The sequence below is a fragment of the Paenibacillus rigui genome (assembly GCF_002234615.1).
Lineage (GTDB): Bacteria > Bacillota > Bacilli > Paenibacillales > NBRC-103111 > Paenibacillus_S > Paenibacillus_S rigui.
Genome location: NZ_NMQW01000053.1, coordinates 57672 through 115342 on the forward strand (window position 1 = coordinate 57672; position 57671 = coordinate 115342).

Annotated in this window: 50 protein-coding genes (1 of these 50 only partly in view); 34 read left to right on the plus strand and 16 right to left on the minus strand. The window is 53.2% G+C overall.

Going from position 1 to position 57671, the window contains the following annotated elements; genetic code table 11:
- Both CF651_RS28395 and yicI read left to right on the plus strand, forming a co-directional pair.
- Positions 1-910, plus strand: partial view of a 2-hydroxyacid dehydrogenase gene (locus CF651_RS28395; RefSeq protein WP_094018232.1) — the 3' portion only. Its footprint begins 59 nt before the window's first position; the window shows 910 of its 969 coding nt (coding positions 60-969); the start codon falls outside the window, past its left edge; the stop codon is at positions 908-910.
- A gap of 67 nt (positions 911-977) precedes the next feature.
- Positions 978-3305: an alpha-xylosidase gene (gene yicI / locus CF651_RS28400; protein WP_094018233.1), complete on the plus strand. Its 2328-nt coding sequence runs from the start codon at positions 978-980 to the stop codon at positions 3303-3305.
- Between the two features lie 84 nt (positions 3306-3389).
- Here the strand turns inward: yicI and CF651_RS28405 are convergent, their stop codons facing one another.
- Complete coding sequence (locus CF651_RS28405; RefSeq protein ID WP_245856193.1) at positions 3390-5123, minus strand: sulfatase family protein; 1734 nt, start codon at positions 5121-5123, stop codon at positions 3390-3392.
- Between the two features lie 238 nt (positions 5124-5361).
- Here CF651_RS28405 and CF651_RS28410 point away from each other — a divergent pair, with 238 nt between their 5' ends.
- Positions 5362-6135, plus strand: coding sequence for a pirin family protein (locus tag CF651_RS28410; RefSeq protein ID WP_094018234.1), 774 nt, complete (start codon positions 5362-5364; stop codon positions 6133-6135).
- Positions 6136-6258: 123 nt separating this feature from the next.
- Positions 6259-6657, plus strand: coding sequence for a DoxX family protein (locus CF651_RS28415; protein WP_425436349.1), 399 nt, complete (start codon positions 6259-6261; stop codon positions 6655-6657).
- A 215-nt stretch (positions 6658-6872) separates the two neighbouring features.
- Here CF651_RS28415 and CF651_RS28420 read toward each other — a convergent pair whose 3' ends face one another.
- Positions 6873-7760, minus strand: coding sequence for a TIGR01777 family oxidoreductase (locus CF651_RS28420; protein WP_094018236.1), 888 nt, complete (start codon positions 7758-7760; stop codon positions 6873-6875).
- A gap of 148 nt (positions 7761-7908) precedes the next feature.
- On the opposite strand from CF651_RS28420, the gene CF651_RS28425 reads away from it, so the two are divergent.
- Both CF651_RS28425 and CF651_RS28430 read left to right on the plus strand, forming a co-directional pair.
- Positions 7909-8244, plus strand: coding sequence for an MGMT family protein (locus CF651_RS28425; RefSeq protein ID WP_094018237.1), 336 nt, complete (start codon positions 7909-7911; stop codon positions 8242-8244).
- 62 nt (positions 8245-8306) lie between these two features.
- Complete coding sequence (locus CF651_RS28430) at positions 8307-8885, plus strand: uracil-DNA glycosylase (protein ID WP_094018238.1); 579 nt, start codon at positions 8307-8309, stop codon at positions 8883-8885.
- A gap of 116 nt (positions 8886-9001) precedes the next feature.
- Here CF651_RS28430 and CF651_RS28435 read toward each other — a convergent pair whose 3' ends face one another.
- Positions 9002-10159 carry an asparaginase gene (locus CF651_RS28435; RefSeq protein ID WP_179233036.1) on the minus strand — a complete coding sequence of 386 codons (1158 nt, stop codon included), beginning with the start codon at positions 10157-10159 and terminating at the stop codon, positions 9002-9004.
- A 442-nt stretch (positions 10160-10601) separates the two neighbouring features.
- On the opposite strand from CF651_RS28435, the gene CF651_RS28440 reads away from it, so the two are divergent.
- Together CF651_RS28440 and CF651_RS33030 are read left to right on the plus strand one after the other, a co-directional pair.
- A complete protein-coding gene (locus CF651_RS28440) occupies positions 10602-11798 on the plus strand; it encodes a ParM/StbA family protein (RefSeq protein ID WP_094018240.1) in 1197 nt (398 codons plus the stop codon).
- 63 nt (positions 11799-11861) lie between these two features.
- Positions 11862-12323 (plus strand): hypothetical protein, encoded by a 462-nt coding sequence (locus CF651_RS33030; protein ID WP_245856194.1) that lies wholly within the window; start codon positions 11862-11864, stop codon positions 12321-12323.
- 490 nt (positions 12324-12813) lie between these two features.
- Here the strand turns inward: CF651_RS33030 and CF651_RS28450 are convergent, their stop codons facing one another.
- Complete coding sequence (locus tag CF651_RS28450; RefSeq protein WP_342746626.1) at positions 12814-13347, minus strand: MarR family winged helix-turn-helix transcriptional regulator; 534 nt, start codon at positions 13345-13347, stop codon at positions 12814-12816.
- Positions 13348-13450: 103 nt separating this feature from the next.
- Between CF651_RS28450 and CF651_RS28455 the strand changes: the two genes are divergently transcribed.
- The 7 genes from CF651_RS28455 to CF651_RS28490 all read left to right on the plus strand — a co-directional run bounded on the left by CF651_RS28455 (position 13451) and on the right by CF651_RS28490 (position 20225).
- Entirely contained in the window at positions 13451-14203 is a 753-nt protein-coding gene (locus CF651_RS28455; protein WP_094018242.1) for an SDR family oxidoreductase, read from the plus strand.
- 90 nt (positions 14204-14293) lie between these two features.
- Complete coding sequence (locus CF651_RS28460; RefSeq protein ID WP_094018243.1) at positions 14294-15265, plus strand: aldo/keto reductase; 972 nt, start codon at positions 14294-14296, stop codon at positions 15263-15265.
- A 1067-nt stretch (positions 15266-16332) separates the two neighbouring features.
- Positions 16333-16983 carry a hypothetical protein gene (locus tag CF651_RS28470; RefSeq protein ID WP_144029123.1) on the plus strand — a complete coding sequence of 217 codons (651 nt, stop codon included), beginning with the start codon at positions 16333-16335 and terminating at the stop codon, positions 16981-16983.
- Between the two features lie 477 nt (positions 16984-17460).
- On the plus strand, positions 17461-17892 hold the full coding sequence (locus tag CF651_RS28475) for a DUF1641 domain-containing protein (protein ID WP_094018246.1): 432 nt from the start codon (positions 17461-17463) through the stop codon (positions 17890-17892).
- A gap of 35 nt (positions 17893-17927) precedes the next feature.
- Positions 17928-19106 (plus strand): NAD(P)/FAD-dependent oxidoreductase, encoded by a 1179-nt coding sequence (locus CF651_RS28480; RefSeq protein ID WP_094018247.1) that lies wholly within the window; start codon positions 17928-17930, stop codon positions 19104-19106.
- Between the two features lie 178 nt (positions 19107-19284).
- The gene (locus CF651_RS28485; RefSeq protein WP_094018248.1) at positions 19285-19647 is read left to right on the plus strand and encodes a type II toxin-antitoxin system RelE/ParE family toxin; all 363 of its coding nucleotides are present in this window, start codon (positions 19285-19287) and stop codon (positions 19645-19647) included.
- Positions 19648-19937: 290 nt separating this feature from the next.
- Positions 19938-20225 (plus strand): helix-turn-helix transcriptional regulator, encoded by a 288-nt coding sequence (locus CF651_RS28490; RefSeq protein WP_094018249.1) that lies wholly within the window; start codon positions 19938-19940, stop codon positions 20223-20225.
- A gap of 177 nt (positions 20226-20402) precedes the next feature.
- On the opposite strand, the gene CF651_RS28495 is transcribed toward CF651_RS28490, so the two are convergent.
- The 5 genes from CF651_RS28495 to CF651_RS28515 all read right to left on the minus strand — a co-directional run bounded on the left by CF651_RS28495 (position 20403) and on the right by CF651_RS28515 (position 26335).
- On the minus strand, positions 20403-22343 hold the full coding sequence (locus tag CF651_RS28495) for an FtsX-like permease family protein (protein ID WP_094018250.1): 1941 nt from the start codon (positions 22341-22343) through the stop codon (positions 20403-20405).
- Positions 22318-23088, minus strand: coding sequence for an ABC transporter ATP-binding protein (locus CF651_RS28500; protein WP_094018251.1), 771 nt, complete (start codon positions 23086-23088; stop codon positions 22318-22320). The genes CF651_RS28495 and CF651_RS28500 overlap by 26 nt, the downstream gene beginning before the upstream one ends.
- Before the next feature lie 133 nt (positions 23089-23221).
- Positions 23222-24235 carry a sensor histidine kinase gene (locus tag CF651_RS28505; RefSeq protein ID WP_094018252.1) on the minus strand — a complete coding sequence of 338 codons (1014 nt, stop codon included), beginning with the start codon at positions 24233-24235 and terminating at the stop codon, positions 23222-23224.
- Positions 24232-24939 carry a response regulator transcription factor gene (locus CF651_RS28510; RefSeq protein ID WP_094018253.1) on the minus strand — a complete coding sequence of 236 codons (708 nt, stop codon included), beginning with the start codon at positions 24937-24939 and terminating at the stop codon, positions 24232-24234. Before CF651_RS28510 ends, CF651_RS28505 begins: the two co-directional genes overlap by 4 nt.
- A 211-nt stretch (positions 24940-25150) precedes the next feature.
- Entirely contained in the window at positions 25151-26335 is a 1185-nt protein-coding gene (locus CF651_RS28515; protein WP_094018254.1) for a chromate transporter, read from the minus strand.
- 213 nt (positions 26336-26548) lie between these two features.
- On the opposite strand from CF651_RS28515, the gene CF651_RS28520 reads away from it, so the two are divergent.
- Positions 26549-28861 carry an ATP-dependent DNA helicase gene (locus CF651_RS28520; protein ID WP_179233037.1) on the plus strand — a complete coding sequence of 771 codons (2313 nt, stop codon included), beginning with the start codon at positions 26549-26551 and terminating at the stop codon, positions 28859-28861.
- An 86-nt stretch (positions 28862-28947) separates the two neighbouring features.
- Here CF651_RS28520 and CF651_RS28525 read toward each other — a convergent pair whose 3' ends face one another.
- Complete coding sequence (locus tag CF651_RS28525; RefSeq protein ID WP_094018256.1) at positions 28948-29745, minus strand: PaaX family transcriptional regulator C-terminal domain-containing protein; 798 nt, start codon at positions 29743-29745, stop codon at positions 28948-28950.
- Between the two features lie 170 nt (positions 29746-29915).
- Here CF651_RS28525 and CF651_RS28530 point away from each other — a divergent pair, with 170 nt between their 5' ends.
- Entirely contained in the window at positions 29916-30896 is a 981-nt protein-coding gene (locus CF651_RS28530; protein ID WP_179233038.1) for a YbhB/YbcL family Raf kinase inhibitor-like protein, read from the plus strand.
- 122 nt (positions 30897-31018) lie between these two features.
- Here CF651_RS28530 and CF651_RS28535 read toward each other — a convergent pair whose 3' ends face one another.
- Positions 31019-31738, minus strand: a complete 720-nt coding sequence (locus CF651_RS28535; protein ID WP_094018258.1) for a 3-ketoacyl-ACP reductase — start codon at positions 31736-31738, stop codon at positions 31019-31021.
- A 416-nt stretch (positions 31739-32154) separates the two neighbouring features.
- Here CF651_RS28535 and CF651_RS32055 point away from each other — a divergent pair, with 416 nt between their 5' ends.
- A complete protein-coding gene (locus CF651_RS32055) occupies positions 32155-32343 on the plus strand; it encodes a hypothetical protein (RefSeq protein WP_144029124.1) in 189 nt (62 codons plus the stop codon).
- An 18-nt stretch (positions 32344-32361) separates the two neighbouring features.
- On the opposite strand, the gene CF651_RS28545 is transcribed toward CF651_RS32055, so the two are convergent.
- Positions 32362-33252, minus strand: coding sequence for a serine/threonine protein kinase (locus CF651_RS28545; RefSeq protein WP_094018260.1), 891 nt, complete (start codon positions 33250-33252; stop codon positions 32362-32364).
- A 169-nt stretch (positions 33253-33421) separates the two neighbouring features.
- Here CF651_RS28545 and CF651_RS28550 point away from each other — a divergent pair, with 169 nt between their 5' ends.
- Positions 33422-34816, plus strand: a complete 1395-nt coding sequence (locus CF651_RS28550; RefSeq protein ID WP_094018261.1) for an MATE family efflux transporter — start codon at positions 33422-33424, stop codon at positions 34814-34816.
- A gap of 31 nt (positions 34817-34847) precedes the next feature.
- Here the strand turns inward: CF651_RS28550 and CF651_RS28555 are convergent, their stop codons facing one another.
- A complete protein-coding gene (locus CF651_RS28555) occupies positions 34848-35456 on the minus strand; it encodes a DedA family protein (RefSeq protein WP_094018262.1) in 609 nt (202 codons plus the stop codon).
- Positions 35457-35800: 344 nt separating this feature from the next.
- Between CF651_RS28555 and add the strand changes: the two genes are divergently transcribed.
- Complete coding sequence (gene add, locus CF651_RS28560) at positions 35801-36847, plus strand: adenosine deaminase (RefSeq protein ID WP_094018263.1); 1047 nt, start codon at positions 35801-35803, stop codon at positions 36845-36847.
- Between the two features lie 100 nt (positions 36848-36947).
- On the opposite strand, the gene CF651_RS28565 is transcribed toward add, so the two are convergent.
- Together CF651_RS28565 and CF651_RS28570 are read right to left on the minus strand one after the other, a co-directional pair.
- The gene (locus tag CF651_RS28565) at positions 36948-38825 is read right to left on the minus strand and encodes a sensor histidine kinase (protein ID WP_094018264.1); all 1878 of its coding nucleotides are present in this window, start codon (positions 38823-38825) and stop codon (positions 36948-36950) included.
- Positions 38752-39510 (minus strand): response regulator transcription factor, encoded by a 759-nt coding sequence (locus CF651_RS28570; protein WP_218827882.1) that lies wholly within the window; start codon positions 39508-39510, stop codon positions 38752-38754. Before CF651_RS28570 ends, CF651_RS28565 begins: the two co-directional genes overlap by 74 nt.
- Before the next feature lie 219 nt (positions 39511-39729).
- Here CF651_RS28570 and CF651_RS28575 point away from each other — a divergent pair, with 219 nt between their 5' ends.
- From CF651_RS28575 to CF651_RS28590, 4 genes are all read left to right on the plus strand, one after another.
- Entirely contained in the window at positions 39730-41067 is a 1338-nt protein-coding gene (locus CF651_RS28575; protein ID WP_094018266.1) for an ABC transporter substrate-binding protein, read from the plus strand.
- Positions 41068-41185: 118 nt separating this feature from the next.
- Positions 41186-42079, plus strand: coding sequence for a carbohydrate ABC transporter permease (locus tag CF651_RS28580; protein WP_245856196.1), 894 nt, complete (start codon positions 41186-41188; stop codon positions 42077-42079).
- Positions 42079-42969 carry a carbohydrate ABC transporter permease gene (locus tag CF651_RS28585; RefSeq protein ID WP_094018267.1) on the plus strand — a complete coding sequence of 297 codons (891 nt, stop codon included), beginning with the start codon at positions 42079-42081 and terminating at the stop codon, positions 42967-42969. Before CF651_RS28580 ends, CF651_RS28585 begins: the two co-directional genes overlap by 1 nt.
- A gap of 32 nt (positions 42970-43001) precedes the next feature.
- The gene (locus CF651_RS28590; protein ID WP_094018268.1) at positions 43002-44411 is read left to right on the plus strand and encodes a sulfatase family protein; all 1410 of its coding nucleotides are present in this window, start codon (positions 43002-43004) and stop codon (positions 44409-44411) included.
- A gap of 218 nt (positions 44412-44629) precedes the next feature.
- Here CF651_RS28590 and sleB read toward each other — a convergent pair whose 3' ends face one another.
- The gene (gene sleB / locus CF651_RS28595) at positions 44630-45274 is read right to left on the minus strand and encodes a spore cortex-lytic enzyme (protein WP_094018269.1); all 645 of its coding nucleotides are present in this window, start codon (positions 45272-45274) and stop codon (positions 44630-44632) included.
- A 383-nt stretch (positions 45275-45657) separates the two neighbouring features.
- Between sleB and CF651_RS28600 the strand changes: the two genes are divergently transcribed.
- From CF651_RS28600 to CF651_RS28645, 10 genes are all read left to right on the plus strand, one after another.
- Positions 45658-46020, plus strand: coding sequence for a DUF2294 domain-containing protein (locus tag CF651_RS28600; protein ID WP_094018270.1), 363 nt, complete (start codon positions 45658-45660; stop codon positions 46018-46020).
- Between the two features lie 375 nt (positions 46021-46395).
- Positions 46396-47481, plus strand: a complete 1086-nt coding sequence (locus tag CF651_RS28605) for an ABC transporter substrate-binding protein (RefSeq protein WP_094018271.1) — start codon at positions 46396-46398, stop codon at positions 47479-47481.
- Positions 47482-47588: 107 nt separating this feature from the next.
- Positions 47589-48524 carry a nucleoside hydrolase gene (locus tag CF651_RS28610; RefSeq protein WP_094018272.1) on the plus strand — a complete coding sequence of 312 codons (936 nt, stop codon included), beginning with the start codon at positions 47589-47591 and terminating at the stop codon, positions 48522-48524.
- Between the two features lie 30 nt (positions 48525-48554).
- Positions 48555-49376 carry an ABC transporter permease gene (locus CF651_RS28615; protein WP_094018273.1) on the plus strand — a complete coding sequence of 274 codons (822 nt, stop codon included), beginning with the start codon at positions 48555-48557 and terminating at the stop codon, positions 49374-49376.
- Between the two features lie 5 nt (positions 49377-49381).
- A complete protein-coding gene (locus tag CF651_RS28620; RefSeq protein WP_094018274.1) occupies positions 49382-50170 on the plus strand; it encodes an ABC transporter permease in 789 nt (262 codons plus the stop codon).
- Positions 50171-50190: 20 nt separating this feature from the next.
- Entirely contained in the window at positions 50191-51252 is a 1062-nt protein-coding gene (locus CF651_RS28625) for an ABC transporter ATP-binding protein (protein WP_094018275.1), read from the plus strand.
- Between the two features lie 49 nt (positions 51253-51301).
- On the plus strand, positions 51302-53008 hold the full coding sequence (locus CF651_RS28630; RefSeq protein ID WP_094018276.1) for an adenine deaminase C-terminal domain-containing protein: 1707 nt from the start codon (positions 51302-51304) through the stop codon (positions 53006-53008).
- 380 nt (positions 53009-53388) lie between these two features.
- A complete protein-coding gene (locus CF651_RS28635) occupies positions 53389-53880 on the plus strand; it encodes a MarR family winged helix-turn-helix transcriptional regulator (protein ID WP_094018277.1) in 492 nt (163 codons plus the stop codon).
- Complete coding sequence (locus tag CF651_RS28640; protein ID WP_094018278.1) at positions 53877-55772, plus strand: ABC transporter ATP-binding protein; 1896 nt, start codon at positions 53877-53879, stop codon at positions 55770-55772. The genes CF651_RS28635 and CF651_RS28640 overlap by 4 nt, the downstream gene beginning before the upstream one ends.
- The gene (locus CF651_RS28645; protein ID WP_094018279.1) at positions 55769-57661 is read left to right on the plus strand and encodes an ABC transporter ATP-binding protein; all 1893 of its coding nucleotides are present in this window, start codon (positions 55769-55771) and stop codon (positions 57659-57661) included. Before CF651_RS28640 ends, CF651_RS28645 begins: the two co-directional genes overlap by 4 nt.
- Positions 57662-57671 lie beyond the last annotated feature (10 nt).

Sequence of the window (57671 nt, forward strand, 5' to 3'; positions counted from 1 at the left end):
GGAGCATTGTGAAGTCCGTATGTGGCAGAGGAACGAATCCATTACTCCGGAGCAGCTGAAGCAGGAAATCGGTGATGCGGAAGGGTTGATGGTAACGGGAACCCCGGTGCAGGAGACTGTGCTGGAAGCGGCTCCGAGGCTGCGGGTCGTCAGCAATTTATCCGTAGGCTACAACAATATCGATGTGCAGGCGCTCAAGGCAAGAGGGATTGTTGCTGCGCATACGCCGTATGTGCTGGATGAAACGGTTGCCGACCTGGCCTTCGCCCTTATGCTTGGCACAGCCCGCAGAGTCGCAGAGCTCGATCGGTTCGTGAAAGCAGGCAAATGGCGGAAGGGCCAGGACGCCGAGCTGTTCGGAGTCGATGTGCATCATGCGAAGCTGGGCATTATCGGAATGGGACGCATCGGGGAAGCGATCGCCCGTCGGGCCAAGCTCGGTTTCCTGATGGACGTCGTCTATTACAACCGGAGCCCGAGGCCGGATGTCGAGGCGAAGCTCGGGATCGCGTACAGCCCGCTTAAGGACCTGCTGCAAACGTCCGATTACGTGCTGCTGATGACGCCGCTAACGCCGCAAACCAAGCACCTGATGGGGGAAGCACAGTTTGCATTAATGAAGAAGAGCGCGATTTTTATTAACGTATCGCGTGGCGAAACGGTAGATGAGCAGGCGCTTGTACAGGCGCTCCAGCAGAAGCAAATCTACGGCGCGGGTCTCGATGTGTACGAGCAGGAGCCGATTGCTCCGGACCATCCGCTGCTTGCGATGGATCAGGTTGTCGCCCTGCCGCATTTGGGCTCCGCTACGGCGGCTACCCGTCTGAGCATGGCTTTTGCCGCAGCGCGCAATCTTGTGCATGCGTTGAAGGGCGAAGGCCCGGTCCAAGTCATTCCGGAGCTGCAATAGGGGTTGCCATAATAGCTGCAATAATTAAAAAAATAGATAAATACAGACAATGGGTGGAGGAACTGGAATGAAATTTACTGATGGCTATTGGCATGTAAGGCAAGGCAATGTTTTGAATTACCCGGTGGAAATTCGTCAGATTCGGACGCAGCCCGATAAGCTGACGGTGCTTGCAGCTTGCAAAAAGATTGTGACGCGGGGAGACACGCTGAACACGGCGATTCTTACCGTAAATTATACTTCTCCGATGCCGGATGTGATCTGCGTCGAGCTCGTTCACCATGACGGCCGGCTGCCTAAGGGGCCGGAATTCGATAAACAAGTGATCGGGGGCCTCTCGGTCGAGGTTGAGAACGGAGGAGACATCGCCAGCTTCACAAGTGGCAAGCTCCGCCTGCAAGTGCATAAAAACGAGGGCTGGAATACCGAGTTTCTCTATGACGGCAAGCGTCTGACCGGCAGCGGCTACAAGAGTCCGGGGCATATCCGTACGCCGGACCAGAACACATATATGAGAGAGCAGCTCGACCTGAGCGTCGGCGAGTATATCTATGGCCTCGGTGAACGCTTCACTCCGTTTGTCAAAAACGGCCAGGTTGTTGACCTGTGGAACGAGGACGGAGGGACGTGCAGCGAGCAGGCTTACAAAAATGTTCCATTTTATATTTCCAACTTCGGCTATGGCGTATTCGTCGATCATCCGGAGCGCGTATCGTACGAGGTGGCTTCCGAGCAAGTCTCGAAGGTACAGTTCAGTGTGCCGGGCGAATCGTTAAAATATTATATCATCGGCGGCGCCTCCATGAAGGAGGTTCTGGGCAACTATACGAAGCTGACCGGCAAGCCGGCTCTCCCTCCGGCCTGGTCTTACGGGCTGTGGCTGACGACCTCGTTCACGACCAGCTATGACGAGGCTACCGTCAACAGCTTTATCGACGGCATGTTCGAGAGGGATATTCCGCTGCACGTATTCCATTTCGACTGCTTCTGGATGAAGGAGTTTCAATGGTGCGACTTCGAGTGGGATCGCGATGTTTTCCCTGATCCGCAGGGCATGCTGAACCGGTTGAAGAGCAAAGGCTTGAACATTTGCGTTTGGATCAACTCCTACATTGCCCAGCAGTCGTATTTGTTTGAGGAAGGCAAGAAGAACGGCTATCTGGTCAAAACCAAGGATGGCGGCGTTTGGCAGTGGGATCGCTGGCAGGGCGGTATGGGGCTCGTCGACTTCACCAATCCGGCGGCAGTACGCTGGTACAAGGGCAAGCTCAAGACATTGATCGAAATGGGCGTGGACTGCTTCAAAACGGACTTCGGCGAACGGATTCCGACCGATGTCGTCTACTTTGACGGCTCCGATCCGGTCAAAATGCACAATTATTATACGCACTTATATAATAAAGCGGTATTCGAAGTACTGGAAGAGACGAAAGGGAAAAATGAGGCGATGGTATTCGCCCGTTCCGCAACGGCAGGCGGGCAGCAGTTCCCGGTTCACTGGGGCGGCGACTGCACGGCCAGCTACAACTCGATGGCGGAAACGCTGCGCGGCGGCTTATCGCTGGGTCTTTCCGGCTTCGGCTTCTGGAGCCACGATATCAGCGGCTTCGAGAATACGGCGACGCCGGACCTGTACAAGCGCTGGAGCGCCTTCGGTCTGCTGTCCTCGCACAGCCGCTTGCACGGCAGCCAATCGTACCGGGTGCCTTGGCTGTTTGATGACGAGGCGAGCGATGTGCTGCGCTATTTCACGAAGCTGAAATCGACGCTGATGCCGTATTTGTTCAGCTCTTCCATCGAAACGACACAAACCGGCCTGCCGATGATGCGGGCGATGGTGCTCGAGTTTGAAGGAGACGCGACATGCGAGCAGCTCGACCGCCAGTATATGCTTGGCGAATCCTTGTTGGTGGCTCCGATCTTCAACGCACAGGGAACGGCCAAGTATTACTTGCCGGAAGGGCGCTGGACGAATTTCCTGGACGGGCGTGTCGTCGAAGGCGGGCGCTGGGTGACCGAGCAGCATGACTATTTCAGCCTGCCAATGATGGCTCGGCCGAACAGCCTGATCGCAGTCGGCCAAAACGAGCTGCGCCCGGACTACGATTACGCGGACGGCGTCGTGCTTCATGCGTTTGAGCTTGAAGAAGGACGCGAGGCGTCAGCCGCCGTATACAGCGTCAAAGCGGAGCTGGAGCTTGAGGTTCGCGCGGTACGTACCGGGAAGCGCATGGATATTGCGGCAAGCGGCGCAGGCAAGCCGTGGGAGCTGATCCTGCGCGGCGTGGGCGAGGTGGCCTCGGTTACTGGAGCGGAGTGGAGCGTCACAGCTGCAGGCGTGCGCTTGGTTCCGCAAGCGGGAGCCGACCGCATCACTGTGCAGCTGAAAGGGTAAACAGAACCGGCTACCCCCTGCCATTCTAAAAGCCAGGTCTCCCTCCGTGGAGGACCTGGCTTTTTCCAATTCCGGTTATACTGTTCATATGCCCCTAGGGGTATTTTGTGTGGAAGGCATCAGCCGTTTCCTGCGGCGTTGTTCCTCCAGCAGAACGGCAAGCTCCGCTTGGGCCTGCCTCGAGGCTTCCGTCGCTAACTCCGGGCGGGCTAAATTGACCCGTTCGGAAGCATCCTCCGACAAGTTGTACAGCTCGTATTCATCGGTGACCTTAGGGTCATTCGGATGGGGTCGGGGCTCCAAACGCTCGAAATAGCGGGAATATTTCCATAGCGCCCGCTTTCCGTCCGCGGAGAGCCGGGCAATCACAGTTTCGATCCGATTTGGCTGCACTACGGGCTGGTAGGGCATCCCCCATATGCCGACCTGACTCTCATTTCTTGTCGGGTCGTCATCGGTCATAAAATAGATAGGTTCTTCACGAACGACGGTATCCTGATCCAGCATGAGGGGAGACAAATCTCGACCCACAAGCGGATGCACTTCCGTGTGGTCTGTCTTCAACCGCATTCGGGCCTGTACCTGGTCTATGCCGGCCAGCCCGAGCAAAGTAGGCAGAAGATCGACATGGGAGGTCGGGAGCTCTGCGGATGCGGGGGACGGAAATAATTTTGGATTGTGGATGATGAGAGGGACGCGGATGTTTTCCTCGTAGGCACAGTACCATTTCTGATGCAGTCCGCCATGGGCCCCTAACAGCTCGCCGTGATCCGACGTGAACACCACGATCGTATCCTCGTAGAAGGAAGAGGCTTGAAGCCGGTGTAACACCTGCAGCATTTGGCGGTCGACGTTCTTTTGAAGCTGGTAATACAGCTGGCGGTAAAAGGTAGTGTTTGCCGTAGGTTGGAAGGCAAGCGGATAGATCTCGCGGTAGCTCCGCTGACAGCGCGGCTTCGCAAGCAGCGTTTCCGAAAGGGTGGGCGGTGGCGGAATATCAGGAACGGTGCGCTCCACTTCAAAGCGGAAGAGCGGGCTCCTCCGGCTAATTTCCCCGAATAAAGCGATATCGTGCGGGTTGACGAAGGAGCAGACGATAAGCCAAGGGGGGAAGTCCTCGCCAGGCGCCCTCTTGTACTGCCGATCGAGGCTTTCAATCTGCGCAGCTGCTTCCGCCGCATAAATTTGATCCCGCCCCGCCAAGCCAATGGCTGCAGAAGAGCCTGAATTATGCGGTTTGACGCCGTGAGGCTCCGGCCCGACCCAACCGTGAAAGCCGTAGGCCTCCAACCGGTCGGCATGGATATAGATGCTTTCTTTGTTCTGATCCGGAAAGCCGGTAGAAGGATCATAGCTTGGAAAGGCATCATGGGTGCCCGGAATGCCGATATCCGCATGGGACACATGCCATTTGCCGTAATAGTAGGTTTGGTAGCCGCCGGCACGGAAATAATCACCGAGGGTAGGAACTGTGTTCGGATCCAGCCAATAAATATCCGGGCTCGCAGCGTCCTTCCCGGGGAAGCTCGTTTGGGTCACACCGTGCAGGGAAGGATACTGGCCGGTGAGCAGGGTGGCGCGGCTCGGACAGCAAGCGACGGAACCGGTATAATGGCGATGAAATTCCATGCCGTTGTGCCGAAGCCATTCATGGGCAAGCAGATGCTTTTGCCGCCAAGCGCGAAGAGCACTTGTTTCATACACGGGAGGATACCGCTCCTCGTCGACAAGGACCAACAGAATGTTCGGCCTGCGGCGGAAGGGGCTTCGCATCCTATCCCTGGGGGCTGCGTTGGGTAGGGTATAGGTTTCCGGCATGGCACATCGTCTCCTTTCGCTATTCATCCAAAGCTAAATATATGTAAGGCATGAGGTCTTCACCACTGTGTGTATAAAAAAACTGGAACCCCGGGCGGCCTGGGATTTTCAGGAGGAGATCTTTTTTTTGAATTCCTATTGACAGGGAAATGATTGGGGTGTATATTTATCTTAAATTAAAGATAATTAAATTTAAGGTTATTAAAATTAAGATATATTTTACGAGGAGGTTATTTCTATGCAAACAAGAGTATATACCCCTGCAATGCAGGCCGTCGGCCAATTCGACGGTGGCAAAATCAAAGAGCAGAAGCCGATCGGTTTCTCGGGCGAAGGCTCTGTTATCCGGCGGGTAGGTCCGTTGTTTTACTGGGCATGGGCCACTTCGAGCGAGGATGCCAGGATTGGTCTGCATCCCCATCAAGGCTTTGAGATTATGACGTATGTGGTAAAGGGCCAGGCGTTTCACGGGGATACCCTCGGGACCGATAGCACGGTAGGTGCAGGCGGGGTACAGGTAATGCAAACCGGCTCCGGTGTCAGTCATCAAGAGAAGCTGGGCGCCGATTCGGAGCTGTTCCAAATTTGGTTTGAGCCTGAATTGATGGAGGCTATGGGCAGAACGCCAACCTATCGCCAATATGAGCATGAGGATTTTCCGCAAGTGAGCGGTAGTGGGTTCCACGTGAAAACCGTGATCGGAACCGGTGCTCCGATTGAACTGGTGGCTGATGCACAAATGTGGGATGTGGAGATTGATGCCGGCGCCAGCTACGCTCACCAAGTGGAGGTAGGCTATACGTTAACCGCTTTAGCGATTCGAGGCCATGGATCATGGATCACGACAGGGCAAGCGCAGCAGATAGCCCCATTCCAGCACAAGGATTTTATTGTCGCGGCAGCGGAAGTGCAGACCGGTTTTGAAATAGTGAATTCGGGGGAGGAAGCGATGCGGATCATTCTTATTCAGGTTCCGACAAGAGTGAACTATCCGCTCTATCCAAAGCGATAAGAATTAGCGATTAACGCGATCGTTCATCTTTGTAATGCTTTGATAGAGGTTTTCACACGCCACATATCTTAAATTTAAGATTATCAAACTAAAAACAAATAGGAGATGATAGAAATGGTAGCAATGGGATTAGGATTGTTGTTGGTTCGTTTGGTAGTAGGGTTGTTGTTTGTGGGGCACGGGGCTCAGAAGCTGTTCGGCTGGTTCGGCGGGTATGGTCCGAAGGGAACGGGCGGTTGGATGGATTCGATCGGCATTAAACCTGGGGTCTTCATGGCTGTCCTCGTCGGCTTGATGGAGCTGGTGGGGGGTGCACTGTTTGTTGTCGGCTTGTTCACTCCTGCTGCCGGTGTGCTTATTGCTCTAACGATGGTCGGTGCCATTGTCAAAGTACACGGAGGCAACGGCTTGTGGGCCACAGCCAACGGCTATGAATATCATTTGGTCTTGATCGCCGCAGCTGTCGGCATCGCATTGACAGGTGCAGGGGCCTATTCGTTGGATGCGCTGCTGAGCTTCTAACGAAAGAGGCTTCCTTCTCACCCGGCCCAGGCAAGGCAATGGCAGAGGAGGGCGGCAGGTCCATGACAAGGCCTCGGCTAAAGTAGCGCGACCGTCTCTGTAAAGCCGCGGCCCCAGCTGTTAATGTAAGTGGCCCCCCGGCCGGGGGAGGTCCGTCCAAAAGGAGGGCCTGCCGGCGGAAGGGTCGTCGTCCTGCTAGCCGCTGGTCTCAAAGCTTACCGAACCAAATTCTGAAGAGTCTGGTCGAGTCGGGGAAAGCGGAAGGCATAGCCTGCTTCCGTCAATCTTTCCGGAACGACCCACCGGCTCTTCAGGATGAGTTCGGTTTCTGTGCGGATGAGCCATGCGCCGAGCTCCAGCAACCAGGCGGGGGCCGGCAGTCCGAACGGCCGGTTCATGGCAGTCCGCAGCTGCTGCATCAGCTCCTTGTTGGTGACAGGGTAAGGGGAGGAGCAGTTGAAAACTCCGCTCAAATCGTCCCTCTCCAGCAGGAAAAGAATGATTTGGAATAGATCCTCGATGTGGATCCAGCTGAATTTCTGAGTACCGGGACCTTGAATCCCGCCGAGTCCATAACGGACGAGGTGCTTGTAAGGGGTCATAACACCGCCGTGTTTCCCCAGGACGATAGCGATTCTTAGTGCGATTTGCCTTGTGCTGGGCAGTTCGCAGGAAAAGAACGTGCGCTCCCATGCTTGGGCCACTTCCACGGAAAAGCCGGAGCCGATGTCTCCGCCCGATTCCGTCATGGGCCGGTCCACGGCATGCCTGTAGATCGTGGCTGTGCTGGAATTCATCCATACGGCGGGAGGGTGGGTGCAGGCGGATACGGCCTTGCCGAGTATCGCTGTTGTCTCAGTCCTGGAACGCATAATTTCTTCTTTGTTCCTGTCGTTATAGCGGCAATCTACCGATTTGCCTGCAAGATTGATAAGAAGCTGAGCGTGCTCGAGCGCCTGAACGATGCCATCGAGGTCATCCCAAGCAATATGAGAGGGCTGTCTTGATATGATGGCGACCTCATACCCGAGCTGGCGAAACTTTGTCTCCAGATAGGTTCCGACAAAACCGGTGCCCCCGGCTATGACCACTTTTTTAATCATTTCCCCGCATCCCCTTTCGCGAATTCGTGAGCCAACACCATTACAGCTAACAACCGATATGATAATCTTATGGTAGCATATTTGGAGCCGATAGATAGCCGCGGAAATGACAAATATAGGAACGTGGGGCTCGGATTGGGGGACATGTATGAATCCTTATACGAAGAGAGTCGTAGAGATGATAAAAAGCATTCCGCCTGGGTATGTCATGACCTATGGACAAGTGGCGGAGCTCGCCGGAAACCGGAGAGGGGCCCGGCAGGTGGTAAGGATTTTGCATACGCTAAGCCATGTCCATCAGCTTCCCTGGCACAGGGTTATCAATGCCAAAGGGGAAATCGCCATACAGGATGACACGGCAAGGCTGTTTCAATCCGCCTCGCTTCAAGCGGAAGGCGTTGAAGTCACGCTGGAGGGAAAGGTCGACTTGATGAAGTACCGGTACATGCCGGATTTTATGGGGGAAGAGGCAGATTGGATGTAGAGGGGAATGACGGGCCGGATCGTTGGGAACAGTAGTCATGACAACCATGTGGAGATGAGCTTATGACTGCGTTCAAGCCGGAAATATTGCGGGAGGAAGCTCCACCCGCCTTTGCGGCCCAATGCCAAGGCTGCGAACTGGCCCGCCAGCGGCACCGGGTGGTATGGGGAGAGGGGAATCAGCAGGCGCCGATATTCATTCTTATGGATAATCCCGGGGCGAGAGAGGATAAGGAGGGCCATCCTTTTGTTTGCGGCACCCGGGAGACGCTTCAGCTTGGGATGAAGGAAGCCGGGCTGGAGTTGAGCCAGGTTTACGTAAGCTATTTGCTTAAATGCCGCCCGGTCCGGGCATACGATAAGCCCCTGGCCCGGGAAGCATGCTTCTCCCATTTGCGCTTTCAGCTGGAGGAGAAGAAGCCTTGTATTCTGCTCGGATTAGGCAATATCGTCGTTCAAACCTTATATCCGGAGCAGGAAGCGGATGTGAAAGGTTACCGGGGGCGATGGCATGCTTATGAGGGCATACCGTCGGTATTCTCATATCATCCGCTGGCGGTACGGCGAAGACCGGTGCTCATGAAGTACTTCGTCCAGGATTTGAAGCTAGTAGCTGAGCGCAATAAAGCAGGATTGTGCTAAAGAACAGCTGAACGATGCGTTCGGCAAAGCCTGAATCTTCTGCCAGCAAAATAAGAAAAAGGAAGGTCGCCGGTCTGCCGCGCATGCAGCAGATTCGGTGATCTTCCTTTTTTGCCTTACTTATCTGTTAGATCGACTTGGGGGGCGCCATAGGTCTCGAACCAGCCCTTGATCGTATCGGCGTTTTTGGAGAAGGACAAGCTCACAAGCAGCATGATGCGAGCGTGCTGTGCATTCAAGTTGTCTCCTGCAATAATATTTTTGCCACCGGAGTAAATGCTGCCGGAGCCTGTGCGGGTCGTAGTGACGAAAATAACGCCTTTTTCCTCAATCGCTTTTTGCCGCGCTTCGCTCATCGCTTTGGAAATCCCTCCGGCGCCTGTACCGGCCGTCACGATCCCTTGTGCGCCTCCGGCTACAAAACCGTCGATAGCCTCGCGTCCCGCGCCTTGGTAAGAGAAAGCAATTTCTACCTTCGGCAAATCCTCCTTCTTGATTCGCGTCAGATCAAATGGCGTCGCCCATTCATAGGCGGGCTTCAGGCTGCGCGCGGGTGCGCGGTAGATCCGGATATTTTTCTCGTCGATATATCCGAGCATCCCGAGCTGTGGAGACTCGAACGTATCAGTGCGGTAATCGTTTGTTTTGGTCACTTCTCTTGCCGCGTGAATCGTATCGTTGAGCATCAGCACTGTCCCGAAGTATTTCGTTTTGCCGCTGCCTGCAAGCTTAATGGCATTGTACAAATTCGCCTGTGCGTCACTTCCGATAACGGTCCAAGGCCTCATGGAGCCTGTAACGACTACCGGTTTCGGACTTTGAACGGTCAGATCCAGGAAATAAGCGATTTCCTCCATCGTATCCGTTCCCGTCGTTACGACAACGCCGTCCTGCTCCTTCAAAGCCGCATCCACTTGCAGAGACAGATCGTACAAGTCCTGCATTGAATAAGCTGAAGAACCGGAGTTTCCGAATTGCGTTGTGGTTACTTCCGCGATCCGGTCTTTATTGGGCAGTGCATCGACCATATCTTGAATTAGCAAAGTTCCAGCCTTGTAGTTCTGGAAACTGGTTTCGTCCACGGATTTACCGGAAATGGTCCCCCCGGTGCCGATAACTTTCACTTTAGGCAGAGAAGATGGAGCGGCTGCTTCCTCGCTTGCCGCGAATGCGGTAGAGGATGGCAGAAGACTTACAGGGGCGGCCAGAGCGGACAGCAGGAGACTGGATGTCAAGCAAACCTTAAGCAGACTGTGATGAAAAGTAATTGGCATATGTATGTCCCTCCCAAGTATGCTTAGATATTGTGTTAGATAAACTAACATATATCTAACTTTATGGAAGTAATCATAAGGGGATGGTCACCGATTGATCAAATACCGAATGGACCAGATAAAACGCATACATCCACATTTATCATCCATATGCGCGAAAATGCAGAACCTGAAGTCTTTTTATCAAAAAATCTATTTTGGCAGTCGATTGTGTTATTTGTATGTTATTTATTATGACACTCAAGTTTGGGTTGGACTCCCTCGAACGCACCTTCATCAAGGGCAAAATAACTACAAAATCCGACGGCATAAATGGAAACGAATGGGGCATTTATTGGGCCCTTCAGCAGGTTGTTTAATAATACCATGTATGGCAAAGTATTACTTAGTCGCCGTTTATATCATTTATTTAACGATAGATTCATATAAGGAGGAAGGCCTCATGAATTACCACTTTTTCGTAGGTAACGATAATGGAAACAGCGAACACGATTTGATCGTTGACGGCAAGCTTATCCAGCAGCCTAACGTCAATTGTACGGTGGACGAGCTTCCATGGAGCGAGGAGCAGGCGCCCGAAAGCTTCATCAAAAACCTGCAGGAACAATTGGTCGTGACCGTCGATTCTCCGGCTGCCCGTCCGGGCATGTACTATGTCGGCGCCTTCGCCCTGGAGAGCGGAGAGATTTTAGATAATTTGCAGATCGGTATCGACTTGAAATGCGATATGGATTTGCCCGTTGTGAACACGCTGGCCCAGATTGCTGCGGTAGCCGTACAGAAGGCGTACGATGAGGAGAAAAAGGTGCCCGACCACATTGATGTGGAGGTCGATATGGCAACGGCGCTGCCGGTTACGCAGCATACGGACGAAACTTCCGCTAAATTCGAGAAGCGGTTTACGTCCGGCTCCCACCATGTGACGGTCCACCTTGGCATGCACCGGGTGGCGGTTAAGATTGTATTCCCATTTACGAAGGTGGTGCCGGAAGCGACACCTGTCATTTTCTCGCTGCAAAAGGATGCCGACGGCAACTGGCGGGAAGGGGACATTTTCCGGGAATTTGCCGAGCATTATGCAATAGATAAGAAGTTCAACGGCAATTATTTCAAAGATAAGCGCATTCTGCATGTGGATATTGGCGACGGCTCGACGGAATACCCGATTACCGAAGGGAACAAGTTTCTGCGTCAGTTCGTTCATGGCAGCCATCACGGGACAGGCTATGCGATTGAAGAGGCGCTGGACGAGTTCAACCGGCTAATCCATTTGCCCGACAGCCCACGGCAGTTTTTCAGCGATGTGATCAAAAATCCGAAGCACAAGTATCACGCCCGGGCCATCAAAACGCTCAAGCGACCCCTCGAAAGCCAGGTCCGTCAAATTGTGCAGAATGTGAAGCGTCAGCTGAACAAGGCCCGTAATGAAATCGACCTCATCTGTGTCTATGGAGGCGGAAGTATTCTGATGCGGTCCATGCTGTATCCCCAGCTGGAGGAGCTGTGCCTGGAGCGGGAAATGCAGCTTCTGTACATCCCGGCCGATTACGCGGTGCAGCTGAATGCGATGGGACTCGATGCCTTTGTTCGCGGCAAAATTTATGAGGCGTTGAAAAATAAAGCGTTCCAGCCCGCCTAAAGGCGGAGGGCTTTCTCTGTGTGAGCTGGAATGCGATTCAATAGATGCCGGAAGGTGACATGCGTGAAAAAAACGAAGCAACCCGGTGATAATATCAGCTTGAAGACGAAGAAAACGGAAGACCCGTTCGTCATGCAATGGATCAATGCCCAGACGAATTTGATGGATTCGCTGCGCTATTTGATCGAGAATGAAATTCAGCAGCATGGCGTGCGCAACCTGCAGGCGTGCATTCCCGCCGAGCGGAGTGTGCTTGTATCGGCCGCGGCTGTGCTGGAACTGCCGTTCCCGGCAGTGGCTCAGCGTCCCGCTGCATCGCCCTTGCCTGTTGGCGTGCTGCTGTCGGGAAGCAGCGAGATCGCAGCGGCTCGGGAAGAGACGGCAGCAGCCGGGGTGGCTCTGCAGGAAGCGCCGGAGCAGGCGGTTGGGCCGGTGCCGGCGGAGCTTGACCAACGGGAGTCCGCGGAGTCAAGCGCTCCCGTGGAGGATGATATCGATGAGGAAGATATCGAATCGTGGATTTAATGTGCGGTTGACGTTGTTACCGATTTTTCAGGATGAAGTTCGGCAGTAAATGATAAATCATCTTCAACAAACAGAAAGGCCCTGTGATCCAATTTTGTATTCCTTTCGAAGGGTTTTTTCGATCAAGGGAAACAAACGGATTGCAGGGCCTTTTATTTGCATCTCATCAGGATTTTCTTGTAGACATGTACACAGGAATGGGCGTTTTGTGCGCATGCCCAAACGTTGTAGAGTGGCCGTGGGCATTAAGGTCCCTCGAAATGATTCAGTTTCCTCACTCAAGCTCATGAATTCGCAGGATTTTATCCTCGCGTTAGTATGAAAATGTTCACGTCTCCACGTCGCCCTAGCGATTCTCGCTTCCATGTCTCAACGGGTCATAGCCCATCTTGCTGAAAGCAAAAAGCCCCCCAGCCGATTTGCTGGAAGGGACCAGTTCCTTGTTAATTGCGGTACTTATATACCTCATGAATAATATTAAAAACAGCGATCAAGGTGGCGAGTCTTTACAAGACGATGAAGACCTTGTTTTTGTTCTTTCCGCCAGCTTAGTAATCGACTCAATGTCTTGATCGGTTAATTGATCTAGAAAATGTTTGCGTATTGCCTTTGAGACTAAGGGAAGGGCCTCATCCAAGGCTGACTTTCCGGCGGAAGTAATGCTGACTTGAACACCACGATCCGTATCCAATGGATTTCTCAGAATAAGTCCACGTTTTTCCATCCGCGTTAGATGATGTGATAATCGGCTCTTATCCCAGTCCATCGAGTCGGCTAATTCCTGTTGGCGAAGCTTACCGTTCCCAAATTGGACTAACCGATCTAATACTCCAAAATCGCCCTCTGATAGACCTGTGTGTTCGGACATGTCCTTTACAACACGACCGAAGATTCTCTTAAAGGAACCTTTCCACCTATTCCATATTCGCATTTCCTCTTCGTTTAGTTCGTTCTTATCCATAGGAACATAATAACAAGGTTGACGTATCAACCCCGAGATGTTACAGTGTTCGTAGGTTGACATGTCAACAAAGACGGATGACAGTTGACCCAGGGTTAATGTATCAACCAGAGGCTGTATTACAAAGGTCGCAGTGGATACAAGAATGAAAAGGAGTGGTATTACTATGCAGGATAAACCCGTCGCCTTGGTCACCGGGGCCAATAAAGGAATCGGTCTTCAAATCGCGAAGGATCTCGCGGTGCACGGCTTCACTGTGCTCGTCGGATCGCGCAATCTCGAGAAAGGGGAGACGGCCGCGAAGAGCATCGGAGCGGATGCCCGCGCCCTCCAGCTCGACGTTACAAATCAGGATTCCATCTCCGCCGCGGCAGAGCGCATCCGCAGCGAGCTCGGCCGTCTCGATGTGCTCGTGAACAACGCGGGCATATCGCACGCGGGTCAGCCGGGCAGGACTCTCGAGGAGGTCGGGAAGTCGGGGCGCCCAAGCATCGCGTCTCTAGACGAGGTGCGCGCGGTGTTTGAGACGAACGTGTTCGGCGTCATCGCCGTCACACAAGCGATGCTGCCGCTCCTTCGTGAAGCGTCAGCCGCACGCATCGTTAACGTATCGAGCGGCTCGGGCTCACTGACGTTAAACGCGGACCCGACTAATTCGCATCGCGAGATGTTCGGCGCCGTTTACAGCCCTTCGAAGGCGGCTCTCAACGCGATAACGCTCGCCTTCGCCATCGAACTCGAGTCGACAGGCATCAAGGTCAATGCGGTATGCCCGGGCTTCACCGCGACGGACCTCAACAACTTTGAAGGCACGGGCACCGTCGAGCAGGCTGCTCGTCAGCCCGTACGCCTTGCAATGCTTGGCGAGGACGGTCCGACGGGAACATTCTCAAATGAGAGACGCCAGCTCCCTTGGTGATTTAATCTCGAGCACTGGCTCGCCAGAAAATGCGTCAACAACCTGAAGGCGTGACCCTTCCCTATATAAACTTAAGGAGTGTGTTATCAAATGGAATATGTAAAACTTGGACGCAGCGGATTGGAAGTTTCAAAGTTAAGCCTTGGGACCATGAGCTTCGGAGTACCTGAACGTGGCAATACCCCGTGGTCGTTAAATGAAGAGCAAAGCAGACCGATCATTAAAAAAGCACTGGAATTGGGCATCAACTTTTTCAGTACCGCCAATATGTATTCCGACGGAACAAGCGAAGAAATTCTCGGACGCGCCTTAAAGGACTTCGCTCGTCGTGACGAAGTCGTCATTGCTACAAAGGTATTTGTTCCGATGCGCAAAGGTCCGAATGCGATGGGACTTTCCCGTAAAGCCATCATGGCCGAAATTGATAACAGTCTACAACGGCTTGGAACGGACTACATCGATTTGTACCAGATCCATCGTTGGGATCCTAATACGCCAATTGAGGAGACAATGGAGGCTCTTCACGATTTAGTTAAGGGGGGCAAGGTCAGATACATCGGAGCATCCTCCATGCTGGCATGGCAGTTTGCGAAAGCCCAGCATGTCGCGGAGCGCAATGGTTGGACACGGTTCGTTTCCATGGAAAATAGGCTTAACTTGCTCTATCGGGAAGAAGAAAGAGAAATGCTTCCTCTTTGCAAAGATGAGGGAGTTGGCGTCACTCCGTACTTGCCTTTGGCTGCAGGCCGGTTAACCCGAGATTGGAATGAGCAGACCCCGCGATCCGAGAATGACCAGGTAGCAAAGGCGTTATTTTCAAGAACGGAAGAAGCGGATCGCAAAGTTGTGGAAAGAGTTGCGGAAGTTGCCGCAAACCGAGGTCTTCCACGTGCACAAATTGCACTTGCGTGGTTATTGCAAAAAGAAGAGGTCACAGCACCGATTATCGGGTCGACCAAGATCAGCCATCTCGAAGATGCGGTTTCCGCATTGTCGGTTAAATTGACACCTGAAGAAATCACGAGTTTAGAAGAACTTTATGTACCACATCCTCTGGTATAAATTGGGCACCAATACACATCTTATCTTTGGGCGGACACTCCTAAGGTGTTCGCTCTTTTATGCGGTTGTTTTTCTTAATGACTTAAGGGGAAGCGGAGTCCTGGTGGAACAGGGCTCTTTTCGCCTTTTAAGGCGTGAACCGTATCATAATTTCAAATCGAGTGGTCACGTTATGCTGCGCGTTAAAATTCCTCCATCCATTCAACCAAAGGTTCCGAGTGTCTGTTTTGGGGAAACAAGCAAAGCGCGTAGGATCATCTCAACCTATCGTTCCCACCCCTGGTCCTGATCCCGCTGCTGGTACTTCGCCTGATTCCTCATGCGCTGCCTGAATTCTTCCTGCTGCATTTGACGACGTTCTTGGTCAATAGCTTTAAATGCACGGTGGCTGGCTGCCGTTTCGACGCGCTGAATGTCACGCTCAAGATCACATACGGGGGGACTGTGCTGGAGCGAGGATCACGTTTCCGGCTGTGCTTCGCGTTTGTAGTGTTTCAGTTCACTAGTGTGCTCGCGGTCAGTCAATCGCCGACCGGCCAGCACTGCGAGATGCCGCTTGCGCTTGGCGCTATTAAGTGTGACCTGGTATGTCATAGTAGTGCTTAGCATTACCAAAGGCGAAGGGCAAGGAGTGGTCCCCCGTAAGAAGACGGTCTTCTGAGCAGGCTTTTGCAGGGGAAACCAGACTTTCGCAGCAGCATATGCTCTACATGGCGTCACTTTATCATACTTGGTATTACTTAATATTACTTAATAACGCCAAGCAGCACAGACAAAGGGAGAGACCCATAGGGGTCTCTCCCTTTGTTAGCAGATGAGAGTCCTGCATCTCATACACCCTTATGCTCCACATGTATTACTTGTGCACATTCAACATATGACCACGGATATTATCCCCCCCCATGGAACCGCAATACCAACGGTCAAACTTTCAGGAGTTATTCAGTTGACCCTAAGGATGGCCTCAGCAACCGCATTTACAATAGCAATTGTATTCGCACGTTAGTGATTGATAAATATGAGCCGACGCCGCTTTTTACTGGCACGGTCTGAAGATAAGTTGTGAGATGGGGGATGAAAATGATGAAATCGAAAAAGATGGTTTACCTTCCGGCATTTGCGGCTGTGCTCGTCAGTGTCTTGCTGATTGCCTATTCTTTCTATGCGGCACGAACGGGGTCGGACATCAGCCGCCGCAGGGAATGGACGGCGCGAGGCCGCCGGGGGGTGGAGGTCCTCGTGAAGAGTTTGAGCCGTTCAAGCTTATGGGGACATTAGCCGTCATCTTCGGTGCGGTCAGCTTTTTTTGGCTAAGATTCAAGAAGAAGCTAACTTCCAAATCGCCCCTGGTGAAGCGGTTGGCCAAAGGGCTTTATAAAGTGCATCAGGTGTCCGGCTGGGCTGCTCTGCTGCTGGTTGCTGCACATGGAGTATATTATTTGATCACGAAATTGCACGATGATAAAATCTTCTCCGGGCTCGCCGCCTTTGCGATTCTTCTGGCCATAGGGGGATACGGCTGGTTCATCCGGCGTTATCGCACCCATCCCTGGATGCGTAAAGTGCATATGACGCTCAGTATCGTGTGGATTCCCGCTTTGGTCCTGCATGCCGGCGGCTCTGCGATAATAACTGTGCTCGTGACTGCCGTGCTGTGGGGGACTGTAGGGCTGGTGGAAAAAGCGTCCCGGACACATTCCGCTGTTCATGAAGCGTGATAGGTATAAACTATGCTTTTGTAAACACGAGTCGGTCCCGTTAAAGGAACATCTTCGGGATCGGCTTTTATTTTTGCATGGAGCGCATGTGGGCTGGAATGAATGAAAATAGGGGATGATTCTTCAAATTCCGGCATAAACTAACATAAACCGCCTTGTTTCCTTGCATTCGAGAGGAAATCATCGATATCGCTTGCGAATATGCAATTTATGAGCAAAAACAAGATAAAAACAAGGTGAATACCCGTTTATCGATAAAATTTTTTTTGCAGTTCTTGAAAAAAAGCTTTACAATAGGTAAGTCAGTAATTCATAAGTGAAACGTTAATTATTTGTGACTTTATTGTGAATAAATTCACAAGCGTCTTGGAGCATGTTCATCGTAAGTGTGAGGGATAATGTATAAAAAGACTTACGGAATATAACTCTAACGGATTCAAAACATGGATTCATTAAATCAAGGGAGGCCGTTTTCTCATGTCCGAAACACTAACTCAACAACCGGCTAGCGTTGAAGCCACTACAGCCAAAGAGCTGGATGTGCTTGATCAGCTGATGAAGCCCGAAATTCAAAAGTCCCTTACGGATTTGGTAGAAAATTTACCGAAACTGACCGAGATGGTAACTGTCTTGACCAAAGCTTACGATTTGGCTCAAACGGTTGCAACGGACAAAGTGCTTATTGAAGATATGAAGAATGGCTTAGGGGAATTCGTGAAGCCGATTCAAGACAAGGCTAAAGGCATCGCTTCCGCAGCAATCGAGGCTAATGACCGCGCTCAAAAGGATTCCTCGACGATCGGCCTGTTCGGGCTGTTGAAGCTGCTGAAGGATCCGCAAATGCAAAAAATGTTCCGCTTCACACAGGCTTACCTGGATGTTATGTCGGAACGCCAAAACCAACGCTAATACGAACGGATTGTATAAATAAGAGGAGGATCATCATGGCAAAGCACATTTTGATTTTAGGCGGCGGCTACGGCGGTTTGTTGACTGCATTGACCGCTCGTAAACATTTATCGGCTGCAGAAGCTTCCATCACGGTCGTAAACCGTATTCCATCCCACCAAATCGTTACCGAGCTGCACCGTCTTGCTGCAGGAAACGTACACGAGAACAATGTGGCTCTTCCGCTTGACAAATTGCTGGGCGGCAAATCCATCGATCTTCGTATCGATTCCGTTGAGAACATTGCAGTAGATCAAAAACAAGTGAAGCTGGCAAGCGGCGCAACCTTGTCTTACGATGCTCTGGTTATCGCTTTGGGCAGTGACACGGCGTTCTTCGGTATCCCTGGATTGGAAGAAAATAGCTTCACGCTGAAATCCGTTGATGATGCAAAACGTATTCGTGCGCACATTTCCGCTAAATTGGATGCTTACAAGCAGTCCAAAAACAAAGCGGATGCAACGATTGTTGTCGGCGGCGGCGGTCTTTCCGGTATCGAGCTGATCGGTGAGCTCGTAGATACGCTTCCTAGCGTATGCCTGGAGAAAGGCATCGATTTCAATGATATTTCCTTGTACTGCGTAGAAGCGGGTCCGAACATCTTGACAGGCTTCTCTCCTGATATGATCGAGCGCGCGAAAACTTCCCTGGAAAAACGCGGCGTGAACATTTTGACAGGCGTAGCGGTTACTGAAGTAAAAGGCAACAATGTCATGCTGAAAGACGGCAGCTCCATCGAAAGCAACACGCTCGTATGGACTGGCGGCGTAACGGGCAACCCGGTAGTGGCAAACAGCGGCATCGAAGTCAACCGCGGCCGTGCTACGGTTCTTCCTTCTTTGCAGTCCACGACACATGCTGACGTGTTCCTTGCAGGCGACAGCGCTGTTGTATTTGGTCCGGAAGGCCGTCCATATCCGCCAAGTGCGCAAATCGCATGGCAAATGGGCGAAACGGTTGGCCACAACCTGCATGCTTATTTCAAAGGCCTGCCAACCAAAGAATTCCAGCCGGTATTCTCCGGTACATTGGCAAGCTTGGGTCGTAAAGATGCCATCGGTACGATCGGCGCCAGCCAGCTGAAGCTGAAAGGCACGCCGGCTACGTTGATGAAAGAAGCAAGTAACGTCCGTTACCTGACGCACATTAACGGCTTGTTCTCCTTGGTTTATTAATTCGTATTGGCATCCTTATAAAAATAAAACCCTTCAAGCAGAAGCTCTTGCGAGCTGCTTCTGTTTGAAGGGTTTTTTGCGTAGAAAATAATCTATTTCTTTTCATTTTATAACAGCTATGTTATTATAATAACATAGCTGTTATAAAATGCAGCATAATATACCGGGAGGGTATCCAATGTTTAAGGTCATTGTGTATGAGGATGACCAAGGATACAGCCCATTTGAAAAGTTCTATAACGAGCTTGACGAGAAAGCCAGAACAGACAAATCAGCTAGGGGTTTAATCAAAAAGTTAAACTACTGCATTGGCATTTTGTCTGAGGGTGGAACCAGGGCCGGAGAGAAGTTTACAAAGCATATTCAAGGAAAGCTTTGGGAACTAAGGCCGGATGATCACCGAGTTTTTTTCTTTTTGTGGAATGGCAATCATATTGTACTTCTACATAGTTTCCGTAAAGAGACTAAAAAAACTCCAAAAGCTGAAATCGAAAAGGCGCAGAGAGAGCTTGAAGATTGGGTTAGTAGACATGGTCATTGAGGGGAATAGTGCCCCTCCCCCCTCTAGGGGAGCGAGTGCATAAGTCTTATACAAGGAACCTAAAAGAAGAATAAAAAGGAGCTGAACATGTCATGATAAGAAGAAAACTAGTAGATCGTCATAGGAAACGAAGATCAATAACTATTAACTTTACTTAGAATACGATCTTTTTAATTTTTGAATATTTATCTTAGATGGAGGAGCAAGTATGAATTTAGTCAATTCTTAGTTACAATATTAATATTACGAGCAATAACTGATAATAAATAATAGTAGGGAGTGTTACTTCAATGAAGAGTTGGGACGATGTACGAAAGAATACTTCGTCAGTCCCGGAGGAAGAGCTTCATGCCCTCGAATTTACAGCCAAATTAGTTGCTAAGATCATTCACAAACGTAAGGAACTAGGTTGGACTCAAGCGCAGCTTGCACAAGCGGCGGGGCTTCAACAATCTGCGGTGGCAAGAATTGAAAAGGCCAAAGTGGTTCCTAAAATTGATACTATACAAATTTTAGCTAAAGCTGTAGGTATGAAGCTCGATCTGGTGATAGATGAGCAAGCCGCGGCCGTCGTTTAAGTATATTGGTTGTTTCAAGACAGTTAAGAAAGGCCTTGCCGAACAAGCAAGCTGGCACCGGTATTAGTACAGTGTCGGCTTGCTATAGGTATTAAACATAAAAAGTGGTTGGGCAGCAATAACACGCTGCTCAACCACTTTTTTTATCATTTTTTTGATGCTGCCCTTACACAGCTGCTACACCATGACCTTCTTCAAATGAAGAAGGTAGCGTGAGCGGACGAGCAGGAAATAGACGACCTGGGCTGCGGCGAAGAAGGCCGAAGCGGTCAGGACTGGGCCGTACTCTGGCGTCAGGCCCATGCCGTGCAGGATCGGACGGAGCACAACGACGGTCTGAATGGTGGATATGATCGTCGGGATGAAGAAGAGCATCGCGATCTGAACCGTAGCCGCATGCTTCATCTCCCGGATGCTCATGCCTGTCTTGGATAGCATATGGTACATGGTGCTATCCTGGTTCAGGTCGGTATGCAGCTTGAAATACAGGAAACTGGCCGATGCAATGGAGAATATCGCGGCGATGAACACGCCGATGAAGCTGAACAGAGAGGTCGCTTGCTTAATCATCAAATAATCCTGTGCGCGGGATGATAAATAATTGTCCGTCTGCTTCAGATTCTTGCTTTCCTGGTTCCACTCATTGAGCTTCTTGCTGAGAAGCAGCTCGGGGTCGTCAGGCTGAAGCGCCCGGTCCGCCGGCCATGCAGGTACGAGATACAGCACCTTCGAGCTGACCTTACGGTTGTTCTCCTGCTGCTTCGCTGCCATAGATTGGAACGTATCGTCAGCGACGACCAACAGCGTGTTGGAACCGTTGGAGGACGGAAGCTTATCCGTCTGTAGCACTCCGGTCACATTCAGAACCGTGCCTGTCTGCTTCAAAGTGACGGTTGCTCCTTTCGTCAAACGGTCGCGATAGGCTTCCACCGGATTGACGAGAAAGGCCGCGTCCACAGCGAGCTTTTCCGATTGGGGCAGGCTTATGGAAGCGGCAATCTGCTCGTAGGTGCTCCTCGACATTGTCTCCGGGGAAAACCCTGGCATGCCCTCCACGGGGCTGAAGAACGATTGCGTGGTGAATTTCGAATAAGGGACACCGATAGCAAGGAGCTGCCGGTCGATCTCCTGAAGATCCCGTTCAGCGAATTGCTCATTATAGTTGTAGTATTTAAATGCAAACGGACTGCGCGAGAACACTTTCTTGTTCTGAGCATCAATGGATAGCACGAATCCTACACTCATGCAGGCAATCGAGGTCACGACCGTCACCATAAACAGCATGCGGGCGTTATCTTTGATTTTGTAGGCCATCTCGGAAATCCAGATGAGCCTTGTTTTACGCCATAACAGCCTTCTGCTGCGCTTCAATAGCCGGATTGTGAGCACGGACAGTTGGGTGTAGAAAAAATAGGTGCCCGCAATGCCGGTCACAGCGGCAACCAACAGTACCAACGGGGAGAGCCCGCCCCGCTGGAGCGAGAGCAGCCCAGTCGCCAGAAGGGCGACACACAGTAGCGAGATGCCGATGGAAGCCTTCGGCTCCGGCTTGGCGGAGCTGCTGCCCTTCAGCAGCTCGATCACCCGATGACTGCGGATGAACAGCAGCGTGAATAAAGAAATGATGAGAAACAGCAGTAAGAAGACGCCGGCAGTTAAGAGAGCCGGATAAAGAGGCCAATAAAAGCGCATGCCTTCGATCCCCACGGCTTTGGTACTTAACAGCAGAAACATTTTGGACAGAATCAGTCCGCTGAGCACCCCGACGACGATAGATGCGGAACCGATGAACATATTTTCGACGAAAATAAGCCTATTGAGCTGCCCGTTCGTTGCTCCCAGCATCGTCAGAATGCCGAGCTCTTTGTTGCGGGCCTTCAGAAATACGCTGATCGAGTAAAAGACGAACAAGAACGAAAAAATGAAGATAATGTACTCGGCAAACTGCATGCCGGTGCGGGTCATGTTGCCCATCGGGGTTTGAGTAATGTCCGGATGGTAAATGAAGACCGCATAAGTAAAAAAAATCATCACCATGAAGGCGCTGCTCACAAAATAGGCAAAATAGGCGCGGCTGTTGCGCCGCACATTGTTAAACGCGAATTGAGGAAAGTTCATGTGCGTTCCCTCCCCAATAGGACAGCATGTCGATAATTTTTTGGAAAAAGGCCTGCCGGCTCTCCCCGCGGTATATTTCGCTCGCGAGCTTGCCATCCTTGATGAACACGACGCGATTGCAATAGCTCGCGGACAGCGGATCGTGCGTAACAAGCATGATGGTCGTGCCGTCACGTCCGTTAATATCCTCCAGCGTCTCCATGACGATTCGCGATGCGTTGGAATCCAGCGCCCCTGTCGGCTCATCCGCCAGCAAAATTGCCGGAGATACGATAATCGCCCGCCCGATAGCTGTCCGCTGGCGCTGTCCGCCGGAGATCTCGTACACGCGCTTCTCCAGGATGTCGACGATGCCGAGACGTTCGGCGACGAGCTTAAGCTTCGCCTCCATTTCCCGAAGCGGCCTCTTGTCGAGCGTGAGCGGCAGCACGATATTTTCCGCTACCGTTAAGGTATCGAGCAGGTTGAAGTCCTGGAACACGAAGCCGAGCTGCCGCCGCCGGAAGACAGCTAGCTCCTGCTTTTTCAACACATACGGGTTCTGACCATTGATGATGACCTCGCCTGAGCTTGGGGCGTCGATCGTCGATACCATATTCAGCAGGGTTGTTTTCCCGCTGCCAGAAGGGCCCATAACTCCGACAAACTCTCCTCGCCGTATATTCAGATGAATATCCGTCAAAGCATTGGTCGCGACTTTGCCGGCATATACCTTGTTAATTCCGTTGACTTTGACAATGTCCAACTTGTTCACTCCTTGCGTTAAATGAAATGGGGCGGCGGCCTTGCGCCTGCAGCCAGCTAATGAAAAGCTCGCTGCACAGCATTACTTTACAAGCTGCGGGCATGGGCCGCTATCGATTTGTCTTAACGCAGTCTTACAATGTTGTAAGGTTGGAGGTTTCCTTAGGGGCACGGGGGAACACGAGGCGCACTTTTGTTCCACGGCCCACCTCCGATTCAAGTTCGACCTCGTGGCCGAGACGGCTGCATACTTCCCGGACCAGGTACAGGCCCATACCTGTAGACTCTTTGTATTGGCGGCCGCGGGTGCCGGTGAAATAAGGATGAAACACACGGCGTAAATCCTCCGGACGGATCCCGATCCCCTCATCCTCAATTTGCAGAATAATAGCCTCGCCTCTGGCAAAAGTCGTGAAAGTGACTTTCCGGCCGATCCCCGCGGAATAATTGACTGCATTCGTAATTAATTGGCCAAGCATAAAGCGCAGCCACTTTTTATCCGTATACACGAGCTGTGCGTCGTCGACCTGGATGTCGGGGTACACTTTTTTTCGTATACAAAGCTTGCGATTGTCCGCGACGGCTTCCCGCACTATGTTCAAGAGAAGGACAGGGCCTACCGTGAAATCGTGCTCGAAGTTGTCTAAGCGGGAAGTGTAGAGCACCATTTCCAACCCTTTTTGCAGCCGGTCGAGCTCCTCCAGAATGCTGTCGGCAGCCGGCTCGTCCAGCTCTTGCACCGTTAGCTGAATCACAGACAGAGGGGTTTTCATCTGATGGACCCAGCGGTTGATGAAGCTGATATGCTCCTCCGTTCGACGGTTATGGCGGTGCAGGATGTCCTGAACCTGCCGGTAAACCTGCTGCAGCAGCTCGTTTAACGCCTCGGCTAAAGGAGAGCTCCCATGGCTCTGAATCAGCTCGTTCAGCTCTTGCACGGGGCGGCTTAGCCGTTTGTACAACGCTCTCTGGCTGAAGTAACGATAAATCAGGAAGCCAGCCAGCACTGTGCTGCTTAGCAGTATGCCGTAAGCGACAATAGGGAGGGGACGCCCGTCACCGGTCAGCCAATACAGCAGGGGCACCAGTGCCGTCTGGAGGCAGTAGAAGAGCAGCAGAGGCACTTGTTCCTTCCAGAAGAGCTTCATAGCGGGGACTCCTGCCTATGGTCCGGTTGAAAGCGATACCCAGCTCCTCTGACAGTTTCGACGGCCTCGGGGACGCCGAGCTCCCGGAGCTTTTTGCGGATTCTCGTTACATAGACATTCAGCGTATTGTCATCAATAAAATGGTGATCCTCCCACAGCAGATCAAGCAGCCGCTCCCGGCTGATGACCCGGCCCGGCTTCTGCATCAAGGCCTGAAGCAGCACCGCCTCCTTCTGGGTAAGCTCTACGGACAGCTCGTTCAGCTTGATGAGGAACCGCTCGGGATACAGCGTTAGTCCGGCAGCCTCGATGGTTCTCTCTTCATGGCGCGCCGAATAGGTGCCGTACGCTCTCCGCAGGTGGCTGCGGATTTTGGCCATAACGACCTCGTAGTGAAAAGGCTTCGTAATATAGTCGTCCGCCCCGTTCTCGAGCGCCATCACCTGATCCATTTCGCTGTCGCGGGCGGAGATGAAGAGGATCGGGCAGTTGGAATGGGAACGGATTTGGCGGCACCAGTAAAAGCCATCGTATTTCGGCAGGTTCACGTCCAGCAGCACCAAGTCGGCGCGGGAGGCAAGGAAAGACTCAGCAACCCGATCAAAGTCATCGGCAATGGAGGCCTGAAATCCATATTTGTTCAGCTGCTCCTGCAGTATACCGGCAATTTTGGCATCGTCTTCTACGATAAATATCGTATGCAAAGCATTCACCGCTTTCTATAATCAAGGTCTATGTATATATAGACGCAAGATGTGCCTGAAACCCTTACAATGGGATGGTATTTATAGTCATTTCTACTTTGGGGCCAAATGATGCTCCGCCTGAGAAAAAAGAAAACACCCCGACAGCGGAGTGTCGGGGGATGGAGAAGGTTGGGGCGATTCGGGAGAAGGTGAAGTTACAAGGGCGGACTTACGTCAGCAAGCCAAGAAGCGTGCCGCCTGCAGCGGCAAGGACTACGACGATCCATGGCGGCAGCTTCCAAAACATAAGCGCGCCGAACAGCAGCAGCGCCAGGCTGAAATCGCCCGGCGTCCGAACGGCGCTCGTCCAGACCGGATCATAAAGCGCGGCCAGCAGGATGCCTACAACCGCGGCGTTGATCCCCCACAGCGCCTGCTTTACCTTGGGCAAGCGGCGCAGCGTGTTCCAGAAAGGCAAAGCCCCTAGGGTGAGCAGGAAGGCCGGGGTGAATATAGCGATCGTCGCTATAAGGGCTCCCAGCCAGCCGTGAATGAGCGTGCCCAGGTAAGCGGCGAAGGTGAATAAAGGCCCCGGCACGGCTTGTACGGCCCCGTAGCCGGCAAGAAATTGATCCGGGGTCATCCATCCGGACGGGACGACCTCCTGCTCAAGCAGCGGGAGCACGACGTGTCCGCCGCCGAAGACCAGCGCCCCGGCACGGTAGAAGCTGTCGAATACGGCCAAGCCCCACATGTGCGGAAATAAGGATCTGAGGAACGGGAGCCCAAGGAGCAGAACGATAAACAATAGCAGGAGGACGGAACCGACCCCCTTGCTCAGCGGAAGCTGCTGTGTGTCCTGCTGCTGCTCTGTATCTGCAGTGCTTTTATGTAAGAACAATCCGACGAGTCCAGCGGCTGCGATAGCTGCGATTTGGGTAAAGGCGGTGCTCCATACTAAGGTGATGATAGCGGTCAGGATGGCAATCGTGGCTCTGCTGCGGTCGGGAGTCAGGCTCTTGCCCATGCCCCACACAGCTTGGGTGACGATGGCGACCGCGGCCAGCTTTAACCCGTGAATCCAGCCCGCGCCTTGGAGATCCCATCCATGCAGCAAGTAGGCGAATACTACAAGGGCTATGACGGATGGCAGGGTGAACCCGATCCAGGCGAGTACAGCGCCAAGCAAGCCCCCGCGCATCAGGCCGATCCCGATACCGACCTTACTGCTGGCCGGGCCGGGTAAGAACTGGCATAGAGCTACCAGATCGGCATAGCTGCGCTCGTCGAGCCAGCCGCGCTTGCGGACGTACTCTTCACGGAAATAGCCCAAATGGGCAACAGGCCCGCCGAAGGAGGTTAAGCCCAGCTTCGTTGCGACCTTGAGAATTTCAAGCTTTGAATGTGCAGCCACTTCAACACCGTCCTATATTCAAATGATTTCACATCGAGCGTTCCACTCTCCACATTATACCGTTCGCCTCAAGCGGTCTACAACGAAATTCCATCATCTAGGTTGGAGGAGAAATGCTTTGGATGCAGAAAGAGGAGGATTCGTGGTACAATAAAGAACAAATGTTCTGCTCGATGCGATTTTTCATGCTGTTCAGAGAGGGGCTGTCGACGCTTGTCCAATTCCGTACCGATTTCCGTAAGGTCGCTTGTCGAATATGCGTTTCGAAGCGGGAGCATCGATTCCGGGTTTCGGACGAGCGCGGCTTTGACCGAAGGGACGAAGGCTCACCAGAAGGTGCAGCGGCAGTATGGTGAGCACGATCAGAAGGAAGTGTACTTATCGGCGGAGTTGGCCTGGGACGGCCTTGTATTTGCCATCGATGGCCGGTGCGACGGCCTGCTGCAGCATGAGGGGCTCGTCACGATTGATGAGATCAAATCGACCTCAGGGGATATCGCCCGCATAGAAGAGGATACGTACCCCGTTCACTGGGCGCAGGCCAAATGCTATGCCTATATGTATGCCAAGGAACATGGAGTTGACCGGATGGGCCTTCAGCTCACCTATGTGGAGGTGGAGTCGGAAGCGCAGAAGCGGTTCAAGGCGGAAGCGTCCTTCGAGGAGCTGGAGCGTTTCGTCCTCGATGTGGTACGGCGGTTTGCACCTTATGCCCGCATGCGGAAGGAGCATGAGCAGGCAAGGGATTGCAGCATCCGGGAGTTAGCCTTCCCGTTCGATAATTATCGGGAAGGTCAGCGCAAGCTGGCAGGTGCGGTGTATAAATCGATAGCGAAGGGGAACATGCTGTTCGCCAAAGCGCCGACAGGCATCGGAAAGACGATGTCCACCTTGTTCCCGGCGGTGAAGGCGATCGGGGAAGGGGTTTTGCAGCGCTTGTTCTACCTGACCGCAAAGACGATCACGCGGACCGCTGCGGAGGAGGCCTGTGCGATTATGCAGGCCCGGGGTCTGAAGCTGCACGCCATCACCATTACGGCGAAGGAAAAGGTCTGCTTTCAGGACGAAGTGCGCTGCACGAAGGAGCACTGTGAGTACGCAGACGGCTACTACGACCGGATCAACGAAGCCTTGCTCGATATCCAAACACAGGAGACGCTGATGACCCGGGGGGTGATTGAACACTATGCCCGCAAGCACTGCGTTTGTCCGTTCGAGTTCTCTTTGGATGCAGCTTACGCCGCCGATGCGGTGATTTGTGATTATAATTATATTTTTGATCCGAGGGCCAGCTTGAAAAGACAGTTCGAGGAACAGAAGCGCCATACGGCTCTCCTTGTAGACGAGGCGCACAATTTGGTGGACCGGGCCCGGGAGATGTATTCCAGCTCGCTTGGCAAGGCGGATTTTTTGGCGGTTCAGCGGGAGTTTAAAGCGGTGAACCCGGACATTCATGCCGCCGCGAAGGCGGTCAACGCGTATTTCATTGCGCTGCGCAAGCAGCTGGGGGAGCGGAGGTATCACGTGGATTCCTCACTGCCGGAGGCGCTGGTCGCTCTGCTGGAGGCTTTCGTGAAGGCTGCGGAGCGGGAGCTGTCCGGAGGCGGGGGAACAAACGGGCTGCTGGAGCTATATTTTTCTGCCCAGGCGTTCCTTCGTACAGCCAAGCTGTATGACGAGCGCTATGTGACCTGCGTAGAATCGGACCGAAGCGGTGTGCGGCTGAAGCTGTTTTGTCTGGATCCGTCTCATCTGCTTGGCCACATGGGCAAGGGCTTCCGGTCGCAGGTGTTGTTCTCGGCGACGCTATCCCCGCTGTCTTATTATATGGACATGCTTGGAGGGGATGCTGAATCGTACACGGTGACCGTGCCTTCGCCCTTCTCCAAAGATCAGCTGGAGGTCACCCTCCAGCCTTTGTCCACCCGTTATGCCGACCGCGAGCGCAGCAGGGTGCCCATCGCTGAAGCGATTCGCCAAATGATTGACGGGCGGACAGGCAATGTACTCGTGTTTTTCCCCTCCTACGAATATATGAACAACGTGGTAGAGAAGTTTGTGGAGCAATCACCCGAGGTGAAGATACAGGTACAGCAGACGGTCATGTCGGAGGCGGAGCGGGAGCAGTTTCTGGCCGCATTCGATGCGGGCAATGAAGACACTTTGGTCGGATTTGCCGTCATGGGCGGTATTTTCTCCGAGGGAATTGATTTGGTTGGTGAGCGGTTGAACGGTGTTGTCGTGGTCGGGGTAGGGCTGCCACAGGTTGGCCTGGAGCGGAATCTGATTAAGGAATATATGGATCGCACCGGTAAAAATGGATTCGATTACGCCTACGTGTATCCCGGCATGAACAAGGTGCTGCAGGCCGGAGGCCGGCTTATTCGTTCCGAAACCGACCGGGGCCGCCTGCTGTTGATCGATGACCGGTACTTGCAGCGGCAGTATCAGCGTCTGCTTCCTGACGAATGGAAGGACTACACGCTGCTGCGCCCGGCTGCGGTTCAACAGCAGATGGAGCAGTGAATCGCCGGGCTTCGCATGCTTCTCCAAGGCTGCCCGGACAAAATGCCTTGTCCATGAACGGCAGCGCAGCCATTCACCTGCGCAGTCTATGCCTTATCCAAGAACGAGGCATAGAACGAATCGGATGGAATGGCCTGAACCAGTTCAGCGAGATGCTGCTGCAGCGTCTGCAATATTTTTTTTCCTTCCCATTGGGGGGGCAGCAATGACTCCGGCAGCATGGGATCAACAAGGTACAGCCCGCTGATCATCTCGCCGAGGTGCAAATAAAGCGTAAATAGCTCCAACGGCTCTGCATGCGAATGCAGGGCTTTTTGCATAGCGGGCTGAAATTGCCCGGTAAAGGTCTGCCATTGCTCCCGGTACATTTGCTCTACCTGGGGGAGCTGCCAGATGCGGCTTGCTTGCTCCGGTGTGATCGGCTGATGCGGCAGCGTGCCGCGGAAGATCGTGACTCGCTTGTCCAGCTGGTGCTTGTCGATCAGCTGCAGCACCTCACTATCATAGCTCCAGGGAGAGATATAGACGCTGTTATACAGCAATCCGAAGCCGACCTGTGTAATGTCGGTGCGGAATTGATCCCTCTTTTTCCGTTCGGATTCGGGGATTTCCAGCATGACCAGGTGCCACATGTGATCCCAATGATCGTCATAAAGCCGGGGCTTGAGGTTGATGGATTGGATGAAGGACCTGCCGGCATCGGTAATCCGGTAGCTCGATCGGGAGGGGGTTATGGCATAGCCTTCCTTTTTGAGCCGGGATAAGGCATTGCGGATGTAGGGGGCGGAATAATTCCTTTTCTCATAGATGCGGATCAATTCCTGGGATTCCATGCTCTCCGTGCGGGACAGCAAAAAAAGCAGCTGCTTTTCGATGGATAACAAATAAACTCACATCCTTGACAAAGGTAAGTTTTGGTTATAACATAAATTATGACGATCGTCGTAAATAATATTATAAATTGGTTTTAAAAATGTCTCTCTTGTAGTTTAGCGCAAAAAGAGAGAAGTGTGGTTCATTATATCATGAAAATAGGGGAAGAGGAGCCATGAAGATGGAGATGAAAAGGATTGTGGGCAGGAAGGTATGGATTCAAATGGCACTGTGGGGAGCCCTTTGCGGGCTGAGCGTCGTACCCGGTTATGCGGCAGCGGAAGAGGCGGGGGCTGTTCAGGCACCTGCCGCGAAGGATGTAGTCCGTAATGTGAGCAGCTACCTGCAGTGGAATACCCCGGTCAACCTTCAGCTGGAGGACAAAGCGCTTCCTGTTCAAGGTGCCATGATCAATACGGTCATTATGGTACCGCTTCGCTCGGTTGCGGAAGCCTCCGGTGCCCGGTTGACGTGGGATGAAGCAACCCGGTCTGTGCGTATCGAAGGCAGCCAGCTGTCGGCCGTGCAAAAGCTGGGGGAGAAAAGCGTTACGGTGAACGGCACAAGCTACGAGCTGGACCATGAGTCGATGCTATCCGACGGAAATCTTTTGGTGCCTGCAAGGCTGCTGCCGCTTGTATTGGGCTTGGAGCTTCGGTGGGATTCGGCGAGCCGCACGCTTGCGCTGTCCTCCCGGCATGGATCGGGGGGCTTGACCATCCGAACGGAGGCATTTCAGCTGAATGGGAATATTCCTGTGGCGTATGCCCATGGCGGTGTCCCCGGCGGACAGAACGTCAGCCTTCCTGTGAGTTGGAGTAATGCGCCCGCAGGGACGCAGTCCTTTGCCGTTGTGATGTACGATATTCACCCGATTGCGGACAATTATATTCATTGGAGCGTCATCGATTTGCCTGCGGATATGCAAGGGTTGAAGGAAGGGGAGGCGGGATCGTTGAAGGCGGGAAGGGAGCTGAACAGCTACTTCGGCATGGAGCCGCCGCGCTATTCAGGGGATCACCTGTACCGGGTAGCGGTTTATGCCTTGGATACGAAAAAGCTTGATGCAGCGGAGACACCCGTCTTTTTCGAGCAGCTGGAGCCGCTGTTGAAGGAGCATATGCTCGGGTATGCGGAAGTGGACGGCTTTTTTAAGCAATAAGGCTACTTACACCATCAGCTTAAGAAAAAACAAACCTCGCAAGACCCAAGGGAAGCTTCTGCTTGGTGTCGGCGAGGTTTGCTGCTTGTTGGATCCTATTGTAGGGCTAAAAGCTGCTCACGTTACTGCGGATTCGTCGTCCAGATGCCGGCTGTTTTCACGAAGACGCGCTGTGGCAGCTTCAAGGCGGCGACGATCAGCTCCGCTACATCCTCCGGCTGCATCATGCGGTCTTCATCGCCGATTTTGAGCCCGGCATTGGCTGCAAGCTCGGTATTGACCGTGCTTGGGGTCAAGGCGGTGACACGGATGTTCGATTTGCGAACCTCCTGGAGCAGTGATTCGGTCAGCCCCAGCACGGCGAACTTGGATGCGCAGTAGGCGGAGCCTGTAGCAAAGCCGCGCTCCCCTGCGGTGGACGCCACATTGATGATGCTTCCTTCGTTTTGTTGGATCATTGTTGGCAGTACCGCGCGGCTGACGTAGTAAGTCCCCATCAGGTTCACCTGGATAATCCGCTCCCATGTGCTTGGCTCCATGTCCAGCACGGTGCCGAATTGGGCGATGCCGGCATTGTTAATCAGAATGTCGATGGAGCCGAGCTGCCCGATTAACTGGGCGACAGCCGTATCCACCTGCTCCTTGTCGGCTACGTCGGCGGTTGCATAAACTACGCGAACGCCATGCGCCGTGCTTAGCTCCTGTTGAAGTGCCTCCAGGTCGGCAGCGCTTCTCGCGATGAGTCCGAGCTGCACGCCCTCTTGGGCAAGCGCGATGGCTGCGGCTTTACCGATGCCTTTGCCTGCACCGGTGATGATGGCTGTTTTGTTGTGAAGTGTCATGGTCGTCTCTCCTTCTCCATAATGGGATGCCTGCTATTTGTATTGTTTGGCTTCTCTCACAGCTGATTATAGGGAAATGGCCAAACGAACACAAATCCAGCGGAAAAAAGCGACGCTGTAGGCGACTGCAGAGCCTGGAAATTGAAACGAACCTGCCTCCGGTTACGTAAGAAATGACGAAGCGAATGCTTGGAGGAGTCCCTTTGCGGGGATTGCCCGGCGAAGCTTTTCTGATAAAAAGCCGAGCATACGCTGAAGATGCCAGCTTTCCCTTGGAAAGTGCAGCGCGCGCTTACGAAGCTAGCTTTCCTTCGGAAAGCTCGGCGTACGCTTACGAAGCTAGCTTTCCTTCGGAAAGCTCAGCCCACGCTTACGAAGCTAGCTTTCCTTCGGAAAGCTCTAAGGAGGTAATCCCCATGTTAAAAAGATTACTAAGCAAGCTGCTAGGACTCGACAAACACCGCGGCTCCCACTACCGCCCTTATCGAAGCAGCAGCGATGACTACAGGAAATACGGCAGCCGTCCGCACAGCTCCCATCGCCACAATCAATACGGACACAACCATTATAAAAGAAGAGGCTCCTCCAGCTCCTACAGCAGTTAAGCCGGAGCGGGCTGTGAATTAACGCAAATGAGGCAGCAGCCGTTTGATCTCTTGCCGCAATTCCCCTGTATTTCGATAAGGCTGTTCCGTCTGCAGCAAGCGGCGGAGCAGCTTTTTTGTGTCCGGGTGCAGCGACAGCTCCTCTTCCCAGCTCTGTTCCCCGGTCTCGCTGCCAGGCGTCAGCTCCTTCTCAGTATAGGTGCTGTACAGCAGGAACAGCAGCAGATGCCCGATAGCGTAAAAATCGCTGGAGACGTGGATTTTGCGCCGCAGCACCTTTTCCGAGGGATCATCGGCATCGATATCATAAGGATCGTAATCGTCCGGATGGCTGCCGGCCAGCTCGCGGGATAGCCCCACATCGATCAGCTGGATACTGTTACCGTGCAGCAGTACGTTCGCGATGCTGATATCCCGGTGGACGATCCCGCAGGCGTGCAAATAGCCTACGACTGCCAGCAGCTTCAGAACGAGGTGCAGCGACGCCTTCTCCGAAAACATGCGGTTCTCTTCAAACAACAGCCGGTCCAGGCTCGTTCCCTCCATGAATTCCATCGTGAAGCACAAGTGCTCTCCATAACGGAACTGCTCGTAAAAGGCGGGAAGCGCAGGATGATCGAGCCGCCGCAGGATGGCGGTTTCCATGCTGTAAATGAGCGCAGCACGCTTCCTCCCCCCTCGTAGAGGATATACTCTTTTCAGCACGCAGCGGCGGCCGGAGCGGATATCGCGGCACAAATAAGCGGTGCCATAGCTGCCGCTGCCCAGCTTGCGGATGATGCGATATCGGCCTGCAACCACGCGGTCCTGCCGAAACCGCAGGAGGTCGTGCCAGAGGCGCAGCCCGGTACGAAAGCTTTTGCCCCAACGCCGCCAAATCGGTGTTTCCCCCTGCGGGCTCATCTTCATATCGTTACACCTCTCTCCCGAATTGTATGATTTCTCAGGCTTTTCCCAGGAAAGCGCAGTCATTTTTGAAATTTGTGTAAACTGCTATTTTGTTCGTGCAATTGCCAGGGAACTGTGCTACGATACGCCTTAGTTTTAGAGCACGGTATCTCAAAAAGAAGGTGACATCATGACGTCCGTCCAAGGAAACCTGGAGCATGGAGAGAAGCCGGAGAAAATCAATTTGTTTTTTCTGACATGGCCCATCTTTCTTGAAATCTTTCTATTCATGCTGATGGGGATTGCCGATACCTTTATGTTAAGCGCTATATCCGATAACGCCGTTTCGGGCGTCGGGGCAGCGAACCAATATCTTCATATTGCCATACTCATTCTCGAAGTGATCGGCAACGGCGCATCCATCGTGGTCGCCCAATACATCGGCTCACGCAAGCTGATTGAAGCGGCCAAAATATCGGCGCTGGCGGTAACGCTGAATTTGCTCGTAGGCTTGCTGATCAGTACGGCCTTCGTCATATTCTGCGGCAGACTATTGGAGACGCTGAATTTGACCGGAGAAATTTTGGCATTTGCCAAAAGCTACTTATATATTGTAGGCGGCGGTATTTTTTTGCAAGCGATCATTAATTCGCTCTCCGCGATTATCCGGGTACACGGGTTTACGAAGGAAGCGATGTTCGTCTCGCTCGGGATGAATGTCATTCATATTATCGGGAATTACAGCCTTATTTTCGGCCATTTCGGTGCTCCGGAGCTGGGTGTGCAGGGGGCAGCGATCTCCTCGGTCATCAGCCGCGGGCTTGCACTGCTGGTGTTCCTGTGGCTCCTCTACCGCATTATGGCGGTACGGATTGAGCTGCGGTATTACTTTTCGTTATCGAAGGAGTACATCGGTAAAATTTTGAAAATTGGTATTCCCTCGGCCTTCGAGCAGGTCATGTATCAAATGTGTCAAACCGTCTTCGTCTATTATACTACGTTTCTTGGGGCCGAAGCGTTGGCGGCGAAGCAGTATGCGTCGAACATTTCGATGTTCATCTATTTGTTCGCCCTTGCAATAGGAATGGGAACGGCTATCATCGTAGGCAGATTGGTGGGCGGGAATCGTAGTCAGGAGGCTTACACCCGTGTTTGGAAAAGTGTGCGCTGGGCAAGTGCCGCTACCCTGCTGATGGTGGTTACGGTCATTATTCTTCGCAAGCCGCTCATGGGGATGTTCACCGTCGATTCGGAAATTATCCGGCTGGGTGCGAATGCGCTACTGCTCAGCATCGTGCTCGAAACCGGGCGAACCGTCAACATCGTGCTGATCAATTCGCTCCGGGCGGCGGGCGATGCGAAATATCCGCTGTGGGTCGGTATGTTCACGATGGTGGGCATGAGCTTGTCGCTAGGTTATTTGTTCGTGTTCAAGCTGGATCTGGGCTTGGCCGGTATCTGGCTTGCCATAGCGGCAGACGAGTGGATGCGTGCGTTCATCATGTATTTCCGGTGGAAAAGTCGGGCATGGGAGAAGCACAGTCTCGTGAAGCACGAGTTTAAGGAACAATCCGTCTCCGTTTAGCCGGGGATAGAACAAAAGGAGGGGCTTGCTGTTAAGCGGAGCCTCTCCTTTTTAGTTTATACGCATATTTCACGAGAACGAAGGCGGCCAAGGCGGAGCAAGGAATCCATAACAGCCTCAAACCGTAGTGGTGCACCATCAGCATAGCATCATCGACATGTCCGCCGGCGAATTGCCCGATCGTAAAGAAGAGCAGCGTCCAGACCAAGCCTGTTGTGTAAGAGATCATCGCATAGCGGCGGAAGGTCATTTGGTTGAACCCGACGATATACGGGACGACATGTCGCACAACCGGGAAAAAGTAGCTGATGACCAGCGCGAAGCTGCCGTATTTGTCGATCAGCCGTTCCGAGGTACGCAAATACTTGTCCATGTTTTTTTTCTTTCGCAATTTATTGAGAATGGGGGTCCCGATGAAACGGCCCAGCACATACCCGAGGGATAAACCGGAAATGACCCCGAGATAGGTCAGCAGAAAAGCCGGAAGCCAGAGAAGCAGGCCGCTTGCAGTCGCAGCGCCCCCGGTCATCACGATGACCTCGTCAGGGATCGGCATCCCTACAATCCCGAGCCACAGCATAAAAAATAGTGCGGCATATCCATACTGCCCAATCAGGCTGAGCAGTGCATCGTAGCTCATGATTTCGTCGCTCCTTCACACATAAGGTACCGCTAATCGTGAGCGGTGCACTTTACCAGCATACAGATTCTGGATGCCGGATTCAACTGGCTGAGGTTGGGGGGCGGGGCTGGACCTGAGGCGGGGACTTGGATGAGAGTGGTATTTGCGGAACCGGCTGAAATAGGGTCGGTTTTTTGTGTTCACGTTATGAAATATTACACATAAGTTGGAATATGAAATTTAATGTTAAATATATTGACATTACAATGACATGAGAGTAAAGTGAATAAAAATATTGAAAAGTCGGTCTGTCGCAGCTGTAGTTTTTAGTTATCGATCAAGCTGAGGAGGAGTGATCTGTTATGGATAAGCAAGGAAGTTATAAGCTGCTGCATCAATTGCCTAAGGTGGATCTTCATGTGCATTTGGACGGAAGTGTAAAGCCCGAAACGCTGCTGGAGCTTGCGCGGGAGCGGGGGGTCCGCTTGCCTGCAGCATGTAAGCATACGCTGATTCCTTTCATGCAGGTCGAGGACAGCTGTGCGAGCTTGAAGGAATACTTGAGCAAATTCGATTTTGTGCTTCCGTTTCTGCAAACAGGAGAAGCGATTGAGCGTGTCGCCTACGAGATTGCAGAGCAAGCGGCAGAGCATAACTGCCGTTATGTTGAAGTCCGCTTCGCGCCGCAGCTGCATCGCAGCATGGGGCTGTCTGCGGAGGAGACGATTCGCTTCGTGCTGGACGGCTTGAAGCGCGGAGAGCGGGATTTCGGTATCAAAGCCCGTGCCATTGCGATCTGCATGCGGCATCATGGACGCGAGGACAATCTGGCCGTGGTGAAAGCGGCAGCCCGTTATGTAGGTCAAGGGATGGCGGCCGTCGATTTGGCCGGAGATGAAGCCTCCTTCCCGCCGGAACTGTTCCGCGAGGTGTTCGCCCTGTCCCGCACGCTCGGGATTCCCGTTACGATCCACGCCGGAGAAGCGGGCGGTGCCGATAACGTCTACGAGGCGGTCACGCACCTCGGTGCTGCCCGGATCGGGCATGGCGTCCGTCTGAAGGAGAATCCCTCGATCCTGGAGATGGTGCTGGAGCGCCGCGTGCCGCTGGAGATGTGCCCGGTCAGCAACATTCAGACCAAAGCGGTGACGGATTGGAATGTGTATCCGATCCGGGAATATTTTGACCGCGGGCTTCTCGTGACGGTGAATACGGATAACCCGATCGTATCGGGTACGAATATTACGAAGGAATACGAAATTTTGGCCGAAAAGTTCGGCTTCACGGTGAGCGAGCTGGTCAAGCTCATTATGAATGGGGTGGAGGCGGCTTTCCTGGAGGATAGCGAGAAGCAGTCGCTGAAGCTTGATTTTGAACAACAACTGCAAGCACTCGGTGTGGCCTATTAACGGGCTACCATCCTGCTGCAAGCAAGCTGAGGCAACCTCCCTTACGCGTAGGGGAGGTTGATTTATGTCCCTCGGCCATATTGAAGGATGGCGAAGCTGTTTATTCTTGGTGCTGAGGGAAGAGCAGGTCAATGCAAGTGCCGCGGCCTTCATGGCTGTAGATACGCAGCAGGGGATCATCACCATCACCGGGACCATACTGCAGGGCGAGCCGCTTGTACGTGTTATAGAGGCCCACATGGTCCGAGGGGAACGTATCCGATCGGAACGTTGTGCGCAGCTGTGCCAGTCTTGCTTTGGAAATACCGGGACCATTATCCGTTACGGTTACACGGAGGTGAGGCCCTTGCAGCCTGCATTTGATTCTGATACGCAAATCGGATCGATGCTCCAGACCGTAGCGGATACTGTTCTCGATCAAAGGCTGCAGACTGATTTTCATGACACGGCAGGCCTCGAGCTGTTCGTCAGAGTCCCAGACGACGTCGATTTTGTCCGGGAACCGGGTACGCTGAATATGGACGTAGCTCCGCACATTCGCCATTTCGTCACGAAGCGGAACCAGATCATCGGTTGTCCGCACCGCATATTCCATCAAACCGCTTAGCTGCTCGATCATCCGGCAGGCATCGTTAGGCGACTGGGTCAGCTGGAACGATTTCCAATAGATCGAGTGCAGCGTGTTGTACAGAAAATGCGGATTCATTTGAGACTGAAGCGCCCGGAGCTCCAGCAGCTCCATCTTTGCCTTGCGCTCGGATAGCTGGATTTTGACATATTTATGCTCCAGGAAAGCTTCCAATATGGTCTTGACGATCCATTCGTACAGGTCGTTGATTTTGCTTGGAATGGTCGGCATCGGCTGGTTGAACTGTTCCGCGGACTCCAGAATACGGACAATTTGCTCGATTTGCCGGTAGTTTCTTCGGGTTGTCCACAGCGCATAGACCGAGCTGAACAGCAAGGAAACGAGACACAGCGCGATCGTCATATAAATCAAAGTATGCGGCAGGCTGTACAGCTCATTAGTCGGCACGACCGATACGAGATCCCACCGCAAGCGCGGAAGCGACTTGGCGATCACCAAGGAATCTCCATGTTCAAAACGGACCAGCCCGTCCTCGCCCTGCAGCTGGCGGCGTTCTGCGGGCAAAGGCACCTGGGCGCCGGCATTGGCGGACGTGACCAGAGGCTCTCCCTCGGCATTCGCGATATAGAAATATCTTTGGGGCAGCTCATCGAAATAATGAAACGAGGTTTCAAAATACGAAGGCCGCACATTCATGACAATGAGTCCCTTGTTGTAGCCGGGGTAGCCGTAAGAAAAAGGCTTATAAATCGTCAACAGCCGGGTGGATTGGTTGCCAAAGCCGTAGGCGCTGGTCTGCCGAACCTCAGTAATCATCTCCTCCTTGCGGGAGCGAAGGTCGGCGTACCGCTCGAACCAGGACGTGTCGTCCGACAGGCTGATTTGGGTCAGGCCTTCCCTGGAGCTGAGGAAGCGGCCCTCCGGATTTTCGTAATATATATACACCGATTGAATGTAAGGCTTGGAGTTAGCCGGCACATCGATGACATTTTTTAAGTAGTAAAGCGCTTCCAGATTCTCGTAAGAGAGTGTTGTTCCGGACAAAATACTTTTGAGCCGCAATGTAATTTTCGGATCCTTATCGAAGGACAGGCTTAAGGAGTCCACCTCCGATGAAATGACCTGTGCCAATTCGTTCAGCTGGTTCAGCTGGTTCGCGTTGCTCTGCTCCACATTGTTGCGGATGTACCAGTTCGTAATGAAAATCGACAGCGTGCCGAGGATCAATAACGGAATGAAGCAAGGGATCAGGATACGGATCAGATGGCTGACAAAAAACTTTCGCTTCAGCCGGGAATCAACGAAAGAGGGCAGCTTATTGCCCGTGGCGGTACTGCCCCGGAGTTTTGCCGTAAAATTGCTTAAAAGAGCGGATAAAGTTTTTGGCATTCGTGTATCCCACCATTTCGCTAACCTCGAAAGCCTTGAAATGACGGTCCTTCAGAAGAACCAAGGCTTTATTCATTTTGACGGAGTGGACGTAATCGGAAAATTTCGCTCCCGTCATCTTCCTGAAGTAAGAGCTGACGTACGTTGGGTTCATATGGACATGCTTGGCCGCTGCTTCCAGCGTAGCGGTACGGATGTCGGCTTCAACAAAGGCGATAATTTTATGAATCACCGGGTCATCCTGATTGTATAGAGTTAAGGCTGCGTTCGCAACCGGTTCGTTGGTATCCAGGGTGCCTGCTTCCAGGTCCAGCTCTGATTTCAGCGCGAGGAGCGCGGAATGCAGGTCGTCAAATTTGGCCGGCTTCACCAGGTAATGCCGGACACCGCAGCTGATGGCTTGCCGCGCGTGCTCGAAATCACGCAGTCCGCTCAGCAGTACGACGCGAATGGGAAGCTTGCGGTCAAAGATTTCTTTGGCCAGCTCGATGCCGTTCATGAAGGGCATTTTGATATCGCAGAGCAGGACATCAATAGGATGGGCGAGCACATGCTTCAACGCTTCCCGTCCATTATTCAGTTGAGCCGTTAGTTGAAAGCCTGTCTGTTCCCACGGAAAACAGCTGCACAGCGTATTCCGCGTTTCGGTTTCGTCGTCAACAACCGCCAGTTTATACATCGTCATTCCCCCTCCCTCATTATACAAAATGGGTCAAGCAAAGGAAATTGAACACCCCAAACCGAACAAAACAAACGTGTTTTCCAAAGAAATGATACCTTTATGGGGTGGATCAAAAGTTTGGAAGCGCTTTTACCAAAGTGAAAGCCTTTTTTGCTCTCGTAAATCATGTTACCGTGAATTCAGAAGCGGAATTAGAAATGAAATTGTAAGGGGGATGCAGGGATGAAAAAGAAAACGCGTTTGGTGGCAGGGCTGCTGCTCTTGTCGATGGCTTGGATGACAGCGTGTTCAAGCGGTGCAGGCGGCAGCGGGGATGCCGGCGGTGCCAAGCAGACGGATGCCGGAGGGAAATCGGACGGCAAGCAGACGACGCTGCGCTTTGCCTGGTGGGGAACGGATCCTAGACACAAAGCTACGCTTGCGGCAATCGATGCTTATATGAAGCTTCATCCGAATGTGAAGATTGAAGCGGAATATATGGGCTTCGACGGATTCAACAAGAAGCTGTCCACACAGTTCGCAGGGAAGACGGCACCGGACTTATTCCAATATACGTATGAATGGACCGTGGAGCTTAGCGATTTCCTGCTGGATCTCAATACGGTGAAGGGGACGATCGATACGTCCAAAATTCCGGCGGATACGCTCAAAGCGTTCGGCTCCTACAAGGACAGGCAAATTATGATTCCGTCCGGCGTGTTCGCGGCGACGACCATCACGAACCAGGATTTCCTGCAAAAGTTCGGGATTCCGGCGGATACGGTCTGGACGTGGGATAAAATCATCGAGGAAGGCAAGAAAATCCACGAGAAGGATAAGAACGCTTACTTGATGACGGCGGACATTGATGTGATCAACAAGCTGATTCTTCAGCCGTACGTGCTTCAAAAGTCGGGCAAAGGCTGGGTTAACGATGATTACACGCCGGGCTTCGACCGCACGCAGCTTGTCGACGGACTTAAATATTTATCCAGCCTGTACAGCTCCGGTACGATGGAGCCGTTCGGAGACAGTACGGCCTTCGTCGGCAAGATGGAGCAAAACCCGAAATGGGTCAAGGGCGAAATCGGCATGCTGATGGACTATGTACAAGCGCTGGATAAGTACAAGCAGGCGCTTCCGAATGCCAAGGTCGGCGTGAGTGCTTTCCCGGAAAGCCCGAATGCGGTTCAGTCCGGCAATCCGCTTGTAGCGGGTACCGGCTTCGCGATTGCGAAGGATTCGAAAAACCAGGAGGAAGCTGCGAAGTTTCTGAACTGGCTTATCAATGACAAGGAAGCAGCTCTGCTGCTGACGACACAGCGGGGAATTCCGGCCTCGACGTCGGCTCGTACCGCGCTGCAGGAGTCTGGCAAGCTGAATCCGGACATTTCCAAAGGGCTGGATCTGGCTTCCGCGAAGAAAACGACCGCTCCGAACGTCGTCAGCACGAATGCGGAGCTGGCCCAAATCGTGAAGGATGCGATCCAAAAGCTGATTTACAACAAAATGACGGCGGAGCAAGCCGCTGACGAGATTATGAACGGCTTCACCGCCAAGCTGAAGGAATTAAAGCCATAGCTGGAATCGAACAGGTTCTTGAGGAAGAGTGCCGCCTGATCGGGCGGCGCTCTCTTTTTTTAGCTTCGACACACGCTCAGAAACGACGACTCTGCTACAAGAAAGGAATGCCGCAGCCTTGAAAAAGATCATGAATGCACACGCTTGGTGGGGTTTGTTGTTCGTATCGCCCTGGATTATCGGGTTTCTCTGGTTTCAACTCTACCCGCTGCTCCTCTCCTTCTACTATTCGTTCACGGACGCTACGGTCGTCAAACCGGGGAAATTCATCGGGCTGGACAATTACGCCAAGATGCTGACCAATGACAAAGATTTTTTGCCGTCGCTAAACGTAACGCTCATTTATTCCATCATCGCCGTACCGGCCAAGCTGGCCTTTGCTCTGTTCATAGCCATTCTCTTAAATATCAAGAGCCGAGCTATCAACCTGTACCGGACGATGTATTACTTGCCTTCGATTCTGGGAGGAAGTGTCGCGATCTCCATCCTGTGGAGGTTTCTGTTCATGAAAGAAGGCGTCGTGAACCAGACGCTCGGTTATTTGCATATTCCGCCCATTAACTGGCTCGGCAGCCCGAATGTGGCTCTCGGCACGATCAGCCTGCTGGTCGTCTGGCAATTCGGGTCGTCCATGGTACTGTTCCTGGCCGGTCTGAAGCAAATTCCGGGTGAGCTGTATGAAGCGGCTATGGTGGACGGTGCAGGCAAGTTCCGCATGTTCAGGCAAATTACGCTGCCGCTGCTGACACCGATCCTTCTGTTTAATCTGGTGATGCAGACGATCAATGCGCTGCAGGAGTTCACCGCTGCGTTCGTGGTCACGAACGGCGGACCGTTGAAGGCAACGTACCTGCTGGGCTTGAAAATTTACGACGAGGCGTTCCAGAACATGAAGATGGGCTATGCGTCCGCGCTATCCTGGTTCCTGTTCGCTATAATTTTGCTGCTGACCCTGTTGATCTTCCGTTCCGCCAGATCCTGGGTCCATTATGAAGACGGAGGGAAAAGCTAATGAGCATTCCGGCACCTTCAGTTACGGCTGACAACCGCCTTCGCAAACAGCGGAGCGAGACAAACAAGAGATGGGGAACGCATGCTTTCCTGCTGCTGTTGGGCTGGATCATGGTATACCCGTTGGTGTGGCTGTTATTCAGCTCCTTCAAGACGAATGCGGATTTATTCGGGTCGCTTCAGCTGCTGCCGTCCGAATTCGTATGGGATTCTTATCTCAAGGGCTGGGCGGGGACGGGGCAATATTCCTATGCAGTCTTTTTCAAAAATACGTTCTTGCTAGTCGTCCCGACCGCGCTGCTAACCGTCTTGTCCAGCGTGCTGATCGCCTACGGCTTCGCCCGGTTCACGTTTCCGCTGCGCAACTTCATGTTCATTCTGATGATTTCGACGTTGATGCTGCCGCATTCGGTCATTATTATCCCGAGATATTTAATCTTCCGCCATCTGGATTGGCTGGACAGCTATTTGCCGTTTATTGTGCCCGCGGCTTTCGGCTGCTTCCCGTTCTTCATCTTTATGATGGTTCAGTTTATCCGGGGGCTGCCGCGGGAGCTGGATGAATCGGCGGTTATGGACGGCTGCAGCCCTCCGGGCATTTTGTTCCGGATTTTGCTGCCGCTTAGCCTGCCGGCATTGATCTCGGCCTCTATTTTTCAATTTATTTGGACATGGAACGATTTCTTCAATCCGCTGATCTTTATCAACAGTGTGAAAAAATTCCCGATCTCGCTGGCTCTTCGCATGTCCATTGACTCTACGGGAGGCACGGTGGAATGGAACCAGATCATGGCGATGTCCGTACTCGCGGTGCTGCCGCCCGTTCTGCTATTCTTTTTCTCCCAACGGTATTTCGTAGAAGGAATTGCGACTACCGGCATCAAAGGATAAAGAGCACAGAGGAGAGGAGATGAACAAGTGTCATGGGCGATGCACAGCAATCAAACAACGTACAGAAGAGTAAAGCCAGACCGAATGTCATTGTGTTTTTCACGGATCAGCAGCGCTGGGACACAGCGGGCTGCTACGGCAACCCGCTTGGGCTGACACCGAATCTGGACCGGATGGCCTGGAAGGGGACGCATGTGGCCGAGGCGTTTACGTGCCAGCCGGTCTGCGGTCCGGCACGCTCCTGCCTGCAGACGGGGCTGTACGCCACGGCTTCCGGCTGCTTCACCAACGGGATTCCGCTGCCCGAGGGGACGCGCACCTTGGCGGACTGCTTCAACGATGCAGGGTACGATACCGCCTATATCGGCAAGTGGCATCTGGCCAGCACGCGTACGGAGCCGGTGCCGGAGGAACGGCGCGGCGGCTATAGGTATTGGCTCGCGGCAGACTCGCTCGAGCATACGTCGGACGCATACCGGACCTTGCTGTACAACGCAGATAACGAGCCGGTGAAGCTTCCGGGCTACCGGGTCGATGCGCTGACCGATGCGGCCATCCGGTATGTGGCCGATGGGCGTCCGGAGGAGAAGCCATTCTTCTTGTTTCTTTCCTTCCTGGAGCCGCATCATCAAAATCACCGGGACGATTATCCGTCACCGGACGTATACAAAGGCAAATACGCCGGAGGGCAGTACGTTCCGCCGGATTTGGCGGCGCTTGGGGGAACGGCCCATCAGCATCTTGACGGCTATTACGGCATGGTGAAACGGCTGGATGAAGCGCTTGGCCGGCTGATGGATGCGCTGAAGAGTCTCGACCTGCTGGACAATACAGTGATTGCGTTCACCTCGGACCACGGCTGCCACTTCAAGACGCGCAACAGTGAATATAAGCGCTCCTGCCACGAAAGCTCCATCCGGGTACCGCTCGTCTTCTCTGGCCCGGGCTTCGACGGCGGCGGCAGTGCCCGCGAGCTGGTCAGCCTTATTGACCTGCCGCCGACCCTGCTGGACGCCGCAGGCATTGCGGTGCCGGAGCAGATGCAGGGGCGGTCCCTGCTCCGGCAGCTGCGTCATCGCCATGAAGGCCGGGATAACTCCGTCTGGCCGGAGGAGGTGTTCGTCCAGATCAGCGAATCGCAGGTTGCGAGGGCGATTCGTACCCGCCGCTGGAAGTACGGCGTCCATGCCCCTGAACGGAACCCGCTGCGGTATCCGGGAGCAATGCAGTACATGGAGCAGTATTTGTATGATCTGGAAGCGGACCCGTATGAGCTGACCAATCTGGTCCAGCTCGAGTCGCATGAGGAAGTGCGCGAGAGACTGCGGGAACGCTTAATCCGAAGGATGAACGAAGCGGGGGAGGCAACGCCGGATATTGTTCCGATGCTTCCGGTCTCCTCGGGCCAGCGGAGAGTGCTGCCTGGCGAGCTGGAGCAATAGCTGCTGCAGCAACCGGAGCCGGAGTCGGAATAAACGGTTCATGGCATGCCGTGCCGTGCGAATGAGTTTCTGCTGCGCGGGAAACATAAGAAGACCTCAATCGAGGGCTTTCGAAGATGAGCGACCGCGCTCAGCGGTAGGTTTTATTGCCAATAGGAAAGCAGAGTTCCTATATGGTAAAAAAAGCCCTGCTTCCAATGGAGGCAGGGCTTTACGGCTTATTTTGCAAAAATGTGTCTACCGATCTTCACGGTCTGCGGACGCGACCAAATCCAGGCGCTTGTCGCCGTATCCGGATTAAAGTAATAAAGCGAATTGTTCGTAGGATCCCAGCCTTTGACTGCATCCTCCGCGGCCAAATAAGCTTGACGGTCCGGCGTCAGCCAGTATTGACCGTCATCCACTGCCGTGAACGCTCTGGGCTGGAACACGACGCCCTGAACCGTATCCGGGAACTGTCCGGATTGGACCCGGTTCAGAACGACGGCCCCGACAGCGACCTGACCTTCATAAGGCTCGCCCCGCGCTTCGCTATAAATAATTTTGGCTAATATATCGAGCTCGCTGCGATTGACTGAATATTTTCGAAGCATAGCCCATGTATCGTTACCGGCATAGCCGTCTGCTTTAAGTCCGTAAGCTTTTTGAAATTGGCTGACGGCGGTGGCCGTATTCATGCCGAACTGACCGTCCAGCGGTTGGGTGTAATATCCCATCACCTTTAATCGAAACTGCAAATCCCAGACGTCTCCGCCTGTGCTGCCCGGCTTCAACAGTGCTGCCGCCTGTGCGCTTTCGTTAGGTCCGGCTATATTCACAAAGCACAGTGCGAGTGCTATGAGAAGCACTTTCCAATGTTTCATGAGACAACCACTCCTTTCGGATTCCCATTATAGGGGGAGGCTGGCTGGGGTTTCAACACGCACATATTGGAAAGAGGCCGTAAATCCTTGCCGTTCAAGGCTTTGCTCCAAAGGTGAGATGCCGGACTTTTTTCGCTTGATGCCCGACCAAGATGAGGTAAGGATGTATGCGGCGGATTTTTTTGATGATGGGCGAAGCGGCTTGGTGTGAAGACAGGAAACGATATTCGGAAAAATAATTGTTTTTCCAAAATATGGTCGTCATACGACAGGAAATGTACAATAAAGCCGAACGATTTACTTGATAAAATCTCAAATCTTATGTATTATTAAGATTAGATTAATAGCCAATACAGGTCAATTATTTGCTAGAAGGTGATCCTGTGTCCCTCGCAGACTCTAATGAGTACAAGAAGAAGCTATGTCATCTGTACAACGAAGTCTCCAAGGAGCTGTTCGGATTCGGCACTACGCTGCTGAAGGCATCGATTGACCAGAACATCATCACTTTTCTTGCCAGACACCGCCGATCTCCCCGGTCCACCGCTTTGGAAGGGGAAGCCCCGACATTGAAGCACGAAGTGGACTTTTATATGTCTTCTATTTACAAGAAGCGGATGCGGGAGAGGCTGGAGCAGGAATTCGGGCTGTCTATCGAAGCGGTGCTCAGGGACTATGATCCCTCGACGCAGTGGGCGATCACGAACATCATTCTTATCGACACTTCCAAGAAGCCGGGCGATTAAGCAGTGCCGCAGGCTGACGGATAACGTTTGAACTCAATAGCGTAACCGGCGTTTCTCTTTTGATCTATCTTAAGAGGAAACCATCGTTTGGCAACGGATGTCGCTTTATCATTGTTTACAATGAAAAGTGCTCTTGTTAGAAGTTTTTTATTCTACCAAGGGACACTTTTCTTTTTTTTGTAGAAAAAGCAATGATTCACGGGCGTCACTTGCCCAGGTATTTACCGGCGGCAGCGGTAGTCAACTATAGCAGCATGGCCGTACACCGGTATAGTTTCGCGGGGGACATGGAATTCTACTGGTAATCATTCACATCAAGAGGGGTTCAATGCTTTACAAAACATACTTAACCATTTACTCAGGAGGACGATGAAGATGAAGAAAAAAATGATGGGCGGCTTGCTTTCCCTATCTCTCGTAGGACTTGCACTCAGCGGCTGTGGAGCGGCTCCGGCGAAGGAGCAGGGCGGATCGGCAGCAACAACTCCGGCGCCGAAGGGAGAGCCGACACAGCTGGTCATTTCCACATGGGGCTTCTCGGACGACTTCTTCAAAAAAGAGGTGTATGCGCCTTTTGAGAAGGAGCATAACGTCAAGATCGTGCTGGAGATCGGCAACAATGCAGAGCGCCTCAACAAGGTGCGTCAAGGCAGCTCGAACGTCGACCTGATCTACTTGTCGGATTATTACGCGCAGCAGGCGATCGAAGCGGGGCTGTTCGAGAAAATCGACCGCAGCCGCATTCCGAACCTGAAAGATATTTATGATGTGGCCAAAGCGCCGCTTGGCGAAGACTACGGTCCTGCCTACACCATCGGTCAATTGGGAATTGCCTACAGCCCGAAAGCCGCAGGCAAAGATATCAAGTCCTGGAGCGACCTGTGGAGTCCGGAGCTTAGCAAGAAGCTGACGATCCCGAACATTACCTCGACGAGCGGTCCGATGATCCTGGATGCGGCGTCGACGGTAGCGGGCAGCACGTCCTTTGATGCGGATAAAGCTTTTGCCAAAATGAAGGAACTGAACAAAGGCGTCGTGAAATATTACGGCCAAACCTCCGAATTCGTCAACATGTTCGCTCAAGGCGAAATTGCGGCAGGGCCAATCATGGAAATGTACATGAAGGATCTGAAAGCGGCTGTGCCGGATGCGAAATTCGTATCGCCGTCTGAGGGCGGCTATGCCATCATGAACACGGTCAACGTGGTCAAAGGCAGCAAAAACAAGCAGCTGGCGGAAGATTTCATTAACTGGCACCTGAGCAAGGAAGTGCAGGAGAAATCCGCTAAGGCGAAGATCGACTCTCCGGTCAATACGACGCTTCAGCTGTCCGCAGAGGAATCCCAAGGCATCACGTACGGTAAAGACGTCGTCAGCAAGCTTCGCAAGCTGGATATGAAATTCGTCAACCAGAACCTCAAAGGCTGGATTGACCGTTGGAATAAAGAAGTAACCCAATAATTCGAGCTTAGAACGTTAGGCTACGCACGAGGACAAGGGCATATCGCACGCTAAACCGGCATGTGTCCTTGTTTTCTTTTTGAGTGGAGCTGGAGGAGGGGTGGACTGTGAATACAAAGAAAGTCATTCTCGATGTCGATACGGGGGTGGATGATGCGCTGGGTATTCTTCTGGCCGTGAAAAGCGGACGGATGGACATCCTTGGGATCACCACGGTGAACGGGAACGTCTCACTGGAGCAGGCAACGCTGAATACACGCAAAATATTGCAGCTGCTGAATGTGACTGACAGCATCCCTGTCGTTCCCGGCGCTGCGAAGCCGTTGATGCGGTCGTCATACTTCGAGCACCGGGTGCATGGGCAGGATGGGCTCGGCGGGGCGCTGCGCGACATGCCTGTTGCCGTGAAGCCGGCAGAGGGACATGCTGTCGATTTCATCATCGATCGGGTAAGCCGAGCGCCGGGCGAGGTAACGCTTGTGATGACGGGACCGCTGACCAATCTCGCGATCGCCGTGGTGAAATACCCGGAGCTTGTGCAGCAGGTGAAGGAAGTCATTTTCATGGGCGGTGTCGCGGGCAACTTCGGCAATGTGACACCGGTTGCTGAATATAACATGTACGTCGATCCGGAGGCGGCCAAGATTGTGCTGCACGCCGGCTTTCCGCTGCTGACGATGGTCGGGCTGGACGTCACGCGGCAGGCGCTTCTGGCGGATGAGCATATCCGCGAGCTCGGCGATACGCCGATCGGGCGTTATGTGGCGGAAAGCACGCAGGATTATATGAAGCGCTATTCCGAACGCAACGGCGTCCGTGCTTGTGCGCTGCATGATCCTCTCGCAGTGGGCGTCGCCCTGAGCAAGGAGCTGGTCACGACCCGGCATTACTACGTGGACGTGGAGACGAGAAGCGACCTGTGCGATGGGCAGACGGTATGCGACTTCCAGAGCCGGCTGGGCCAGAAGCCCAATGTCCAGGTGTGCATGGAAGTGGATGCCGGGGCTTTTCTCCGATTGTTTGTCGATACGCTGCGAGTATAGCCATCTTGAAAGGAACAGGAGAAACATGACATGAAAAGTAAGTATATCGCTTTGTTGCTGCTGCCGGGCTTGCTGTTCCTGGCGGCGTTCATGGTGATCCCGATCCTGCTGACGATAGGTTCGACCTTTTTCCAGGGCGGGCGGTTCACCCTTGAGGGCTATCTGCATTTTTTCAAAGATCCGTATTTCTTGAAAATATTGTTGACGACGCTGCGCGTCAGTCTCGTTACGACGATTTTGTGTATTGCCGTCGGGTTTCCCGTGTCGTATTACATTTCCAAGCAGGGGCCCCGGTTGAAGGGGATTTTGCTGGCGCTGGCGATCTTTCCGCTGCTGACCAGCTCGGTCGTCCGGTCGTTCAGCTGGATGATCATTCTTGGTAAAAAAGGGCTGCTCAACAACACGCTGCTCACGATCGGGCTCATTCGGGAGCCGATGGATATTTTGTACACGCCGACGGCGATGATGATTGGTCTTATTCATTTGTTTTTGCCGCTCATTATTATTACTTTGGTCGGTGTCATGGAGAATATCGACCCGGACCTCATTAAAGCTGCGGAAAGCCTGGGTGCGAGCAAGTTCAGCGCTTTTTGCAAAATCATCGTACCGCTCAGCGTGCCCGGTCTCATTATCGGGAGCATTCTGGTGTTTGTCGGCAGCCTGACGGCTTATACGACGCCGGCTTTGCTTGGAGGGAAGCAGAGGGTCATCTCCACCTTCCTGTACCAGAACGCCATTACACTGAATGATTGGTATTTGGCTTCGGTGATTGCGACGATTATGATCGTCATTACATTCGTCGTCATTGCGCTGATGAACAAACTGGCTGCGAAACTAAATCCGGGAGGGTAGAACGTATGCAGGAAAAAAATCGGGGATTAGGCCTGTTTACGCTTCTGGTCTATTTGTTTTTGCTGGGTCCGCTGCTGATTATTGCTGTTGCTTCCTTTGAACCGAGCAGCGTATTGAAATTTCCGCCGACAGGCTTTTCGTTGAAGTGGTACCACAACATTTTGGAAGTGACGATGTTTCTGAAGACGTTCAAGACGTCCATCGTCGTCTCGCTGATCGGCAATCTGCTGGCGCTCTTGATCGGCGTTCCGGCCGCTTACGCGCTGAGCCGCTTTCAATTCAAGGGCAAGGATGCGTTGAATGCGATCTTTATTTCTCCGGTGCTCATTCCCGGGATTGTGCTTGGCTTTACGATGCTCAGATACCTTATTGTCGCGTATCAGCTGCCGATCTATGCGGCGCTGCTGATCGGACACACCGTGATTATGCTGCCTTTCATTATCCGCGTGATCGCGTCGAGCCTGGCGAACTTCGATTTTGCCGTCGAGGAGGCGGCTTTGAGCTTGGGTGCAGGTCAGCTGGAAACGTTCTTCAAGGTGGTCCTGCCGAATATCAAATCGGGGATTATTGCAGCGGTGCTGATTGCGTTTCTGGAGTCGTTCAACAACGTGGACATTTCCGTCTTCATGACCGGACCGGGTGTCAGTACGCTGCCGATTCAAATGCTGACGTATGTCGAAAATCATTTTGATCCGACGATTGCCGGGATCTCGGTGCTGCTGATGATCTTCACGGGCATCTTCATGTTCATTATTGAACGGCTGATGGGATTGTCCTACTTTACCAAACGATAACGATAACGGAGGCTTTCGACATGGCATTGCTTACTTTGGAAAATATATCGGTTGCCTATGACCAGAACTATATATTGAAAGACTTCAACCTGAGCGTGGAAAAAGGAAGCCTGATCTCGCTGCTCGGTCCGAGCGGCTGCGGCAAAACAACGACGCTTCGCCTTATCGCCGGCTTCCTGGAGGCGAAGGACGGCCGCTTCGCGCTGAACGGCAAGGACTACACGCGGGTGCCGGTCAATAAACGGAACTTCGGCTTCGTGTTCCAAAGCTATGCGCTGTTCCCGCATTTGTCCGTGTACGATAATGTGGCGTTCGGCCTGCGTCTGCGCAAGGTGAACGACAAGGACATTGCGCTGCGTGTTGGCAAAATTCTGGAAACCGTCAGTCTCGCCGGCTTCGAGAAAAGGTTCCCGAAGGAGCTGTCCGGGGGTCAAAGACAGCGTGTTGCGATTGCCCGCGCGCTCGTTATCGAGCCGGATCTGCTGCTGTTTGACGAGCCGCTCAGCAATCTGGACGCGAACCTGCGCGTGAATATGCGGGTGGAAATCCGCCGTATCCAGCAGGAGCTGGGGATTACGACTGTTTACGTATCCCATGACCAAGAGGAATGCTTCTCTATCTCGGATCAGGTGGCAATCATGAATAAGGGGATCATCGAGCAGCTGGACCGCCCGTCTACCATCTTCAAATACCCGAAGACGGAATTCGTGGCGCGGTTTATCGGGTTCAACAATTTTATTGAGTTTGATCAAAGGCAGGAAAACGGCGCGGACATTGAGCTGAAGGTGAAGGATTATACCTTTTATGCAGCCAAGCATCCGGGGAAAGCGGAGCAAAGCGGCCGGAAGGGCGCGCTGCGTCCGGATGATCTGGTGATTGGCACGCCGCAGGAGCTGGAAACGGGACCGAACCGTCTGACAGGCCGCGTAAAGGTAAGCACCTTCCTCGGAAGAAGCTACCAGTATGTCGTTGAGACGGAGCTGGGGGATTTTACAGTGAACAAGGAAATGGAGCTGCCTTATGCAAGCGGGCAGGAAGTGCGTCTGTTGTTCCCTGCCGAAAAGCTGGTGCTTGTGGATTAAGGTGAGGTGCTGAACTTTGGCGCTAGCGTACTTGGGAGGTGCAGACATCATGCGCGTGGATTTATTAATCAAGCGGGTTCGCATTTATAACAGTTATTTCAAACGATTTACCGAAGGCAACGCAGCGATCCTTGATGGCAAGTTTTTGTATATCGGGGAGCGTGGGGAAGAAAGCTTCGAGGCGGCAGAGATGCTGGACGGGCAGGGCAGGTATTTGCTTCCCGGTCTGGTCGACATTCATCTGCACATTGAGAGTACGATGGTGACGCCGGCGACGTTCTCGCACGGACTGATTCAGAACGGCGTGACGACGATCGTGCCGGAGCCGCATGAGATGGCCAACGTGTTCGGGTTGGACGGAGTGAAGCAGATGATTCAGGCGAGCCGGGATTGCGTAGCGGATATGTTCTACGCGATTCCAAGCTCGGTGCCTGCGACATCGATGGAAACGACCGGAGGCTCGATCGAGATTGAGGATTTGGATGAGCTGCTCCGGACCGAGCGCATCCAATGCCTCGGCGAAATTATGAACTACGTGGACGTAATCACAGACCCGGATTGTAAGACGAATCGGATTTTGCGGCACATTCAGGAGCATTACCCGCATCTCATTATTGAGGGTCATGTGCCGAAGCTGCTCGACCTCGATTTGCATCGTATCATCTATAGCGGCGTCGATTCAGATCATACGCATCAATCGATCGAAGGAATGGAAGCGCGGATCGCAGCGGGTATGTTCATTGAGATTCAGGAGAAGTCCATGACGCCGGAGGTCATGAAGTATTTAATCGAGCAGGACGTGTCGGAGCATTTCTGCTTTGTGACCGACGATGTGATGGCCGATTCGTTTCAGCGCCGCGGGCATCTCAATCATATCGTTCGCAAGGCCATATCGATGGGGATGGCGCCGGAGCAAGCGATTTATGCGTCGACGTTCACGCCCGCCCGCCGGATGCGGATGTATGACCGCGGCGTCATTGCCCCTGGCAAAATCGCCGACTTCCTGCTTGTGTCCGAGCTGGAGCAGCTGGCGATCGATCAGGTGTATAAGCAAGGGCGTAAGGTATACGATACGGCCGAGTCTTATGAGCCGGCCGTGAGCCAAGGGGCGTTCCCGGCGCATTATTATGAGAGCGTGAAGCTGCCGCTTCTGACAGAGGCGGACTTCAACGTAGCCGTCGAAGCGGAGGATGGGCGCCATGCTGCCCGCGTCATGCTGGTGAAGGACGGCTCGACCTTCACGGAGGAGCATCACGCCGACGTGGAGGTGCAGGGCGGACAGTTGCGCTGGCAGGACAGCGGCTTCGGCCTGATCGCGACGTTCGAGCGCTACGGCAAAGGCGGCAGCCGCGCCTACGGCTTGATCGGCGGCGATACGATCCAGCGGGGAGCGGTGGCGACGACGTATTCGCACGACAACCACAACCTGCTCGTTGTGGGGCATAGTGCCGCCGATATGCAGCTCGCCGCCAATGAGGTGATCAAGCACCAAGGCGGGTTTTGCGTGGTGGAGGATGGCAAGATCCTCGCCTTTCTGCACCTGCCGGTTGGCGGTATCCTGACCGAGGCGCCGCTCTCGGAGACGGCAGCTGTGGTTGAACAGCTGTGCCAGGCGATGTTCTCGCTCGGCTACAAGCACTACAACCCGATCATGTCGATCAGCACCCATTCGCTGCCGGTCAGTCCGGCGTTGAAGATTACCGATCATGGCCTCATCCTGGTGAATGAGGGCCGGGTTGTGCCGTTGCTGGTTTAAGAGGTTTATGCGTTCGGAAGCCGTGAGCTGGATGCAGCGGATGAAGAATGAGTAAGGTCGTGCCTTGCGCCGGAACCATGGTTCCGGCGGAGGGTGCGGCCTTTTTTTGTTTAGGGCGAGGGCGGTGATACCGCCAGCTCGATGGCCCTTACCCCGCCGGGATAACTCAAGGTTAAATGGAAATCAAACTACTTTCTAAGGATAAGAGGACCGTTTTTGAGACAACCCGTGATACTTCTGTTATTCATGCACACAATATGGATGAAACGATGCCCCTCCTACAAATTGACAACGTTCAATGCTAATGCATATAATTATATTACTAAATAATTAGTTAACCTATATATTAGTTGACCTATGTAAAATGGGAGGTGGATTGGATGGGAGGAGACATGAACCCTGCAGCACAGGAGCTGATGCGGGCTTTCCGGCAGTTTGGCCGGGCTTCCTGGCAGCACAGGTCGGTAGACGGGATGAAATCCAGCGAAATGATGACTTTATTTTGCATCAGAAGACATATGAAGCCTGACAGCTCGGGGATGAAGGTGTCTGAGATCAGCGGCCTGCTGCAGGTGACTTCCCCGACGGTGACGCAGATGATCAATAGCATGGAGGAGCAGGGCTTGGTGGAGCGGGCGATGGACCCGTCCGACCGTCGGGCGGTCCGCGTCAAGCTGACGGACAAAGGGGAACAGCTTGCAGCCAAAATGTCGGAAACGATGTCGGCATCGTTTAATGGGTTGGTGGAGCATCTCGGTGAGGAGCAAAGCCGCCAGCTGGCGGTGCTGCTGAATAAGGCGTGCGAATATTACGATGGGAACCCGCTGAAACCGAAAGATGCTTCCGGATCGAACGGAGGTGGCGAGGAATGAAAAAGCTGTTCGCCTTCCTCAAGCCTTACCGGCTGCCGATCGGCTTCGTGCTGGCGCTTGTATTTTTGCAGTCGCTGTCGGATTTATATTTGCCGACCTTGATGTCGGACATTGTTGACCACGGGATTGTACAGGGGGATACGTCGTACATTTTTAAAATCGGCGGCTTTATGCTGCTCGTCGCTGCGGCCGGCGGGCTGTGCTCCATTGCGGCAAGCTATTTTTCCGCGAAGGTAGCGGCAGGCTTCGGCAAGCTGCTGCGCGGCAAAGTGTTCACCCACGTGGAAAATTTCTCGCTGCAGGAGTTCGATAAGCTTGGTACGGCATCGCTGATTACCCGGACAACGAATGATATTACCCAGGTGCAGCAGGTACTGACGATGATGATGCGGATGATGGTCAGTGCGCCAATGATGTGTATCGGAGGAATTATTATGGCGGTTTCCAAGGACGCCAAGCTATCCCTTGTCATCGTTGCGGTCATCCCGGTGCTGGCTGCGGCTATCTTCCTTATTGCGCGCCAGGGTATGCCGTTGTTCAAAGCGCAGCAAAAGAAGCTGGACCATCTCAATCTGGTCCTCCGGGAAGGATTGACCGGCATTCGCGTCATCCGTTCCTTTAACCGGATCGAGCACGAGCAGACGCGTTTCCGCGCGGCCAATCGCGATCTGACCGATACGGCGACCAAAGTCAACCGCATCATGGCAGCGATGATGCCTGTGATGATGCTCGTCATGAATTTGGCCTCCGTCGCAATCGTTTGGTTCGGGGGCATTCGCATCGACGGAGGGCATATGCAGGTCGGGGATTTGATGGCTTTTTTGCAATATGCGATGCAGATCATGTTTTCCCTGATTATGGTATCGATGATGTTCGTTATGATCCCGCGCGCATCCGTATCGGCGGCCCGAATTAATGAAGTGCTGGATATGGTCCCGGATATGAAGGATGGGGACCGTGCTCATGCCGAACAGGCGCAGCTTCACAAGGGATATGTGGAGTTTCAGGACGTGGCCTTCAGCTACCCGGGGGCGGAAAAACCAGCCCTATCCGGCATTTCCTTTCATGCCCGACCGGGGGAGACGACGGCGATCATTGGAGGCACGGGATCGGGGAAAACGACGCTGATCAGTCTCATTCCACGGTTTTATGATGTAGACCAGGGGCGTATTTTGGTCGATGGGGTTGATGTGCGGGAGCTTCCCCAGGCTGATCTTCGTTCCAAGATCGGCTTCGTGCCCCAGAAGGCGGTTTTGTTCACCGGAACGATTGCGGATAATATCCGATACGGCAAAGAGGGCGCCACGATGGATGAAATCAAGCATGCCGCAGAGACCGCGCAAGCGAGCGGCTTTATCGGTGAGATGAAAGATGGCTACGATTCCGTTATCGCCCAAGGCGGCACGAATGTATCCGGAGGGCAGAAGCAGCGGCTGTCCATCGCTCGCGCGTTGGTGAGGAGGCCGGAAATTTATGTGTTCGACGACAGCTTCTCCGCGCTGGACTTCAAGACGGACGCTTTGCTCCGCGCTGCTTTGAAGCGGGAGACCGGCGAGGCGACAGTACTGATCGTGGCGCAAAGGGTCACGACCGTGATGGACGCAGACCGGATTATTGTGTTGGAGGACGGGGAGATCGCCGGTATGGGTACCCATAGGGAGCTGATGAACATCTGTGCGGTATACCGCGAGATTGTTTCCTCGCAGTTGTCGGAGACAGCGCTGCGGGAAGCGATGGGAGCGGAGGAGGCTGACAGCGGGAACGGTGAAGGAAGCCTCTCCGATGCGGGAGGATCAGCGCAGCAGACGGAAGCTGGTTTCACCCTGCGAAATTCAGCGGATGCTTCCGAAGCCGGTTTCGTTTCGCGAAACGCTAAGGAGGGAACGTCATGAGCGAGCAAAGAAGAGGACCGGGAGGCTTTGGCGGCGGTCCCGGCGGTCCTGGCGGCAGGCATGGAGGTCCTGCCATAGGGATGCCGGTCCAGAAAGCCAAAGACTTCAAGGGGACGCTCCGCAGGCTGGCGGGTTACCTCAAGCCGCATCGTTATGCGCTGCTGACCGTGCTGGCTGCGGCGATACTCAGCACCATCTTCAGCACGGTCAGCCCGAAAATTCTCGGCAAGGCCACAACGAAGCTGTTCGAGGGTCTGATGCTGAAGGTGAAGGGCGTACCGGGCGCCGAGGTGGACTTCGGTTATATCGGGAACATTCTGCTCATCCTTATTGTGCTCTACATGGTGAGCTCCATCTTCAGCTACATCCAGCAATATATTATGGCGGGCATCGCGCAGCGAACAGTATCGGACCTGCGTAACGAGGTGAACGGGAAGCTGTCCCGGCTGCCGTTGAAATTTTTCGATTCCCGTACGAATGGGGAAATCCTGAGCCGCGTCGTCAATGACGTAGACAATATCAGCAGCACGCTGCAGCAAAGCTTGACGCAGCTGATCACTTCGCTCGTCACGGTCGTCGGGGTGATCGTGATGATGCTGACGATCAGTCCGATCCTGACGTTGATCGTCGTCTTGACGCTGCCGCTCAGCCTGATGGTGACCAAAGGTGTCGCTTCGCGGTCCCAGAAGCATTTCATGGGGCAGCAAAAATCGCTCGGCGAGCTGAATGGGCACGTCGAGGAAATGTACACCGGACACCGGATCGTGAAGGCGTTTGGCCGCGAAGCCAAGTCCGTCGATACGTTCAACGAGATTAATGAGAGGCTGTATCAATCCGGCTGGAAGGCGCAGTTTATTTCGGGGATTATTATGCCGCTCATGAGCTTTGTGAGCAATATCGGTTATGTGCTCGTCAGTGTAGTCGGGGGCATTCTGGTGACGAAGCGTTCGATTGAGATTGGTGATATCCAGGCGTTCATCCAGTACACGAGACAGTTTTCGATGCCGATTACGCAGCTGGCCAATATTGCGAATATTATTCAATCGACCATTGCTTCCGCAGAACGGGTGTTTGAGCTACTTGATGAGCAGGAGGAAGCGGCCGAGACGGCCCATCCTCAGGTGATTCAGCGGGCGCGGGGCGAAGTGCGGTTCCAGGACGTCCGCTTCGGCTACAAGGAGGATGAGCTGCTCATCGACAGGATGAATATCGATGTGGCATCCGGGCAGACGATAGCTATCGTAGGTCCGACAGGGGCAGGGAAAACAACGCTCATTAACCTGCTGATGCGCTTCTACGAGCTGAATGACGGCCGGATCACGATCGACGGCACGGACATTACCGAGCTGCAGCGGGGCAGACTCCGCAGTCTGTTCGGTATGGTGCTGCAGGACACCTGGCTCTTTAACGGTACGATTCGTGACAACATCGCATACGGGCGCGAAGGGGCGACCGAAGAAGATGTGATTCGCGCGGCCCAGGCGGCGCATGCAGATCATTTTATCCGAACGCTCCCCGAAGGCTATGATACGGTCCTGAATGAAGAGGCATCGAATATATCCCAGGGCCAGAAGCAGCTGCTGACGATTGCCCGCGCGATCCTCGCCGATCCGTCCATTCTTATTCTGGATGAAGCGACGAGCAGCGTCGATACCCGGACCGAGGTGTTTATCCAGAGGGCGATGAATGAGTTGATGAAAGGCAGAACGAGCTTTGTGATCGCGCACAGGCTTTCTACGATTCGGGATGCCGATATGATCCTTGTAATGAATAAAGGCACGGTCATCGAGAAAGGGACCCACGAGGAGCTTCTGGCTCAAGGCGGCTTCTATGCCGATTTATATAACAGTCAATTTATGGGGAAAACTACTCAAAAAGACGTCGGTTAACATCACGGAG

Coding starts and splice junctions, on each gene's coding strand:
- CF651_RS28640 (WP_094018278.1), top strand. CDS start 53,877: ATGAAAAAGCTGTTCGCCTTCCTCAAGCCTTACCGGCTGCCGATCGGC.
- add (WP_094018263.1), top strand. CDS start 35,801: ATGGATAAGCAAGGAAGTTATAAGCTGCTGCATCAATTGCCTAAGGTG.
- CF651_RS32055 (WP_144029124.1), top strand. CDS start 32,155: ATGTTAAAAAGATTACTAAGCAAGCTGCTAGGACTCGACAAACACCGC.
- CF651_RS28480 (WP_094018247.1), top strand. CDS start 17,928: ATGGCAAAGCACATTTTGATTTTAGGCGGCGGCTACGGCGGTTTGTTG.
- CF651_RS28565 (WP_094018264.1), bottom strand. CDS start 38,825: ATGCCAAAAACTTTATCCGCTCTTTTAAGCAATTTTACGGCAAAACTC.
- yicI (WP_094018233.1), top strand. CDS start 978: ATGAAATTTACTGATGGCTATTGGCATGTAAGGCAAGGCAATGTTTTG.
- CF651_RS28425 (WP_094018237.1), top strand. CDS start 7,909: ATGAATCCTTATACGAAGAGAGTCGTAGAGATGATAAAAAGCATTCCG.
- CF651_RS28435 (WP_179233036.1), bottom strand. CDS start 10,159: ATGCCAATTACTTTTCATCACAGTCTGCTTAAGGTTTGCTTGACATCC.
- CF651_RS28635 (WP_094018277.1), top strand. CDS start 53,389: ATGGGAGGAGACATGAACCCTGCAGCACAGGAGCTGATGCGGGCTTTC.
- CF651_RS28645 (WP_094018279.1), top strand. CDS start 55,769: ATGAGCGAGCAAAGAAGAGGACCGGGAGGCTTTGGCGGCGGTCCCGGC.
- CF651_RS28440 (WP_094018240.1), top strand. CDS start 10,602: ATGAATTACCACTTTTTCGTAGGTAACGATAATGGAAACAGCGAACAC.
- CF651_RS28430 (WP_094018238.1), top strand. CDS start 8,307: ATGACTGCGTTCAAGCCGGAAATATTGCGGGAGGAAGCTCCACCCGCC.
- CF651_RS28455 (WP_094018242.1), top strand. CDS start 13,451: ATGCAGGATAAACCCGTCGCCTTGGTCACCGGGGCCAATAAAGGAATC.
- sleB (WP_094018269.1), bottom strand. CDS start 45,274: ATGAAACATTGGAAAGTGCTTCTCATAGCACTCGCACTGTGCTTTGTG.
- CF651_RS28450 (WP_342746626.1), bottom strand. CDS start 13,347: ATGTCAACCTACGAACACTGTAACATCTCGGGGTTGATACGTCAACCT.
- CF651_RS28505 (WP_094018252.1), bottom strand. CDS start 24,235: ATGAAGCTCTTCTGGAAGGAACAAGTGCCTCTGCTGCTCTTCTACTGC.
- CF651_RS28545 (WP_094018260.1), bottom strand. CDS start 33,252: ATGAAGATGAGCCCGCAGGGGGAAACACCGATTTGGCGGCGTTGGGGC.
- CF651_RS28420 (WP_094018236.1), bottom strand. CDS start 7,760: ATGATTAAAAAAGTGGTCATAGCCGGGGGCACCGGTTTTGTCGGAACC.
- CF651_RS28605 (WP_094018271.1), top strand. CDS start 46,396: ATGAAGAAAAAAATGATGGGCGGCTTGCTTTCCCTATCTCTCGTAGGA.
- CF651_RS28475 (WP_094018246.1), top strand. CDS start 17,461: ATGTCCGAAACACTAACTCAACAACCGGCTAGCGTTGAAGCCACTACA.
- CF651_RS28470 (WP_144029123.1), top strand. CDS start 16,333: ATGGGGGATGAAAATGATGAAATCGAAAAAGATGGTTTACCTTCCGGC.
- CF651_RS28405 (WP_245856193.1), bottom strand. CDS start 5,123: ATGCCGGAAACCTATACCCTACCCAACGCAGCCCCCAGGGATAGGATG.
- CF651_RS28575 (WP_094018266.1), top strand. CDS start 39,730: ATGAAAAAGAAAACGCGTTTGGTGGCAGGGCTGCTGCTCTTGTCGATG.
- CF651_RS28490 (WP_094018249.1), top strand. CDS start 19,938: ATGAAGAGTTGGGACGATGTACGAAAGAATACTTCGTCAGTCCCGGAG.
- CF651_RS28630 (WP_094018276.1), top strand. CDS start 51,302: ATGCGCGTGGATTTATTAATCAAGCGGGTTCGCATTTATAACAGTTAT.
- CF651_RS28485 (WP_094018248.1), top strand. CDS start 19,285: ATGTTTAAGGTCATTGTGTATGAGGATGACCAAGGATACAGCCCATTT.
- CF651_RS28410 (WP_094018234.1), top strand. CDS start 5,362: ATGCAAACAAGAGTATATACCCCTGCAATGCAGGCCGTCGGCCAATTC.
- CF651_RS28590 (WP_094018268.1), top strand. CDS start 43,002: ATGGGCGATGCACAGCAATCAAACAACGTACAGAAGAGTAAAGCCAGA.
- CF651_RS28535 (WP_094018258.1), bottom strand. CDS start 31,738: ATGACACTTCACAACAAAACAGCCATCATCACCGGTGCAGGCAAAGGC.
- CF651_RS28550 (WP_094018261.1), top strand. CDS start 33,422: ATGACGTCCGTCCAAGGAAACCTGGAGCATGGAGAGAAGCCGGAGAAA.
- CF651_RS28570 (WP_218827882.1), bottom strand. CDS start 39,510: ATGACGATGTATAAACTGGCGGTTGTTGACGACGAAACCGAAACGCGG.
- CF651_RS28495 (WP_094018250.1), bottom strand. CDS start 22,343: ATGAACTTTCCTCAATTCGCGTTTAACAATGTGCGGCGCAACAGCCGC.
- CF651_RS28530 (WP_179233038.1), top strand. CDS start 29,916: ATGGAGATGAAAAGGATTGTGGGCAGGAAGGTATGGATTCAAATGGCA.
- CF651_RS28615 (WP_094018273.1), top strand. CDS start 48,555: ATGAAAAGTAAGTATATCGCTTTGTTGCTGCTGCCGGGCTTGCTGTTC.
- CF651_RS28585 (WP_094018267.1), top strand. CDS start 42,079: ATGAGCATTCCGGCACCTTCAGTTACGGCTGACAACCGCCTTCGCAAA.
- CF651_RS28620 (WP_094018274.1), top strand. CDS start 49,382: ATGCAGGAAAAAAATCGGGGATTAGGCCTGTTTACGCTTCTGGTCTAT.
- CF651_RS28555 (WP_094018262.1), bottom strand. CDS start 35,456: ATGAGCTACGATGCACTGCTCAGCCTGATTGGGCAGTATGGATATGCC.
- CF651_RS28625 (WP_094018275.1), top strand. CDS start 50,191: ATGGCATTGCTTACTTTGGAAAATATATCGGTTGCCTATGACCAGAAC.
- CF651_RS28460 (WP_094018243.1), top strand. CDS start 14,294: ATGGAATATGTAAAACTTGGACGCAGCGGATTGGAAGTTTCAAAGTTA.
- CF651_RS28415 (WP_425436349.1), top strand. CDS start 6,259: ATGGGATTAGGATTGTTGTTGGTTCGTTTGGTAGTAGGGTTGTTGTTT.